The sequence below is a fragment of the Helicobacter didelphidarum genome (genome assembly GCF_003364195.1).
In the GTDB taxonomy this organism is placed as follows: Bacteria; Campylobacterota; Campylobacteria; order Campylobacterales; family Helicobacteraceae; genus Helicobacter_A; species Helicobacter_A didelphidarum.
The window spans coordinates 1-51,930 of sequence record NZ_NXLQ01000016.1 but is presented as its reverse complement, the minus strand read 5'-3'; the positions used below and the strand labels follow the sequence as shown (position 1 = coordinate 51,930).

The 51,930-nt window shown below is 33.4% G+C and carries 51 protein-coding genes; 29 read left to right on the top strand and 22 right to left on the bottom strand.

The window, feature by feature from the left end:
• From CQA53_RS13740 to CQA53_RS07340, 4 genes are all read right to left on the bottom strand, one after another.
• The coding region (locus CQA53_RS13740) for a twin-arginine translocation signal domain-containing protein (RefSeq protein WP_147290010.1) at positions 1-67 on the bottom strand (67 nt) is incomplete at its 3' end.
• A gap of 206 nt (positions 68-273) precedes the next feature.
• Positions 274-546 carry a hypothetical protein gene (locus CQA53_RS07350; protein WP_115543368.1) on the bottom strand — a complete coding sequence of 91 codons (273 nt, stop codon included), beginning with the start codon at positions 544-546 and terminating at the stop codon, positions 274-276.
• 122 nt (positions 547-668) lie between these two features.
• A complete protein-coding gene (locus CQA53_RS07345) occupies positions 669-1,529 on the bottom strand; it encodes an aldo/keto reductase (protein WP_115543367.1) in 861 nt (286 codons plus the stop codon).
• A 24-nt stretch (positions 1,530-1,553) separates the two neighbouring features.
• Positions 1,554-2,849, bottom strand: a complete 1,296-nt coding sequence (locus tag CQA53_RS07340; protein ID WP_115543366.1) for an aldo/keto reductase — start codon at positions 2,847-2,849, stop codon at positions 1,554-1,556.
• A 102-nt stretch (positions 2,850-2,951) separates the two neighbouring features.
• Between CQA53_RS07340 and CQA53_RS12355 the strand changes: the two genes are divergently transcribed.
• From CQA53_RS12355 to CQA53_RS07335, 3 genes are read left to right on the top strand one after another with little or no spacing between them, the layout of a single operon-like run.
• Complete coding sequence (locus CQA53_RS12355) at positions 2,952-3,113, top strand: hypothetical protein (RefSeq protein ID WP_181882391.1); 162 nt, start codon at positions 2,952-2,954, stop codon at positions 3,111-3,113.
• On the top strand, positions 3,110-3,250 hold the full coding sequence (locus CQA53_RS12350; protein WP_181882390.1) for a hypothetical protein: 141 nt from the start codon (positions 3,110-3,112) through the stop codon (positions 3,248-3,250). The genes CQA53_RS12355 and CQA53_RS12350 overlap by 4 nt, the downstream gene beginning before the upstream one ends.
• A gap of 40 nt (positions 3,251-3,290) precedes the next feature.
• Positions 3,291-4,001 (top strand): MT-A70 family methyltransferase, encoded by a 711-nt coding sequence (locus tag CQA53_RS07335; RefSeq protein ID WP_115543365.1) that lies wholly within the window; start codon positions 3,291-3,293, stop codon positions 3,999-4,001.
• Here the strand turns inward: CQA53_RS07335 and CQA53_RS07330 are convergent.
• Together CQA53_RS07330 and CQA53_RS07325 are read right to left on the bottom strand one after the other, a co-directional pair.
• Positions 3,958-4,566: a MunI family type II restriction endonuclease gene (locus CQA53_RS07330; protein ID WP_115543364.1), complete on the bottom strand. Its 609-nt coding sequence runs from the start codon at positions 4,564-4,566 to the stop codon at positions 3,958-3,960. The genes CQA53_RS07335 and CQA53_RS07330 overlap by 44 nt on opposite strands.
• A gap of 8 nt (positions 4,567-4,574) precedes the next feature.
• On the bottom strand, positions 4,575-4,841 hold the full coding sequence (locus CQA53_RS07325; RefSeq protein ID WP_245945766.1) for a helix-turn-helix domain-containing protein: 267 nt from the start codon (positions 4,839-4,841) through the stop codon (positions 4,575-4,577).
• Positions 4,842-4,867: 26 nt separating this feature from the next.
• On the opposite strand from CQA53_RS07325, the gene CQA53_RS07320 reads away from it, so the two are divergent.
• From CQA53_RS07320 to CQA53_RS07310, 3 genes are all read left to right on the top strand, one after another.
• Positions 4,868-5,779, top strand: a complete 912-nt coding sequence (locus CQA53_RS07320) for a DNA adenine methylase (protein ID WP_115543362.1) — start codon at positions 4,868-4,870, stop codon at positions 5,777-5,779.
• Positions 5,779-6,906, top strand: coding sequence for a DNA adenine methylase (locus tag CQA53_RS07315; protein WP_115543361.1), 1,128 nt, complete (start codon positions 5,779-5,781; stop codon positions 6,904-6,906). Before CQA53_RS07320 ends, CQA53_RS07315 begins: the two co-directional genes overlap by 1 nt.
• A 155-nt stretch (positions 6,907-7,061) precedes the next feature.
• Positions 7,062-8,159: a cation diffusion facilitator family transporter gene (locus CQA53_RS07310; RefSeq protein WP_115543360.1), complete on the top strand. Its 1,098-nt coding sequence runs from the start codon at positions 7,062-7,064 to the stop codon at positions 8,157-8,159.
• 240 nt (positions 8,160-8,399) lie between these two features.
• On the opposite strand, the gene CQA53_RS07305 is transcribed toward CQA53_RS07310, so the two are convergent.
• Genes CQA53_RS07305 through efp form a run of 7 tightly spaced genes read right to left on the bottom strand, consistent with a single transcriptional unit; the run spans position 8,400 to position 13,521 of the window.
• Complete coding sequence (locus CQA53_RS07305) at positions 8,400-8,936, bottom strand: phosphatase PAP2 family protein (RefSeq protein WP_115543359.1); 537 nt, start codon at positions 8,934-8,936, stop codon at positions 8,400-8,402.
• A gap of 16 nt (positions 8,937-8,952) precedes the next feature.
• Complete coding sequence (locus CQA53_RS07300) at positions 8,953-10,095, bottom strand: hypothetical protein (protein WP_115543358.1); 1,143 nt, start codon at positions 10,093-10,095, stop codon at positions 8,953-8,955.
• Positions 10,092-10,475, bottom strand: coding sequence for a TraR/DksA C4-type zinc finger protein (locus CQA53_RS07295; RefSeq protein ID WP_245945765.1), 384 nt, complete (start codon positions 10,473-10,475; stop codon positions 10,092-10,094). Before CQA53_RS07295 ends, CQA53_RS07300 begins: the two co-directional genes overlap by 4 nt.
• A 13-nt stretch (positions 10,476-10,488) precedes the next feature.
• Positions 10,489-10,914, bottom strand: a complete 426-nt coding sequence (locus tag CQA53_RS07290) for a 23S rRNA (pseudouridine(1915)-N(3))-methyltransferase RlmH (RefSeq protein WP_245945764.1) — start codon at positions 10,912-10,914, stop codon at positions 10,489-10,491.
• 7 nt (positions 10,915-10,921) lie between these two features.
• Complete coding sequence (gene accD, locus CQA53_RS07285) at positions 10,922-11,791, bottom strand: acetyl-CoA carboxylase, carboxyltransferase subunit beta (RefSeq protein ID WP_115543356.1); 870 nt, start codon at positions 11,789-11,791, stop codon at positions 10,922-10,924.
• A 4-nt stretch (positions 11,792-11,795) separates the two neighbouring features.
• On the bottom strand, positions 11,796-12,908 hold the full coding sequence (locus tag CQA53_RS07280) for an FIG domain-containing protein (RefSeq protein ID WP_115543355.1): 1,113 nt from the start codon (positions 12,906-12,908) through the stop codon (positions 11,796-11,798).
• Positions 12,909-12,957: 49 nt separating this feature from the next.
• On the bottom strand, positions 12,958-13,521 hold the full coding sequence (gene efp, locus CQA53_RS07275; protein WP_115543354.1) for an elongation factor P: 564 nt from the start codon (positions 13,519-13,521) through the stop codon (positions 12,958-12,960).
• Between the two features lie 406 nt (positions 13,522-13,927).
• Between efp and mqnP the strand changes: the two genes are divergently transcribed.
• From mqnP to CQA53_RS07220, 12 genes are all read left to right on the top strand, one after another.
• Positions 13,928-14,809 carry a menaquinone biosynthesis prenyltransferase MqnP gene (mqnP, locus tag CQA53_RS07270; RefSeq protein ID WP_181882392.1) on the top strand — a complete coding sequence of 294 codons (882 nt, stop codon included), beginning with the start codon at positions 13,928-13,930 and terminating at the stop codon, positions 14,807-14,809.
• Between the two features lie 2 nt (positions 14,810-14,811).
• Complete coding sequence (locus CQA53_RS07265; RefSeq protein ID WP_115543352.1) at positions 14,812-15,351, top strand: hypothetical protein; 540 nt, start codon at positions 14,812-14,814, stop codon at positions 15,349-15,351.
• 23 nt (positions 15,352-15,374) lie between these two features.
• Entirely contained in the window at positions 15,375-15,905 is a 531-nt protein-coding gene (locus CQA53_RS07260; protein WP_245945763.1) for a hypothetical protein, read from the top strand.
• Positions 15,902-16,483: a queuosine precursor transporter gene (locus CQA53_RS07255; RefSeq protein WP_115543351.1), complete on the top strand. Its 582-nt coding sequence runs from the start codon at positions 15,902-15,904 to the stop codon at positions 16,481-16,483. The genes CQA53_RS07260 and CQA53_RS07255 overlap by 4 nt, the downstream gene beginning before the upstream one ends.
• Positions 16,484-16,493: 10 nt before the next feature.
• Positions 16,494-17,216, top strand: a complete 723-nt coding sequence (locus CQA53_RS07250) for an arginyltransferase (RefSeq protein ID WP_115543350.1) — start codon at positions 16,494-16,496, stop codon at positions 17,214-17,216.
• 144 nt (positions 17,217-17,360) lie between these two features.
• Positions 17,361-17,489: a hypothetical protein gene (locus CQA53_RS13580; RefSeq protein ID WP_281271177.1), complete on the top strand. Its 129-nt coding sequence runs from the start codon at positions 17,361-17,363 to the stop codon at positions 17,487-17,489.
• Between the two features lie 293 nt (positions 17,490-17,782).
• Positions 17,783-20,965, top strand: a complete 3,183-nt coding sequence (locus CQA53_RS07245; protein WP_115543349.1) for an ATP-binding protein — start codon at positions 17,783-17,785, stop codon at positions 20,963-20,965.
• Between the two features lie 19 nt (positions 20,966-20,984).
• Positions 20,985-21,827 carry an HNH endonuclease gene (locus CQA53_RS07240; RefSeq protein ID WP_115543348.1) on the top strand — a complete coding sequence of 281 codons (843 nt, stop codon included), beginning with the start codon at positions 20,985-20,987 and terminating at the stop codon, positions 21,825-21,827.
• Positions 21,828-21,836: 9 nt separating this feature from the next.
• A complete protein-coding gene (locus CQA53_RS07235; RefSeq protein ID WP_115543347.1) occupies positions 21,837-22,244 on the top strand; it encodes a hypothetical protein in 408 nt (135 codons plus the stop codon).
• A gap of 18 nt (positions 22,245-22,262) precedes the next feature.
• On the top strand, positions 22,263-24,455 hold the full coding sequence (locus CQA53_RS07230) for a dynamin family protein (protein WP_115543346.1): 2,193 nt from the start codon (positions 22,263-22,265) through the stop codon (positions 24,453-24,455).
• Between the two features lies 1 nt (position 24,456).
• Positions 24,457-24,753, top strand: coding sequence for a hypothetical protein (locus CQA53_RS07225; protein WP_115543345.1), 297 nt, complete (start codon positions 24,457-24,459; stop codon positions 24,751-24,753).
• Between the two features lie 33 nt (positions 24,754-24,786).
• Positions 24,787-26,307, top strand: a complete 1,521-nt coding sequence (locus CQA53_RS07220; protein ID WP_115543344.1) for a dynamin family protein — start codon at positions 24,787-24,789, stop codon at positions 26,305-26,307.
• Positions 26,308-26,348: 41 nt separating this feature from the next.
• Here the strand turns inward: CQA53_RS07220 and hisG are convergent, their stop codons facing one another.
• The 6 genes from hisG to CQA53_RS07190 all read right to left on the bottom strand — a co-directional run bounded on the left by hisG (position 26,349) and on the right by CQA53_RS07190 (position 31,023).
• Positions 26,349-26,966, bottom strand: coding sequence for an ATP phosphoribosyltransferase (gene hisG / locus CQA53_RS07215; RefSeq protein ID WP_115543343.1), 618 nt, complete (start codon positions 26,964-26,966; stop codon positions 26,349-26,351).
• Between the two features lie 8 nt (positions 26,967-26,974).
• Positions 26,975-27,616 (bottom strand): type III pantothenate kinase, encoded by a 642-nt coding sequence (locus CQA53_RS07210; protein WP_115543342.1) that lies wholly within the window; start codon positions 27,614-27,616, stop codon positions 26,975-26,977.
• A 31-nt stretch (positions 27,617-27,647) separates the two neighbouring features.
• Positions 27,648-28,847 (bottom strand): plasminogen-binding protein pgbB, encoded by a 1,200-nt coding sequence (locus tag CQA53_RS07205; protein ID WP_115543341.1) that lies wholly within the window; start codon positions 28,845-28,847, stop codon positions 27,648-27,650.
• A 53-nt stretch (positions 28,848-28,900) separates the two neighbouring features.
• Positions 28,901-29,653: a hypothetical protein gene (locus CQA53_RS07200; RefSeq protein WP_181882389.1), complete on the bottom strand. Its 753-nt coding sequence runs from the start codon at positions 29,651-29,653 to the stop codon at positions 28,901-28,903.
• A gap of 171 nt (positions 29,654-29,824) precedes the next feature.
• Positions 29,825-30,049: a hypothetical protein gene (locus CQA53_RS07195; RefSeq protein ID WP_115543340.1), complete on the bottom strand. Its 225-nt coding sequence runs from the start codon at positions 30,047-30,049 to the stop codon at positions 29,825-29,827.
• A gap of 146 nt (positions 30,050-30,195) precedes the next feature.
• A complete protein-coding gene (locus CQA53_RS07190; RefSeq protein WP_115543339.1) occupies positions 30,196-31,023 on the bottom strand; it encodes a prephenate dehydrogenase in 828 nt (275 codons plus the stop codon).
• Between the two features lie 246 nt (positions 31,024-31,269).
• Between CQA53_RS07190 and CQA53_RS07185 the strand changes: the two genes are divergently transcribed.
• From CQA53_RS07185 to CQA53_RS07155, 7 genes are all read left to right on the top strand, one after another.
• Positions 31,270-32,904, top strand: coding sequence for a Mur ligase family protein (locus CQA53_RS07185; protein ID WP_115543338.1), 1,635 nt, complete (start codon positions 31,270-31,272; stop codon positions 32,902-32,904).
• A 37-nt stretch (positions 32,905-32,941) separates the two neighbouring features.
• Positions 32,942-33,301 carry an ArsC/Spx/MgsR family protein gene (locus CQA53_RS07180; RefSeq protein ID WP_115543337.1) on the top strand — a complete coding sequence of 120 codons (360 nt, stop codon included), beginning with the start codon at positions 32,942-32,944 and terminating at the stop codon, positions 33,299-33,301.
• Positions 33,292-34,821, top strand: a complete 1,530-nt coding sequence (locus CQA53_RS07175) for an SH3 domain-containing protein (protein WP_245945762.1) — start codon at positions 33,292-33,294, stop codon at positions 34,819-34,821. Before CQA53_RS07180 ends, CQA53_RS07175 begins: the two co-directional genes overlap by 10 nt.
• A gap of 259 nt (positions 34,822-35,080) precedes the next feature.
• The gene (locus tag CQA53_RS07170) at positions 35,081-36,334 is read left to right on the top strand and encodes a hydrogenase small subunit (protein WP_115543336.1); all 1,254 of its coding nucleotides are present in this window, start codon (positions 35,081-35,083) and stop codon (positions 36,332-36,334) included.
• A gap of 115 nt (positions 36,335-36,449) precedes the next feature.
• On the top strand, positions 36,450-38,210 hold the full coding sequence (locus CQA53_RS07165; RefSeq protein ID WP_115543335.1) for a nickel-dependent hydrogenase large subunit: 1,761 nt from the start codon (positions 36,450-36,452) through the stop codon (positions 38,208-38,210).
• A gap of 214 nt (positions 38,211-38,424) precedes the next feature.
• Complete coding sequence (cybH, locus tag CQA53_RS07160) at positions 38,425-39,129, top strand: Ni/Fe-hydrogenase, b-type cytochrome subunit (protein ID WP_115543334.1); 705 nt, start codon at positions 38,425-38,427, stop codon at positions 39,127-39,129.
• A gap of 146 nt (positions 39,130-39,275) precedes the next feature.
• The gene (locus CQA53_RS07155; protein WP_115543333.1) at positions 39,276-40,145 is read left to right on the top strand and encodes a non-canonical purine NTP pyrophosphatase; all 870 of its coding nucleotides are present in this window, start codon (positions 39,276-39,278) and stop codon (positions 40,143-40,145) included.
• A gap of 367 nt (positions 40,146-40,512) precedes the next feature.
• On the opposite strand, the gene leuS is transcribed toward CQA53_RS07155, so the two are convergent.
• The 3 genes from leuS to CQA53_RS07140 all read right to left on the bottom strand — a co-directional run bounded on the left by leuS (position 40,513) and on the right by CQA53_RS07140 (position 47,447).
• On the bottom strand, positions 40,513-43,053 hold the full coding sequence (leuS, locus tag CQA53_RS07150; protein WP_115543332.1) for a leucine--tRNA ligase: 2,541 nt from the start codon (positions 43,051-43,053) through the stop codon (positions 40,513-40,515).
• 264 nt (positions 43,054-43,317) lie between these two features.
• Positions 43,318-46,434 (bottom strand): efflux RND transporter permease subunit, encoded by a 3,117-nt coding sequence (locus tag CQA53_RS07145; protein ID WP_115543331.1) that lies wholly within the window; start codon positions 46,432-46,434, stop codon positions 43,318-43,320.
• Between the two features lie 188 nt (positions 46,435-46,622).
• Positions 46,623-47,447: an efflux RND transporter periplasmic adaptor subunit gene (locus CQA53_RS07140; RefSeq protein WP_115543330.1), complete on the bottom strand. Its 825-nt coding sequence runs from the start codon at positions 47,445-47,447 to the stop codon at positions 46,623-46,625.
• A 616-nt stretch (positions 47,448-48,063) separates the two neighbouring features.
• Between CQA53_RS07140 and CQA53_RS07135 the strand changes: the two genes are divergently transcribed.
• From CQA53_RS07135 to CQA53_RS13575, 4 genes are all read left to right on the top strand, one after another.
• Complete coding sequence (locus tag CQA53_RS07135; protein WP_115543329.1) at positions 48,064-48,969, top strand: AEC family transporter; 906 nt, start codon at positions 48,064-48,066, stop codon at positions 48,967-48,969.
• A gap of 266 nt (positions 48,970-49,235) precedes the next feature.
• Positions 49,236-49,670, top strand: a complete 435-nt coding sequence (rplM, locus tag CQA53_RS07130; RefSeq protein WP_115543328.1) for a 50S ribosomal protein L13 — start codon at positions 49,236-49,238, stop codon at positions 49,668-49,670.
• Between the two features lie 12 nt (positions 49,671-49,682).
• Positions 49,683-50,075, top strand: a complete 393-nt coding sequence (gene rpsI / locus CQA53_RS07125; RefSeq protein ID WP_115543327.1) for a 30S ribosomal protein S9 — start codon at positions 49,683-49,685, stop codon at positions 50,073-50,075.
• 581 nt (positions 50,076-50,656) lie between these two features.
• Positions 50,657-51,930 (top strand): cache domain-containing protein (locus tag CQA53_RS13575; RefSeq protein ID WP_147290009.1); only part of this gene is annotated, 1,274 nt, incomplete at its 3' end.

Sequence of the window (51,930 nt, the reverse complement as noted above, 5' to 3'; positions counted from 1 at the left end):
CCACAGCACCACCAACTATCGCGGTAGTTTTCATAAACTCGCGTCTTGAATTTGAAGAATTATTCATAGATTTTCCTTAAGAAATTTGAAATGTTTAGAATCTAAGCCCACATAAGCCTAAAGCATAGCTTCATCGTTGCATTTGTGTGATTCTGAAGCCAAATAACGCTTGAGATTTTATGGTTTGGATTCTCATATTGAAATTATAAATGATGAGAGCTACTCTAAGTCAAGGGGATTCTATAAAATTACACAATATTATTTTACATATTTTTATTTTGCTGGACTTAACTCATCAAGCTTGCTATGTGCTACTACTTCATCAAGGACAAAGTTAAGATAATGGCTCATAAATTCTCTATCACTTGCCATCAAAGGCATATCTACATTACCAAAAAGCCTCTCTACACTTGTCTTTGCATTGACACTTAGATTTTTCATCATTTCTCCTTTGTTTTTGTTCTTTTTCACGCTTTCCGTATTTTTGCTCTTATCTATCTCTCTCATCGGAGTGAGATTCGCACCCTCTAATGTTCCTAGCCCCATTACGCCTAAGATTCCTACCCCGCCTAGTCTAGCACTCCTGCGTAGGAATGCCCTACGCGTGTGTAGGTGGGATTTGTTATCATATTTTTTTCATTGCTGTTCCTTAAAATTTTTTCTTTTGTTTAAATCTTGCCTTTATGCAGACTATGAAGATACTCGATAGTTGCGGGGTCTTCGTGGTCAAGAAAGAGCGATTTGTTTGTGTCAAGCTTTGCTATCATCGCCATATCACTAGAATCTAGTTTGAAATCAAAGACATTAAAGTTTTCTATCATTCGCTCCTTGCGTGTTGTCTTTGGAATGACTACGATACCTCGTTCAATAAGCCATCTTAAAGCCACTTGTGCGTTGCTTTTGTGATATTTTGCACCGATTTGAGATAGAATCTTATTAGTGAAAAAATCATTTTTGCCCTCTGCAAAACTCGCCCATGATTGCATTACTACGCCTAAATCTTGCATATTTTTTTGTGCGTCAAATTGTGCGAAAAAGGGGTGGCATTCAACTTGATTGAGTGCGGGTTTTATCTCATTATAGAGGCAAAAATCGCTTAAACGAATGGGTGTGAAGTTGCTTACGCCAATAGCTTTTACTAAACCATTATGATAAATCTTACTCATTGTTCTCCATGTATTATAAACATCGCCATATGACATATGAATAATATACAAATCAACATAATCAAGCCCAAGTTTTTTAAGGCTAGATTCAAAGGCTTTGTGTGGTTTATATCCAAAAGTATCACTTATCCAAAGCTTTGTGGTGATAAATAAATCCTCGCGTTTTATGCCACCTTTGAGGGCTGTTTGTAAGGCATTTCCTACGCCTTCTTCGTTAAAATACGCCGCAGCAGTATCGATACTACGATAGCCCACTTCTATGGCGTCCTCTACGCATCGTTGCGTGTCCTTTGGCTCGATTTGAAAAGTCCCAAAGCCTAGAATTGGCATTTTTACGCCAATAGTTAATGTGATATATTCCATAATTACTCCTTTCTTGTGTATATTTTATAGCCCCACACTTCTCGCCGCATCGCTATTTGGCGGGTATCTATCGCTTACTATCTTAATCGCAACAAGCTTCTCATTTATTGTCCTCATCTCATCAGCACTGAAATGTATTGCTAATGCACCGAGATTCTCTACCAAATGTGCGGGATTTGTTGTCTCTGGAATGGGAATAATAAAATCTCTTTGTGCAAGTATCCACGCGAGTGCAATTTGGGCTATCGTAGTGCGTTTGCCATTCACACGCTTACTTTGAGCTATCTCATCAATAAATCGTATAATGCTTTGATTTGCTCTCAATGCTTCTTTGGTATATCGTGGGAATCCCGCACGAAAATCAAGCGTAGGGTGAAATGTCGTGTTTTCATTCATCACCCCTGTCAAGAATCCCCTATCAAGCGGACTATACGCCACTAATGCTATGCCTTGCTTTTCACAAGTTTTCATAATACCATTACTCTCAAGCTCACGAAATGCCATAGAATATTGGCTTTGCATTGCCACAGGAGCGAACTCCTTGCATGCTCGCTCTATCGTCTTGCTTCCTGCTTCGCCCAACGCCCACGCCCGAATCTTACCCTCTTTGACAAATTCCTGCATAGTTTGTGCGACTTCCTCAATAGGTGTATCGGTATCTACGCGGTGTTGCGTGTATAAATCAACATAATCGCTTTTAAGTCGCCTCAAGCTCCCATCAAGTGCGCGTCTTAGTGCTTTTGGACTAGAATCTTGCATTTGCTTACCAAATGGATAATATAGCCCAAACTTCGTGTTTATTGTGATTTTATCGCGATATGGCTTGAGTGCCTCGCCCAAAAGCTCCTCATTAGTATGTGGTCCATAGATTTCAGCAGTATCAAAATGCGTGATACCTAGCTCGATAGCACGATGTAAAAGCTTTATCATCTCTTTTTTATCGCGTGCCGGTCCGTGATTCGCACTCATACCCATACAACCAAGCCCAAGTGCTGATACATTCAAATTACCTATTTTGCGTTGTGGAAGGTTTTGTGGTTTTATAAATGTGCTATCTTTGATATTCCTTGTAGAATCTTGCGTCAAATTTTTGGATTCTATACCCTTGTTTGTAATATATGTGTTTGATTGAGAATCTCGCTTCATATTTGTGCTAGATTCTCTATTTTGCGTGTTAGGATTGTATGAATGAGTATTTGATTGTGTTTGCGTATTTGAAGCATTTGCACCAAAAAGATTTACGCCACCTAGTACCACAGCACCACCAACTATCGCGGTAGTTTTCATAAACTCGCGTCTTGAATTTGAAGAATTATTCATAGATTTTCCTTAAGAAATTTGAAATGTTTAGAATCTAAGCCCACATAAACCTAAAGCATAGCTTCATCGTTGCATTTGTGTGATTCTGAAGCCAAATAATGCTTGAGATTTTATGGTTTAGATTCTCATATTGAAATTATAAATGATGAGAGTAGCTATCAGTCAAGGGGTTGGGGAGAATTTTGGAGAGATTTTGCTAAAAGCTTAGTCAAAGAATGTTATAATTATATCTTTAGAATCACACACAAAGAAGGAAAAATGTGAATCTCTACATACTCACTGAAGAGCGACCAAAAATCGAGGTTTTGCGATATATTATCACAAGATTTTTGCAGGATAGGGGGTTTTGTGCGTTTATTGATAATATTAGAATCTTGCCAATACTAAGAGATTCTCAATAAGGTTGTAGGTATAAATAGTAAAACAGCTTAAGGAGTAATTATGGAAGATTTATTAAACAACAATACAAACATTACAGGGTATTCAATATATAAAGTAAAGGCACAAAACAAAACCAAACGCAATACTTTGCGAGATTTATTTCCACCATTACCAGATATACAATATGATATAATTTATGCTGACCCACCATGGCATTATAATGGAAAGATGCAATTTGATAAAAGTAGTAAGAGTAAAGAACAATTAGATTTAAATAAAGAAATATTTATCAGCTCAGCATGTTTTCAATATCCAACATTAAAAACTAGTGAATTGATGAAACTATCAATTCAACAAATATCTAAACCAAATTGCCTTTTATTTATGTGGACATCTAATCCACATTTAAAGCAGGCTATAGAATTAGGCAATGCTTGGGGTTTTGAATATAAAACCGTTGCATTTGTTTGGGATAAAATGAATCATAATCCCGGTCAATATACCCTTTCATATTGTGAATTATGCTTAGTGTTTAAAAAAGGTAAAATTCCTCAACCAAGAGGTGCTAGAAATATTAAACAGTTAGTTAGAGTAAAACGAACGAAACATAGCGTAAAACCAATTGAGGTAATTCAAAATATCGAAAAAATGTTCCCATCACAAAGAAAAATAGAGCTTTTTGCGAGACAAAAAAGAAATGGTTGGGATTCTTGGGGATTGGATTTGTCTATGCAAGATGAGATTCAAAATATTTTTGAAAATGTTTTATGATTACTTCATCTGAATCCTCGTTACTCCATAAATAAAAGTGATTTTCAAATCCACTAAACCAACAATAAATTTCCCTTGTTCTTTTGGGGTCTCTCGCAATATCTCCTTGAAAAATTATCCAAAAAGGTAATGGAATATTATCTAAACCACCAATTTTTTTCATTATATTTAAGAGACCTGGCGTAAAAAGCTTGCACGCTCTTTCATGTGCATTTCCCCTACCAGCACTCATTTCTTTACCTTCAATCCAGCCATCTTGTCTTTTAACTTCTATATACAGTGTTTTATTTGAAATTAAATTTTTAATTGCATAATCAGGTGAAATGCCATGTCTCCCATAACCATTTGGTGGATTATATATTTTAGAAAGAATTTTTTGTGGCAACTGAATATCTTTGTAAATATTATTTAACTCATTAGGTTTAGATATAATTTGTAGGTGTTTCTCGGAGTTCTTTAAAAAGTATTCCTGAAAAACATGAAAAAATCTATTTTCTGCATTTATTGCTTGCAAACCACTTTCATTTTGCCAATTATCCCGACTTTGAAGCTCTTTTTTACCCATCATGTTACCTAATCTAGCAAATCTCTAATATCAAGACCTAAAGCAATCGCAATTTTCTCTAAACTTACAAGAGTAATATTTTTCTCTGCCCTTTCAATCATACCTATATAAGTTCTATGCACATTTGCAATTTCTGCCAATTTTTCTTGCGATAAAGATTGCCTTTGTCTTTCTTCTCTAATTTTATTACCAATTCTAATATTTATTTCATACTTTTCCATAGTGTTGAATTTTATAGAAAAACATACTATAATTCTACATACTATAGTTAGCATAAATTAAATCTTGCAAGGAAACACTAATGACAAAGCCATTGATTCAAGCTAAACAATACCTTAAATCTCCGCTCAATTACATCGGTGGAAAGTATAAGATTCTAGGGCAGATTCTCCCACTTTTCCCAAAAGAAACTCAAGTTTTTATAGATTTATTTTGTGGTGGTTGTAATGTAGCGATGAATAGAGAATCTCCGCAAATTATCTGTAATGACAATCTTAGCTATCTCATTCAGCTTTATAAATTTTTGCAGCAAAATAAATTAGATTCTATACTGAATGAAATAGAACAGATTATAGAATTATATCAGCTTAATATGCAAAATACTGTTGGATATAATACTCTGCGTAATGCGTATAATTCACACAAAGAGCCCTTATTATTACTCACCCTTATTGCCTTTTCTTTTAATCACCAAATACGATTTAACAATTCTCATCAATTCAACAATCCATTTGGTAAAAATCGCTCCTCTTTCAATCCAAATATGAAGAGAAATTTAATATATTTTATACAGAATCTCCAAAGCAAAAATATAGAATTTTTTAACTATGATTTTAGAGATTTTATAGAATCTCATCACTTTACAAATGAGACATTTATCTATGCTGACCCTCCATATCTCATCACGCAAGGCACTTATAATGATGGTAAGAGAGGCTTTAGTGGCTGGAATGAAGTATTAGAAAAGGATTTATTAGAATCTTTATATAAGCTAGATTCTAAGGGGGTTAAATTCGCCTTGTCTAATGTGCTGAAACATAAAAATAAAGAAAATATAATTTTAAAACAATGGGTAGATTCTAATAGCTATATTATCACTCCAATTTATCATCATTATACCAACTCAAATTATCAGGTAAAATGTAGGGATAAAAATCAAACACAAGAAGTTTTGATTACCAATTATCAGCCCAATAAAGTGTATCTCCCCTAATGCGTTTTATCGGTAATAAAGAGAATCTTATCCCTAAAATTTATGAAATTTTATGCAAACATAGAATCTTAGATTCTATTATACAAAATTCGCATAATATTTATAGGCAAAACAATCAAATCAATACACTAAATAAACCCCCTTTATTTTTTGATGTATTTGCTGGCACGACAAGTGTAGGGAAGTTTTTTAAGCAACAAGGCTTTCAAATTTATAGCTGTGATTTGCTCTATTTTTCATATTGTTTGCAAAAGGCATATTTAGAAAATAATCAAATACCAAATTTTCATCATTTAGCAGAAATTATAAGTCAAGATTCTCATAATATCCTTTTTGCTTCGCCCTATCAAAAAGTGTTAGAATATCTTAATAATTTAGAAAATACACAAGATTTTATTTATCATAATTACGCACCAAGTGGGAGTAAAGACTTAGAAATTCCACGCAAATATTTTAGTGATTATAATGCACAGAAAATAGATTCTATTCGTCTAAAGATTGAGGAATGGAAAGTACAAAATAAATTGAGTGAAAATGAGTATTTTATCTTACTTGCTACACTTATAGAATCTCTCTCATTTTTTAGTAATGTCGCAGGGGTGTATGCGGCATTTTGCAAGGATTGGGATAGGAGAGCTTTAAAACCATTACAATTAAGAGAGATTGAAATTTTGCAAAGTGATAGGGAGCATTTTTGTTTTTGTGGTGATAGTGTGGAGGTTTTGACGCAATACAAAAATAAAAATTTTGATATTTTCTACCTTGACCCGCCTTATAATCATCGTCAATATGCACCAAATTATCATCTTATAGAGACGATTGCAAGATATGATAATCCACGCATTAGTGGAGTGGCTGGACTGCGAGAATGGAAGCAGCAAAAATCCAAATTTTGCAATGCAAAAAGTGCGATTATAGAGTTAGAGAAAATTGCACAAATGAAAAATTATAAGTATTTAATTTTGAGCTATAATAATGAAGGATTGATGAGAAAAGATGAGATAAACGAGCTTTTAAAGTGCTATGGCAATGTGATTTGTGAGGAGATTATTTACCCGCGTTTTAAAAGCAACGCAAAACGAAGTAAAAAATATATCAACGAATACGTATGGATAGTGCAGAGATAGGCTTGATTGATTATCTCAATGACTTTTTATAAAAAATGAGAAAAATTTTTGTAAAAATAGTAAGAAATATAAAGTAAAGAAGTGTGGTGAGTTTTATTTTATAGGGAATATTTACACTAAATTTATAGCATGTTTATTTCTATTAAATGTTTGGGATGAAATCTTTTAAAAATGCGATAGAATCTATAAAATATTTCAATATTGAGGTGAATATGCAATCCCCTTTTCATAATACAACTCTAGGCAAAAATCCAACCAAAAGCTATGGCACAAGTGTGCGGAGGCGGATTCGCTCAAACAAAAATATATTCCAAAACGACATAAAAGGGAATCTGCAAAAATCCGCACAAAAAGAACAATTTGTGCTGAAAGCCTCTATGTTTAGCGCATTATTGTTAGCTATCTTTGGCATAGGTTTTGGCATAGCTATTCAGTCTATGTCGATAGTGTTTGATGGTTTTGTCGCACTTGTGAGCGTTGGATTGGGGGCGTTGAGCGTAGTTACTTCGCGCTATATTTACAAAGAAGATGATGAGACATTTCAATATGGCTATGTGCGATTTGAGCCGATGGTTAATCTCTTTAAGTCTCTCGTGCTTGTGCTTGTATGTGTGTATGCTTTTATCAATGCTTTAGAATCTATCATCAATGGTGGCTATGAAGTGCAGCTTGGCGGGGCGGTAGTGTATAGCCTATGTGCTTTTATATTTTGTGCCGTGCTTTTTTCTTACACACTCATTTTTACTCGTCTTTTAGAATCTGACTTGATTAAGGTGGATAATACAGAGTGGAAAATCGATTGTGTGTTATATTTGGGCGCATTGATGGCTTTTGGTATCATTTACTTTATGCCATTTTTCTTGCCAAAAAATATCGTTGAGATGTTAGCGCGTTATATTGATCCTGTGCTTTTATGTGTGCTTTCATTTTTGCTTTGCGCCTCACCTGTTCGTATAGCAGTGGCGAATTTTAAAGACTTGATGATGGTTGCTCCAAAAGAAATTGATGAAAAAATCACGCAGATTATGGAGGCTTTAAGCACAGAGTATGACTTTAGCGATTATGATACGCATGTAGCAAAAAGCGGCAGATTCTATATGGTCGAAGTGAATATCCTCACAGATAAGCATTTTAAGCCTATGAGTATGATGGAGTTTGATTCTATACGAGAAAAAATAGAAAAGGCTCTTGAAATCCCAAGCTATAAGATTTGGCTATCAGTGAGCTTCACGGCAAATCCTAAGTGGTTGTGAGGGCAAGCATACTGCTAAAGTTTTGCTTTGGTATAGAATCTTAGGGTAGATTACAAAATATAGATTAGTAACCATAAATGTTACCCATTGAGTTTTATAAATTAAAATGATTGGAACAAAATTAAGGTCTGAACAGACAAGTATATGTTTAGAGAAACAAGGATAAGGTTAAACATAACGCAAATATACTTTTGAGATTGATAAGATGATCCCTCAAGTTATTCTAGATAAAATTATTTGTTATATTGTATTGTCGTTCTTTGTGTTTTTCTTTGTAATACAATATGCGACAAAAAATCCCAGTAAGGCACCACAGATTACTTGCGTTGTCGTGTGTCGAAGTGCATATAATCGTGATAAGCCAACAAGAATTGCAAGAGTAATCGCCACTATACCATATTTCCAACCATATCTTTTAGAGACAAAACCAGTTGCAATGAATGCTGCTGTTGTATGTCCGCTTGGAAAACCATCAAAATCATTTATCGCATCAGGTCTTTGCGCGACAGAAGCGATTATCCCCCCAAGACATTCATTATTTTGAAAAATATTTGAAAAATAAGGGAGGATATGTTTTGAAAATAGCATAATACCGAGTCCAACAATGGCAGATAAAGCAAGTTGTAAAATCCCAGTCATATCTTTTAAGATTATAAGAAGGAGCAAAACAAAAAGAGCAAAAAACTGCATAAGATCACCATAGGTGGTAATCCCATTTTGCACAAACATATCAATGTGTAAAAATTCTCCAAGAAGTTTTATGGGTAAAACAAACATCAGTTTTATAAAACTATTAGTGATAATCAGTTTGCATTAATTCTGCATTAATATTTGGAAGAATTTGATTCTTATTTGCTTTATTTGCACGATAAAGAAGTGGATCAAAAAATACAAGCAATGGATAGCCCTGATCCTTGAGAGCACAAAATGCAGAAACAGGGAGAAAGTCATTCTTGGGATATTGTTTTTTTAGCTCCATTGCTTCACTTGTCTTGCTGACTTCAAGCAGTAAAAAGAAATATGCAAAAACACTTGCTTCGATTTCTTTGCTTAATTTTTCAAAAAGATTGAGATAAAAATTGACATTATTTTCATTAAGAACTTTTGAAAGTTGTATCGCAAGATTTAAATACTCTTTCTCGCTAAGATTTATATTTTTACAAATCTTTATTATAGAATCTTGTTGTATTTCTATTGTATTATTGGCACAATGCAAAATTAATTTTATAATCACATCAAAACTCATATGAATATTGTTTAGATTTAATATTTTATTAATTAATTTAGAATTTTTATTCTCAATAAGCACAGTCCATGCTGCGTCATAAATGCTTTGTGTGTTTATCTCTTTATAAAGTTTATGTGCAAGAGTATCTTGACTAAAATCTTGTTTGAGCGTTTCAAATGCTTTTTGAGCATCATTGCTAATCATATTTTTAGCATTCTTTAGAAATAATGGATGTTTTGTGTGAAGTTTTATCTTTGGAATACTTGTATTATTTTGAATCTCCAACATCATATCAAAAGTGTCATCAATTTGTTTATTGCCTGCGGGATTTGATTCGAAATGTGGTAATAAATAAAATCTTTTAAGGACCCTCGAGACTTCTTTAAACCGATGATTAGCAAAGATTCTGTCACGAGAATCATTCCCAAGCATTTGCTCGTAAATTTGTGTAATTATTTTATCAACATCACGATTAAATGACATACCTTTGAATTTCAAAATAAGTGTATTTAATGCCATAAAAAACCATGCCATAAAAAATAAAGCTATAATGGGCAGACACATCCATACTGCAATAGGTAATGTAACAGAAAAATCAATCCACAGAGTATTATTTAAACTATAATTGTCTCTAATAATATAAAATGTGTAACCACCAATAAGTGCAATATAAATAATTCCAAAAACTAAAAAATATCGAATCCTCATGTTCTTTCCTTTTCCTTTTCCTTCTTTTCAAAAATTTCACGACAATTAATGCAAAATCTTGCGTGCGGTTTTGCTTGTAACCGTTCTATACCAATTTCTTCTTCACACATTTCACAGATTCCATAACTACCTTGTTCAAATTTTAATAATGAAGATTCTATCTCACCTATCTCGCTTTGATTTCGTGTAAGCATAGAATCATCAAATCGTAATTGCGATTGTGTCGAAATAATATCCGCATTTTCTTGCAATTTGAGTGTACTCATTTCTTGCAAACTTTGTTCAAGGGTATAACTCATTTCTTGCAAATACACTAAGCGTCTTTCTAAGATATATTTTAGTGATAACAAATCTTCATCTCGCATACTTTCTTGTGGCATGTTATTTCCTTATTTAATTCTTATGATATGGATGATTATTGATAATGCTTAAGGCACGATAAATTTGTTCCAATAAAACTAATTTGGCTATCTCATGACTGAAAGTCAGAGGACTTAAACTAATTTGTGGATATGCTCTTAAAAGACATTCATCAAAACCATAAGCTCCGGCAATAAAAAACTTTAAACTTCCTCTTTGTGAATGTTGCTTAACCAAATTACTAAACTTTATTGTATCATGTGCATTCCCCTTTATATCAAGTAATACGCTGTTCCTATCAAGATATTTTTCAAAAGCTTTTGAATAGCTTTTTCTTGCAATTTGATAATCTTGTTTATGTGCTTTTTGAATCTCCTTGTTAAAAATGTTGTTGATAATGACTTCTGTATTAAACCCCTTACAACCATTTATATAGTGTTGTAATTGTGGTTGCCTCACACTTTCTTTATGAATTATATAAATGTGTATTTTCATAAGGGACAAGTATTGAAACAAGATCGCTTAGAGTTTTTTTCAAGTCTTTTCGTGAGACAATCATATCAATTAGACCATGCTCTAAGAGAAATTCAGAGGTTTGGAATCCTTGAGGTAAATCTGCACCAATTGTTTGTTTAATTACCCTTGCCCCAGCAAATCCAATCATCGCTCCAGGTTCTGCAATAATAATATCTCCCAAAAATGCAAAAGACGCCGAAACACCACCAAATGTTGGGTCTGTTAGCACAGAAATATAGGGCAGTTTTGCTTGTGCTAGTTTATTGAGTGCCGCTGAAGTTTTTGCCATTTGCATGAGAGCATAAGTAGATTCTTGCATTCTTGCACCACCACTTGTGGCAATAATAATAACTGCTTGTTTTTTAACTATTGCACGATTAATGGTTCGCACTATTTTTTCACCCTCAACGCTACCAAGACTACCACCCATAAATGCAAAATCAAATATGGCAAGCTGTACTTCAATACTATTAATGAGTGTTTCACCCGAAATTACTGCACTTTTACGCTTTGTCTTGGTATAACCTTCTTCAATTCTTTTTGTATAACTTTTTTTATCTACAAATCCTAAAGGATCGTTTGGTTCTAAATCTGTATCATATTCACAAAAGGTATCTTTATCGCAAATAAGCCCCAATCTATCTTGTGCACTGATTCTAAAATGATAAGAACATTTAGAACATGTATAAGAATTTTCAAGCAATTCCTTATTATACATCAAAGCACCACAGCTCACACATTTTGTCCAGTGTGTGCTTGTATCCTTTTTTCCTCTTGAATCTTCTCTCTTAAAATTTTTTAAAAAATCTGAAAAACCCATTTATCTACCTTTCTGAAAGTATATTTACAATTTGAGAATCTGCTGCAACAATAATATGCTCTGTATGTGTATCACACGCAGTTAAAGTGGGAATAAACTCGAAATATTCCTGAATGTTTCCTTGTATTATTTGATTTTGTGCAAGATAAAGTCCGGCCATACCATCATATTTTCTCACTTTTGATGGCAAAAGAACAAAAAGATAGCGAAAACTAAAACCAAGACTTAATGCAGTTGCACCAAGAGAACGAAATTTTAAACCTTTTTGCAGTAAAACCTTTGTCCAATCGGCATGGTAACTTGCTTTTTCAAAAATACCACATTCAAGCATTCTTGTTGCATAAGTTTGTTCTGGACGATAAGTAATGATTTTGTTTTCAAACATTTCATGTAAGAAATTCATATCACAGGAAGGCAAATATTGGTGTGTCTCAAGAATCTTTTGGCATGCTTGTTGTATAAAAATCTTTTGAGATTCTTTATTTTCTTTTTCTAAAACTTTCTCATAATCATAAAGCAGACATGAGAAATCAATAGGTTTATAGGAAAGACAAGAATTATGCTTTAAAAAGACTTTATGATGTGTTTTCTGACTTTTTGAAGCATAAAAAGATTCTATATCCTTAAAGGGAACATATAATCCAAGAAAGTTTAAATCAAAAATACAAGGGATTTTTGTAATTTCAAGCAATGAATCATTGAGATATGAAATCTCTCGCGAGATATAATTCACAACACAAGCCTCACGCACTTTTTTATTCTTATCGCATAATGCAAGACTCGCACCATAATAAGGAATATTTGATTTAAAATTACTACTTCCATCAAGCGGATCTAAAATGATTGTTTCGAGTGCATCTTCATTTCCTTGAATGAATCCAGCCTCCTCAGAATCAATATGATATATTGGCGAGAAAAATTTACAAAATATTGCTTCAGTGAGTAAATCAGCTCCGCTACTACAATCTCCACCTGCTCCAATATCAAAGCTTTCGTGCAAAATAATATGTTGTGTGTGTAATATTTGAATAACTTCAAGACTTGCTAATACTGTTCTTATAAAAAAATCATGTCCAATGAATACATGAAGTTTCTCTAAAGGAATGATTTGTTGCATGACAATAAGCCTCTTTAGTTCCCAATATTCTCGTAAAGCTTTTTAATGGTTATTTTGCTTTCTCAATATATTCGCCGGTATCTGTATTAATACGAATGGTTTCTCCCTCTAAAACATGAAAGGGAATCTGCACCACAGCACCTGTCTCTAGCGTAGCAGGTTTTTTACCCGCACTTGAAGTATCACCTTTAAAATTTGGTGGTGTTTCCACGATTTTCAATTCAACAATTTGTGGGACATTAACAGAAATTGCTTTTTCGTTGTGAAAAAGGACACTTACATGCATACTTTCTAGCAACCATTTAATACTTTCGCCCACTTGGTCAGCATTCAGTCCGATTTGTTCATAAGATTCGCTATCCATAAAATAATAAAGGTCTTGTTCATCATAAAGATACTGCATATCTTTTTCAATAATATTTGGCGATTCGCATTTATCACCCGCATGAAAAGTTTTTTCAATTACCTTTCCATCTAAGAAACTTTTAATTTTTACCCTCACAAAGGCAGGACCCTTGCCCGGTTTTACATGTTGGTATTCCATTATCTTGTATGGAATACCATCAATTTCAATTTTCAAGCCTTTTTTGAGATCACCCATTTCTATAGCCATTTTTATACCTTAAAGTTTAAAAAATAATTTCGTATTCTACTCAATTTATCTATAATAATTGCTGAATCTACTCTATTTTTTTAATTTTTTTGTATACCTATATAATGCCTTGATACACAATTTCAAAAATAAAAAATATTATATTTCTATTTAAGTTTAATTTTGCTAAAATTATATTTCTTAATAAACCTGAAAAAATATGTGAGAATCTTAAGACAATAAACTTAAATTCCTAAGGATAAAAATATACGGAATTATAGAATGAATGCTTGATTTTTTAATAATTTTAAGTTATAGTTAAGCTTTGGAATAAAGAAACTCATAACAATATCAAGAATCTCCATAAGGGTCTCCCAAATAACAATGATTATACAGCAAAGAGATTCAACAATGATGAAAGCATACAATTATGAAAAAAGTTAAAGAAAAACTGCATCTTCTCGGAGAATTAGTCGCATTTGAACATACAATTTTTAGTGCTAGTTTTATACTGATTGCTATGATTGTTTCCTCAAATGCTGTGTATAATAGTGGATTTTTTGGATTTCAGACACTTATTTTATGTGCATTTGCATTAACAACAGCAAGAAATTTTGCTATGGCATTTAATCGATTTTGCGATCGTGACATTGATTCCAATAATGAACGCACAAAAAACCGCCCAAGTGTTGATGGTAGGTTGGGGATTGGGACTCTCATCGTTTTTTGTATATGCAATGCGTTGGGTTTTATTCTTGTGAGTTATTTTATCAATGACTTAGCTTTTAAGCTTTCTATTCCTTTTTTGATTATTTTAGGGTTTTATAGTTTTATGAAAAGATTTTCATATCTTGCACATTTGGTGCTTGGTGTGTCGCTTGGTTTAGCTCCTTTAGCTGGAGATATTGCTGTAAGTGGGGCAATCCATATATGGACACTATTTTTGAGTTGTGGTGTATTGTTTTGGGTTGCTGGATTTGATATTCTTTATTCTTTGCAAGATATAGAACACGACAAAGCGAATAACCTCTATTCTATTCCTTCACATTTTGGGGTTGAAAATTCACTACATATAGCACGATTATTTCATATTTTTGCAGTATTTTTTTGGGCATTGTTTTTACGATATAGCACAACTTATTATATTGCGATATTGGGGCTTATAATTGCAGCACTTATGCTTTTTTATGAGCATCGTATTGTTCGCAAAGATTTTAAGAATATTCCAAAAGCATTTTTTACAACAAATGGATATTTAGGTTTTGTATTTTTATTTTTTATTATTTTAGATAGTTTTATGGGGATATAATTATGGAATTTAAAACTCGTTTAATTGATGCTCGTTTGAATATAGAATTTAATGAACTTGATGATGATTTAAATCTTAAAGCAACTCAAGAATATAATTCACTCACGCAACTTCATAGTCATTCAATTGACAAGTGGCTACAATCATTACAAGCAAGAAGTGGAGATTGTAAATGTGGTGGTGGGACAGCAATACTTGGCGAAATGATTGTACATATTTACAAAAAGCTGGAACACATTGAGAATCTTATCACGGGGGAGCAAGTGGAATATGTCCCGCTGCATTTTATCAATCATACAGCGAAATTAGGACATGGTATCATTATTTTGGATTCAAATGACTTAATTATTGAAAAAGTATATTATGTGCGTCTGTTTTTACCAATTTTTCCTATGCGATGTGTGCCATTATTTGCTATTGCTAAAGATACAAATGTATTTCAAATTAATAAAATTTCAGAACGAGATTTAAAAGATTATGACACATTCATTGTTGGTGTAGAGAGAGAAGCACTTAAAGCAAGAAAGATACAAACTTTGTAAATCATAAAATTTTAAGGAAATCTATGGATACAAAATTATTAAACTTAATGAATGTTAGTTATGAAGTTATGAGCGTCGTTATCGCTGGACTTTTTATCCTCATGATTATTATTGTTTTGCTATATATGACAATGAAAGAGAAAGAAAGTGCACGTAAAATTGCACAATTAGAACATTCCATAGAAGATGTTAATAAGGAAATCTATAAGATTCAAAAATGGATTTTAGAATCTGATAAAAAACCTCAAGAAAAACAAATGAGTAATGATACTCTTAAGGCTCTTGCTGATATGAAATCGGACATTCTTTCGTTGCAACATGGCTTACAAAGTGATAGGGATTATTTCGAAGATAAGATTCTTATTTTAGAAGAGAGATTGCGCGGTTTAGGACATTTTAACACACCTTCACAACAAAGAAATGAGAAACAAATCCTTGAGCTTTTTAAAAATGGTTACACAATTGATGCTATCTCAAAAGAGCTTCGTATTACAAAAAGTGAGGTTGAATTTGTATTAAAACTTTCTGAACTCCACAAAGGAGATAGGTTATGAGCTATCAACCACGAGAAATCCCAATGAGTAATAAAATCTTGTATGGCTCTGCCATTCTCTTTGCTTGCATTATTGTATTATCAAATTATTTGGTAGGATTTAGAATCCTTGATACACATATTACTTATGGTGCATTGAGCTATCCTTTTTCATTTCTTATTATGGATATTTTAAGTGAGAAATTTAATCGCAAAGATGTTATGCGTGCATTAAGGATTGGATTGTTGCTTACATTTTTACCTTCGTTATTCATTGCAACAACTCCAACGATTGCAATCGCTAGCGTGAGTGCATTTTTTATTTCACAATTCTTAGATGTCGTTGTATTTTATCGTTTAAAGCAAAAATATCCATCTTTTTGGTGGTTGAGAAATGGTGTAAGTGCAGGGATTGCGCAACTTGTTGATACTTTTATCTTTTTTCATGTCGCATTCTTTTTTACAATGCCTTATTATGATGTATTTATGCTTTTTATTTCAGATTATGGTATCAAACTTCTTGTTAATTTGCTTGATATACCAGTTTTCTACCTTATTGCTATTAAAACTTATAAAAAATTTCAATTCTTTAGTAAATAGGTCATAAAAAATGGAATATTTTGATTTTTTATCTGACATTCACCCTTGTTCGTATTATGAAGATAGGGAAAGTCAATTCCGTTATTTGGGAATTAAAGATTGCACACCTTATTTTTACTCTGGACTTTTGGAGCGAGGTTATAGGCGATTTGGCGAGTATTATTTTGTGCCACAATGTCCAAAATGCAAGTCTTGTGTTACCATTCGTCAATTGGTGCAAGAGTTTCAAATCAGCAATAACATGAAAAAGATTCTGAAAAAAAATGTTGATACTTTTATGCAAATTAGACGCCCACTCACAAATGATGCACGCGTATGTCTCTATGTAAAATACCATACAAAGATGATGAATAAAAAGGGTTGGGGAATGAATCATATTGATATAGAACGATATACAAATTCATTTGTTATGGGTAGTGAATTTTTTGGTTATGAAATGTGTATGTATCGTGATGGAAGATTAATTGGGGTAAGCTATTTTGACATTGTGCAAGATTCTATGAGTGCGAACTATTTTTTTTATGACCATGATTATGAGAGACTTAGTTTGGGAACATTAAATATAATATTATTGCTGAATCTAGCAAAGAAACTGGGATTAAAATATCTTTATCCAGGATATTGGATTAAAAATCATAAATCTATGGGATATAAATATAGATTCCGACCATTTGAGGCTTTGTTAAATGAAGCAGATTTCTTTGATAGGGTGCATTGGAAGAGATATGATTAGAATCTAATTTAATTAAAAAATGGGTTAGGGAATATCGAAATAAAAATAGAAAAATACATCATTTAAGATTATGTATTATAATATAAGTTAATAGAAAGATGTTTAATATCTTATCAACATTTCATTCTCATAATAAGGAAAGCTATGAAAGATAATTTGCCTTCAGCAAAAGAAAAGAATTTAGCAAGAAGTGACATAAGCCCCGTAGTGCAAGATTTACTCACTATCGGGGGGGGGGGGGGGAATTCAGCAAAACCCTACAATTTTTCCTAGAAAGAAGGAATTTTGAGAATCTCAATCTCGAAAAAATTGAAATCGAAGATAATGCAACATTCGATTTTATCCAAATCTTACATATTTGCTACGATAGAGACAAAGACAAAAGCGATATACATTTAGTTGATTTTGAGCAAATCTTAAGTGCCGCCGCCTCAAAAGGTGGAAAATTCGCCTATGTCATTGAGAGTGATAAACATGGAATCTCCCTTTTCTTAGGATTAGAGAAAAGAGATTCTGATAGGGTAGATTCTCAAAATACAAGTGAGCAATTCCTCCAAAACACATTCTTGGGCATTTATTCAGGTTCTGAAGTAAAAACTTCACAAAAGACAAGCTTAAACAATAGCACGACAAAGCAAGGATTGAAAATCACTCCGCGTCTTGAATCTCTCCCGCATAATAAGGCTATGCTTGGTGTCCCCTCACTCAAAAGAGATTCTGATAAAGAATACAAACAAGGCTTAGAAAAGATTATTTTTCCACTGCGAAATGCCTTGAATGCTGATAATAGCAACCAAAAATTTCGAATCATCATTGTAGCAGAGAGCTACCCTCAAGCCATCATACAAGAAATCTTGCAGGGTTATAGAGAGCTTGGCGATGAGGTGCATAAGTTTGTGAAAATCAGTAAAAATGCCCAAAAGAGTAGGGCAGATTCTCAAGGTAAAACTGACACGAAAGGTAGTAGTAAATCCCATAGTGAATCTCATGGAGAAACAGAGAGTGAAAGCTATTCAGAGGGGATAAGTGAGAAAAGCACACTTGGCAAGGCATTGGGAATTGGTGCAGCAGTAGCTGGGGTTGGTGCGGTTGTCGCAGGGAGTTTAAAAGGTGGTTATGTTGGAGGAATAATTGGTGGGGCGTTTGCAGGGGGCATAATGAGTGCTACAAGTAATTTGACAAAAACCAACACTACATCAACAACTACAAGCACAAGCACTTCGCGCACGACTTCAACTTCAGTCTCTACTAACGAAAGCACGGCTATAAGTCAAAGTAGAACAGATACGCACACCGCAGGGATAACGATAGAGGAGCTGAATAAGACAGCTCAATATTGTGAGGAACTCATCGATACCTATATACAGAGATTCCAAAAAGGACTAAATCATGGTATGTGGAATACCGCCCTCTACATTAGTGCGAGTGATTCTTTCACGCTTGATATGCTGGAGCATACGCTAAAGAGTGTGTATAGTGGCGATGAGAGCCATTTTGAAGCATTGCGGTTTAGTCAAGATTTTAAAGATTTTGCACATCATAGCATTTATACAGAAAGGCTACCTATGGTCTATTCTAGCCTTTTGCAACACCCGATTCATAACTCTTTTAGCGGATTAAGCTCGGCATTAAGCACAGAGGAGCTTAGTATCCTTACGGCAATGCCATGTAATGATATAGAGGGTATCAGTGTCTCTCATATCTCTAGTTTTGGGCTGACACAGGCAAAAACCAAAGAGGGCATAATACTTGGCAATGTCTTAAACAAAAAGAAGCCGACACATCAAGATTTTGTGCTGGGTTTAGAATCTCTCAATTCTCATCTCTTCGTCTCTGGTATCACAGGCGGCGGGAAGTCAAATACGATTAAGCATATCCTTACTGCCCTGCAAAGTGAGGAAATCAAGAATCATTTTGGTAAAAAGATTCCATTTCTTGTGATAGAACCTGCAAAGAGTGAGTATAAAGGCTTGATAGAGCATATTCCACATTTACAAATCTTTCGTCCCGGCGCAAGTGATGATATTTTTCGATTTAATCCTTTTGTCTTTGAACATAGCAGGGACAAAAAAGGAAATGCAATCACGCTTACAAAGCATGTCGATATGTTAAAAGTCTCTTTTAGCTCCGCATTTCCTATGTATGGTCCAATGCCCGCTATCTTAGAAGAAGCGATAAGTGAAGTATATAGGGATAGAGGCTGGAGCTTTGAGACAGAGGATAATGTGTCTTTTACTTCCGCAAAAGATTCTGATAAAGAAAGAGAAAGCTTGCTTTTTCCAAATATGATTGACTTGAGCAAAAAGATAGATTCTGTCGTGCAACAAGCAGGATATGCGGGAGAATTAGATAGCAATCTCAAAGCTGCACTAAAGACGAGGATACGCAATCTCACGCTTGGCGTAAAGGGGAAGATTTTTAATTCTCGTCATGCGTTTCACTCTGAAGTTTTGTTTGAAAAACCCACGATAATCGAGCTTTCTCACATCACGAATGATGAGGAAAAATCTTTTCTTATGGGATTATTGCTGAATAAACTCTATCAGTATCGAGAAAGCGAAGGAGATTCTCATAATCAGCTCAAACACCTCACAATCATAGAAGAAGCCCATAGACTTCTGCCAAATATCTCACTTGATAAGAGTAGCGAAGAGGCGAATGCGAGGGGCAAAGCGGTAGAGACCTTTACAAATATCTTAGCTGAAATCCGCTCTTTTGGCGAGGGGATAATAATCGCTGACCAAATCGCCTCAAAGCTCCATAGAGATGTCATCAAAAATACCAATGTGAAGATACTTCATCGCACAATGGACAAAGAAGATAGGGAGCTAGTAGGCAATGCAATCAATCTCAATGAAAAGCAAATCCTTGATATAGCAGAACTCAAAGCAGGTGAAGCCATCGTGCATAATAAAGACATTCATCAAGCCTTTATGGTGAAAATCAAAAGGTTTGAGAATTACCCAAATAAAGCAGATTCTACACTTTCGCAAAAAGCATTAAAAGAGCGAATGCAAAGCAAAATAACAGATTTTATACATAAATTTTTAGAATCTCGCATAGCACAAGACTATGGCTATCAATATGAGTTTCTTTTGGAGCAAAGATTCTATCTGCCCTATGAAAAACGCGAAAGGCTTAATAGCATTGAATCATTCAAAGCACGAAAGGCAGTGCTAGAGCTATTATTATCCGCATTTTTTACGAGTGAGTTACAAAAGAGCTTTGGAGATTTTACCTCGCTTATTTGTGAGGGGAAGCGCAAAGCAGATTCTCCCCCTCTCACAGATGAGGAAAAAAGGCTCAATGTCTATCTCTTCCTTAAAGGTTGGCAAGAACTTCGCTATATCTCAAGTATTACATACTATAAGAATATCGATTGTTATCTCTCTATCTACAAAGAAATGTTGCGACTAATAAATCATCTCAATGAGAATGAAGAAGAAAAGATACAAGATTCTATCGCGAGTATGAAAGAATATTTGCAACATAAAAAGCTAAAAAATGTTACGCAAGCTATGAGGCATTGCAAAACGCATTATGAGCAAAATGGCAAAAGCGATTTCTTTGATTGCTTTTGGATACTCAAAGAATATGCTGCGATAAATGAGGAAATACATGGCTTTATTCATACGAAATACGAGACAAGAGAAGAGCAAGATTACCAATATGAGGTGATTTGGAATAAGTATTTTGCACATACACAGAGTGATTTGCTGTATTACACATTGCAGTTAAGTAAAATATAAGTTTGAAAAAGGAGAAAGTATGAATGGCTTAATAGCAAAAGAAGCATTAGAATCAAAAGTCAAAGAGGCGACACAAGCAAAGTTATCAGAAATCCCAAAGGATTTTGAGAAAGCAGGAGAGATAATCCCCAAAGACTTCGAGAAGTCAAGGGAGAGTATCCCAAAGGATTTTCAGTCTTTAGAATCTGCAAAAGTCTATTCGCCTTTGGATAGGACATTGCGTGAAATGTCTCCATATCAGCCAATGAGAGAATCTGATGCAATGCCGACATTAAGGGACATGCCTCGCAATACGGATTGGAAGCCTGAAATGCCAACACTGCGAGAAATGGCAGATTCTATACGAGAAGCATGGGGGCAAAAAGATTCCGTTGGATTACAGCATGCTTTTACAAATCATGAGGGAAGAGATTTAAGAACTCCTGTAAAAAATGGTAAGTGGAGTGGTGAAGTAGGAAACTCTACTTGGCTACCTGATAAGGAGTATAAACCACAAGTTTTTAATCCTGAAGATAAAACTTGGGGAGAGATACTAGAGAAACATAAAATCAAAGAAATTGAATTTAAAGACGGCGAACCAGACTTTTCTAAAATCTCTGAAGCGAGTGTAGAAGTTGATGATTTTACAGAGAAGAGAAATATCAATTTTGCAAAAGCTGATAAAGAGTTAGCAAAGCAATGGACACAAGAAAGTAAAGATGGTAAAGAATGGAGTGCAGAAGATGTGCGAAACTATCGTAGAGAAAATAACCTTACTTGGCATGAAAGAGGCGATATGAAAACAATGGATTTAGCCTCACGAGAAATACACGATAATACGCCACATAGCGGTGGTATATCTGCAAAAAAACAACAACTATAAGGAGCATAAATGAAAACAATCAACGATAAAGTATTTGGCACAATGCAATATGACTCTTCTTGGGAGAAGCAAGATAACTTGTTATTGTTTAGTAAAACATATTCTATTCAAGTGGTTGCAAGGGCGTATGATGAAGCTCCGATTACAGATACACAAAGAGAAAATTATGCGAACTACAAGGCATTTTTAATGCAAAATGAAGCAGAAATAAAGCAAAAATTGCAAGAATATTGCAAAAAAACTTATGAATTAGAGAATCCAAACTTAGAAGAGATTCTCACTCCGACTACGCTTTATTTTGATAGAGATGATTCGTGGGGTGTGCTTTTTGATACAGATTGTGATATGGAAAATGGACTTGCATTTTTTATTATCAAGGGGAAAATAGAGATTAACATACAAGATATGTTTTTATAATTTTATAAAGGAGCAATAATGCAAAGAAAAATCACAACAAAAGAGTTAAAGATAAAGATAGATGAACTAAGGGCATATTTTGAGAAGTATCCCCCGATGACAAGTGAAGAGAGCAGTGAGAATCCGCTGAACAAACTTCAAGTGATTGAAAGCAAACTGAATAATCAAGAATACAAAATCGCAGTTGTGGCAAATATGAGTGCGGGGAAATCGACTTTTATCAATTCTTTGTTTGGTGAAGAAGTCTTACCGGCGTTCAATCATGCGACAACAGATTGTGCGACATTTATCTATTCCGAGCCAGAGATTGAGCAAAGGGCTATCATCTATTTTGATACTTCAGCAGGGAGAGAGCCGGTAGAAATCACAGAGAATCTAAAGAAAGAGATAAAACTCTACGCACAAAAAGATGAGGAGATACAAGATAGTCGATACCATAATGTAGAGAAAATAGATTTATACTATCCATTTCGCTCTATCCAAAACTCTGCAAATGATGAGGTGGATTCTGATAATATGGAGCATATCAAAATCATCTTTATCGATACTCCGGGACCAAATAGCACAGGAGATGACTACAAAGAGAAACATCAAGACCAAACAAGAAAGGTGCTGAATGAAGCTAATCTCGCTTTATTTCTCTTTGACTATGGGCAGCTTGATGCGAATCTTGAGAGTGATAAGCAAGGGCTATGGCATACTATCAAAGAGCGAAAAGACAAAGATAAAAACTTTGAAGTTTATTTTATAATCAATAAGATAGATATGGCGATGAATGATAACTTTAAGGGGGCTAATGATATAAAAGATAGGGAAGAGTTTGCCCAGTTCAAAAAACAACGTTGGGGCATACATGAGGCAAAAGCGATAGAGAAAATACAAGCCGCAGCCAAAAAACATGGCATAGAGAATCCAGAGATTTATCCTGTGTCATCGTTTTTTCAGCTCCTTGCCCGTGATAAAAATCAAAGTTGGGACGAAAAAGACAAACTTGACCTCTTTAGAAAACAGCATTTTGAGAGACTCGATAAGACAGAAGATGAGTTTATAGACTATCTAGGTATCAGCAAACTCGAAAGTGATATGAATGCCTATATCCAAAAAAGTGTCGGTGATAAAGTCAAAATCACAGCAGAATCTCGTATCGATGAAGTCTATCATAGAGAATCACAAAGACTAGAGGAAAGAGAAGAACTCTTAGGACAACCAAAAGAGGAGGCACAAGAAAATCTCACAAAAGCCCAACATTTCCTCAACAATGAATCTCATACAATGCGAAAAAAAATGGACGGCGAGATTGTTAGAATCGTGCGTCAATACACAGATTCTATACAAGAGATTATAGAAGAGAGAATAGAGCAAAACTTCACAAGAGAAGTGGATACGATAACCAAAAAGGCTATATTTTTTGCACGCATGATGGCTAATGGAGCAAACAATAATGCAGCAAAAAAGGCAACAAAAAAAGCAGATACCACAAATATAGATTTAAGCGAAAAAGAAAAAGTGTCATTAGACTCTTCCACAAATCAAAAGCAATTAGCGCAAAAAGTCAATACGCACATGCAAGGCTATATCGTCGAGCTTATCAATGAGTGCAAGAGAGATTATACCAATGTGCGTTCAGATATAAAGAATCAATATCATCATTTCCAATCGGATTTTGATGAGTGTATGCGAGCTTATCAAGACGAACTAGAAAAAGCATTGAGCAGAACTCTTCATACCAAGACACAGACTTTCAAAGCCCCAGATATAGACTATGCCGACACAGCAGAAATAAAAATCAAGATGCCAGAGAGTGCATTAGCCTATAATTTCCAAGAGGCTCGTTATGAGACATACGAGGTCAGCACATCAAAGTGGTATAATCCATTTAGTTGGGGGAGTTCCAAAAGAGTGCGAGAAAAAGTCGCTGATGCAGAAAGTGAATTTACTATCGATTGTCCAGCATTAAAGAGAAGCATTAATGAGAGCATGAAAGACTTAATCCAATCGTTTGAAAATGATGAGATTAAGGAACATAAGGACACTATAGAGAAGTATAAAGATTCAAGCACCAAGCTCTTTGAGGACTTCGAGGACGCAAAGCGAGAGGAAATACGAGAATTGCGGAATAGTGTGAAGGAGCAAGAAGCAGAATTACAAAAACTCAAATCTCAATGGAGAGATTTGAGAGATTTGACACCACATTTTCATAAGGAGCAATAATATGCCAAATGCAGGATTTATCATAGGTGCGTTAGTCGTAGTAGGTGCAGGAATTGCCGTGTATGCGTTGCGTAATAAGGAGACACAAGATAATGTCAAGCAATCACAACCACGACCACAATATGGCAAAATAGTATCAGATGAGGAAGATTATCGTATAAATAAAGCGGTAATCGAAGAGGCTATTCAAGAGAAAGATTACCAGACGCTAGAAGATATGAAAACCTCACATATTGTTAAAAAGCATTCTGATTTAGTAGAAATGATAGACAAGGCACTAAAAAATAAGCCACACTAGAATCAGTGTTACATTTTTATAGAGAGGTGAATAATGAAAGAACTTGATTTTTTCTCATGGGTTCAAGCATGGGAACAAGATACTTTTAAGCGACAACAAGAATTAGAATCGAAAGTCAAAAAAAAGCAGGGAATAATTACAAGTGTAGATGATGAATTTTTTGATGATTTTCCAGATATGTCATTGCGATTACTGCAGGATTTTATCGCGAGACAATTAGCCCAAAAAGATATTGGCACAACATGGAGTATCTATGCTGAAGGTAATATGCAGAGAGATAAAACACCAAAAATGAAAAAGCAGCTTGAAACAGAAAATTCTACATCTTTTGTGAATAGTGGTATTATAAATATTTTCAAGACTTTGGCACTTGTACCACCAGAGGAACAAGAAAAACAGAGTGAAATTGTGTCAGTATCAGAGAAACAAAAGAGATTGAACAAAGTTTTATCCGCATTTCAGAATCTCAAGCTTGATTCCGCACAAAAGGTTGAGGCGATATTGACTATCTTTGGTATTTTTATTGATAAAAGACAAATAAAAAAGGCAAAATCCCTTCTCTATTCGCCCTACAAAATAGCGATTATAGCGAATATGAGCGCGGGAAAAACGACACTGATTAACTCATGGTTTGGCGAGGAGATTCTCCCTAGTCTTAGTGAGGCGACGAGTGATTGCCCTGTATATATTTTCTCTGATGATGATGGAGATAATAATGGTGCAAGAATAGTCTTTGAAAATGGCAAAGCAATCGCCCTTTCGCAAGAGCAGGTGCGTCAAGAATTGCAACACTATGCGAAAAAAGATTCTCTCAAAAGTGAGGAGCGATACAAAGGGGTTAAGCAGATTTATCTTGATTGGGATTTTGAAATCTTTCAAAACACAGCAGATTCGCATTTAAACTTTATCTTTATCGATACTCCGGGACCAAATAATACCGATGAGTTTGGGACAAGACATAAGCAAATCACGGAGGATATTATCCAAAATGAAGCAAATATGGTGTTTTTCGTGCTTGATTATGGACAGCTTGACGCGAATCTGGAGGGTAAATTATGGAATCTTTTGAAAGAGAGAAAAGAAAAAGACAAGGATTTTGAAGCATTTTTCATCATTAATAAGGTAGACTTGGCTTTGCGCGATAATAGTTCGTTAAGCGAGATTGATAATAGTAGCGTGGAGAATTTTTATAAAAGTTTGAAGGATTTTTGGTTTTATCATGAGGAGAAGGCAAAGCAAAAAGTGGTAGAGGTGGCTAAAAAGAATGGATTTGATAATCCAAAAGTATTTTGCACCTCATCAGAATATAATAAAATGGCAAAAATATTAAAAAATTCACATGCACTTTCATTTGATGATGAAGACAAACTCGAAGCAATTATTAAGAAGTTTAAAAACATCTTTCAAGAGAATTGGGAGGAGGAATTTGCTAACTATATTCAAGATATTTCTTTGAATCACGCGGTTTTGGAACATTTAGGAGAGATTGAGCAAAAGATATTGAATGATTTTCTTACTCTTTTGGCAAAGAGTATATTAGAAAAATATGAATAATCTCTCTTTGAATGCGAAAACTTTCTAAGATTATATTTTTCTTATTTAGAAGTGAGTTGTTTGAGTTGCTCTTGGAGATGAAGAATGCTAGATTTTTGTAAATAAAAGCTATTTTGATTTGCGATGAGATAGGCACTTGATTCCATGATGACTTCATCAATTTGTAGATTATTTTGCTTCATTGTGCTACCTGTTTCGACAATATCTACAATGCCATCAGCAAGATTTACTAAAGGAGCTAATTCAATAGAGCCATAGAGCTTAATTACATCAACAGCGATTGCACGACTTGAAAAGAAATTGCGTGTAATATTTGTCATTTTTGTAGCAATCTTTATACGCGGTTTAAGGTAATTAATCGGCTTTCCGCATTCACTTCCTAGCACAACCTTACATTTTCCGATATGTAGATTCAAAAGTCGCACGATATTTATATCATCTTTTTCTTCTAAAACATCTAAACCTACAACGCCCAAATCTGCTGCACCATAATGCACATAAGTTGGCACATCTTGATTACGCACTAATAAAAAAGTAAAATCACCTGTTTGCAAAATAAGTTTTCTATCATTAAAAATTATTTTTTTTTGGAATATTTGGGCAAATAACGAAAGTGTTTCTTCTGCTATCCTGCCTTTTGGTAACGCAATAGTAAGCATATTTGCTCCTAGTTATGTTGTTTTTCGATTTCTTTAAGCGTTTGTTGCATACCTTTGAATACAAGTGTGTTATCAAAAATACTATTCTCGAAAAATTTAGCAAAAAATTTCCCATCACCGCCTGTGAAATAAAGTTTTTTTGTTTGGGAAGTATGCTTTATCATTAAAAGGATACTTTTGAGAATCCCAAAACTTACCGCTTCTTTTGTATTTTTAGGTGGCATATAAAGATTGACACTCAAATCAAGATTTACATCAAGTGCGTATGAAATTTGACGATAAAAATCTTGATATGAGCTAATACCGGGTAGAATATACCCCCCTAAATGCACATTATTTTCAACAATGTCAATTGTTATTGCACTTCCTGCATCGATAATAATACCATTTGAAATCGCTTTGCAAGCTACTTTTCTATCAATGCCAAGCCCTGTATATGAGGTATTAATATCAACATAGGGTTCAAGATTAATGCACTTTTTATGAGAATCTAAAAGTTTTTTTTCATAGTTTAAATTCACACTAATATAATAAATTGGAATATGTGGCTTTTTCGCAGAGATTTCGTTTGGCTTTTCACGCCAAATCCTCCCTGAATAATAAAAATGCAAGAAAGAATTACCAATATCACATAAAATCACATTTGACATTCTCAAACCTCTCACTTCTCTACTTACATAGTTACTTTGATTTTTGCTGTTTCTTTTCGCGAATTTTTACTTTATAGTCGCGATTAATATCCAAGATTCTTTTATTGATGTATAATATGTTTGGAGTGTAAAAAATAGTAGATTCCTTACTAAACCATCGATCTGTGCCAAATTGTAATTGATACACATCATACTGAAAATCCGACAGATTTAAGTCAATAAAATACCCACCACTATTTTCAAAGGTATAAAGGTGGTTATTTTTGATTAAGATTCCATTCAAATTCGCATAAGGTAATTTGATAGAATGTATGGTTTGTAGTGTTTTGTCAAATTGATAAACAAATCCATTGAGGCTTAGAATATAAATATATTGCCCATCAAAATAAATATCGCGAATCTCTATATCTTTATTGTATGATTCGCCACGCATAAGTATATAAAGCCTCTTTTGTGTTGCAGCTACAAGCTCATCTTTTTCAACTCTTAAATATATAATATTGTTAAGAAATTTATCAGTATTCACAATAATATTTTTTACACTTTTGAATTGTTGCATATCAACGATATGCAATCGTCCATCAAGTGTGGGAAATATCGCAAGTGTATCCATCATAACAGGATTTGCCACAAATGAAGAAATTGCATAAATTGCCTCACCCTTTTCCCTAAAAATGAAGTCTTGTTTCATCAAATCATAGAGAAAAATTGTATTATCACCAAGCACACCAGCAATAAGAAAATCTTTTATACTGGCTGCTACAACACAACCTTGCATGTCAATCTCTTGCACACTTGCTCTATCAAGTTTTATACTATTTGATTGGGAATCTTTTGTTTTAGAATCTTGTGTATTTGCACTTTCTTTTTGCAACGGAATAATGCGTATTGATTTGCAACCATTAGCAATAATCCATTGTGTAGAATCATGGAATAAAAGATTCTCTTTATCTTCTAAGATATTAGGAATAAGTAGTGATTGTGTATTATTTAAAGTGAAATTTTCTCCTTCTTGTCTTGGTTTTGCATACATTATGATACTATTATCTTTTAATTTTGCAGTTTCTCTATTAGTCATAATTATTTTTTTATTGAGTTTCCCGTTAAAGCTGATTTTACCTTTTATAATTTCTGGCTTGAAGTTTTTTTGTGCATCGCAACCAACATTCAATCCTAAAAAAAAGGTTATAAATGCAACAATAGGAAAAAGTTTATTATATTGAATATTCATACATTTCCTCATATTTTCTATATACCATCTATTGTAATTTAGTTAAAGTGAGACTATTCCATAGAATCTTCTTTGGTTTGTAAAACGGACTGCGGAGAATTTTTTGGAGATTGTTGCATATCTGTTGTATTTATTGTTGCGGAATGTGTTTGGATTTTGTTTGTTTGTTGTATTCCGTAGTGTTTTAATTGATTTGCCATTTGATAGATATATTGATTGTTTTCACGCAACGAAATCGAATTAAGAATCTCATGTGCCTTTGCAATATTATTTTGTTGTATGTATAAATAAGCCGCCTGGAATCTTGCTCTATCACGCAAAACATGAGAAACATTGGCATTAAAGTTTTCTAACATATCAAGATTTTGTGTTAATGACGCATATTGATAAGTTGCTAATGCAGCAATCAGTGGGTGTTTAGAATCCATAATTCCTTTTAATATTTCCAAATTTTTTTCTTCTTTCAGTTCTAATCCATTAAGATTCTGTAATTCTACATAACGATAAAAATCATAGAGTTCAGGATTTTGTTCTTGTAATTTTTGCATTTGTGTTGCTCGTTCTTCTTGTGTTAGATTTGTGCGAGCTAATTCATTGGCAATCTTATTTGTTTTTTCTTGTTTATGATGATTAATATATAATATAATTCCTTGATAAAGTGCAAATGCTACTAAAAGCCCAATAATAATAAAAATCCAAATTTTATATTTTCTGTAAAAAGATTCTAATCGAAAGGCATTTACAAGGAGATTTTGATCCTTTGCTAATTTTGCTTTTACTTCATGTAAATCATTTTCTAAAGACATAACAACAACCTTGCAAGATATTTGCTAAATGTGGAATCATAGCAAAAGAATAACAACATGTAATCGCTTGAGGTGCTAAAAACGATAATTTTAGATATTTTTCTTGAGTTGCCTTTGGGAATATTTTTCAATACAATTAAGACTAAAATAAAGCAAAATATCCAATAAATATTATTTTGGTGCAACTTTTTCTAGAATTAAGGTATATTCATTACATGCACCTTGTTTTCCATCTCTGCATTCTTGTGCAAGTTTTTCAAGACGTTTTTCAAGTTTCTTCTCCTGAGATTCATTATAGTTTTGTGAAATGAAATAATATTGACCGTATATTACTATGCCCACAAATGGGATTAAAAATATATCTACACGACGAAAGTTGAATTTTATAAATCTCATATTGTTTCCTTCTAAATTTTATAAATTTTTATAACTTTTATTTTTGAATCTTTGTAGTATTAAGATTCTAAGATTATAGAGAGAAATCCTAAATAACTTTTTGTATTTATTATATGTTGAGATATATTTTATAATTTCTCTCTAAATTACAAAAATTCATGTAAAACATTTGCTTTTTTCATCCATTTCTCTAATTCGTCCCATTTTTCTTCAAGAATAAGTTGCTTTGCCTCTTGGTAGTGAATCTCAAAGTCATTGAGTGCGAATGATAAATATTCACGATTGTGTTTGAAAATATCACGCCAAGTAATAGGGGAGCTATTTGCAATACGTGACATGCTCCTAAATCCTCCACCAACAAGAGCCAATATATTTTCTGGTTTTTCTTGAGCAAGGACGGTATTTGCAAGAGAAAAGCTAAGAATATGTGGTAAATGTGATATATAAGCGATGTGTTTATCATGATTCTTAGAATCCATTTTAATGATTTGCATACCAAGATTTACAAAGATTTCTTTTGCAAATGCAACTTGAAATTCCCCACTTTCCATTGTATCTGTGAGAATGATAATTTTATTTTTAAAAAGATCTTTTTGAGCAGCTTTTGGACCACTATTTTCTGTGCCACTCATAGGATGTGCACCGATATAATTCTTGCGAATTTTAGAATCGATGTTGCTATTGATTTGAGATTTTGCACTTCCTAAATCAATAATGGTTTGACTTGTGCGAAGATTTACAAAACTATTAATGAGCGAAGAAACATAATCAAGCGGAATGGCAATAAAAATTACATCGCATTCAGCAATTTCGTCTATACTCACACACTCATCAACAAGTCCGAGCGAGAGTGCTTGTTGTTGGTGTAGTGATTTTTTATCAAAGCCTAGAATCCTCTTAAACATTTTAATTTCTTTGAGAGCTAAGCCAAGAGAACCCCCAATTAAACCTAAACCAATAATGCCTGCTTGCATATTTTATCCTTATTCTTTGATTTGTTATTGTAGCATAGAAACTTATGAATAAAGTTTGTTTTCTTTCTTTGTGTAAGTTCCCTGTGAGTTTGTGATTTTACAATTTGCCGGATTATACTTACAAAAAAACAAAAATGGATTATAACAATATTTTCATTCCTAATTTTATTATAGATTTTATTTTCTTACAATGACCAAATAATCAAGGAATTTGTGCTATTATTTCAAAAGAAAAAAAGGTAAAACATGGAATCATACATTAATATCTTGGGACTTGGAATCACCAATAGTGCGATTATGGAGTTACTCAATATACATAATATTCTTTGTAAAGTCTATGATGATAAATTTACTCACACATATAAAGATTCTAAAGGCAATGAATTTGCACCATTTTATTCTTTAGAAAAATTTTTTGAAAAAAATACACAAAATAATCATATACACAGGACTGAAAATCCAAAGAGAGAATCTAAACAATATCAAGCACTTAATACACAACCACAAGCCTTGCAACATGATGATACTCTAGCAATTATTAGTCCAGGTATCCCACCAAACACAGCCTTTCTTGCATATTTTACAAATATTATGAGTGAATATGATTTTATTTATAATCTTTTAAACAAGAAGAACAAAAACTTTTTTAGCATTTGGATTAGTGGCACAAATGGCAAAACAACAACAACAGAGATGACTTCACTTATGTTGCAGGCAAAAAGCGGAGGTAATATTGGGACACCTTTAGCAAAGCTTTTTATGCAAGATTTTCCATATATGAATTTATCTTTGGAATCACTACCAAAGGTATGCAATCATAATATATTCTTGCAAGATTCCAAAGAGCAAATAACATTCAATCCAACACATAGTGTTTTTGATGTAAATGATTTTCAATCGCACTTATCTTCAAGAGATTCTGAAAGTCTTATGGCACAAAATCAATGTAAAAAAAATAAAACAAATCAGATTCAATGGGTGCTTGAAACAAGCTCTTTTGCTTTACATTACACAAACTTTGCACTGCCAAATCTTTATATTTTATTACCTCTAAGTCAAGACCATATTAGCTGGCATACAAGTTTTGAATCTTATCTTACAGATAAACTCAAACCACTCGTATTAATGAATCTAGCAAAAAATCCAAAAAAATATTATGCTTGTATTCCAAAAGAACTTTTGGAACATGAAATTGTCCGCAGTATTATTGAATCTTTTCAAGGGAATCTTTTATTATATGCAGATTCCAATGAATTGCAAACATTTTTAAACTATACAGAAGAATACCAGAATCTTTTTAAAGAACCTTTTAAACTCGACTTTATGCTAAGTGCAGCTGCATTACAATTTGCCGATATTGCATTTGACAAAACATACATAAAACAATATAAAATTGGACATTACCGCATGGAAGAAAAATGGCTCAATAATATTTTATTTGTCAATGATTCCAAAGGAACAAATCCTCATGCTGTGTTTGCAGCGTTAAGTGCATATAGAACATACAGAATCTATTTAATCTTAGGTGGTGATGCAAAAGGTGCAAAACTTGATATGCTTTATCCTATAATCTCTACCCATGGCACAAAAGTTTTTAGTATAGGAAAAGATGGCACTATGATTGCTCGTGAATGCAAACAACATAATATTTTTGTGAAAGAATGTCATACGCTTTCTTATGCTTTAAATGAAATTGCACAAGAATTACGAAAAGATAATCTTTGCAAAGACTCTCTAATGAACGAGAATGAAAAAGAAAATGCACCGCTTGTGATGCTTTCTCCAGCTTGTGCAAGTCTTGACCAATATAAGTCATATAAGGCACGTGGCGATGAGTTTAATGAATTGGTTATCAAGATTTTTGGCGATTTTCACAAATAAGATTCTATAATATCATAATATAATCAAAAGGAGTAATATGGGAAATATTACAATCTATGGAATCAGAAATTGCAATAGTATGAAAAAGGCCTTTATCTTTCTTGAAACACATAATTTGCATTATGAATTTGTGGATTTCAAAAAAACTCCACCAGACTCTTGGCTTCTTACAAATCTTATAAATATGCGTGGCAAAGAGGCTTTTATCAATACAAAAGGCACAACTTATAAAAAACTGAAAGAAAGTGGAATCCAAAATATAAGTGAAATTGATGAAAAAATGATTATTGAAAATCCCTCTATTGTGAAACGACCATTAATTGTTGTCGTAGAGAACAATAAAATATTGCATATTTCTATTGGACATCAAGAAATGGAGCAACTTTTATGCAATTAACAAAATCTTATTTTATAAATATTCTAGCATTCTTTTGTCTATTGTGCTACTTCTTGTTGTGTCCATTTCTTTATGCAGAAAGTATGATGACAATCAATTTTTCTAATGATTCTAAAGCTACAAATACACAACAAAATAATAGTTTAGAATCTTTTTATGGTGTAAGCTCTGATAAAATGAAAATGCAACAAAACTTTGCAACAAAAGAAGAATATCTTGCAAAATTCTATGCCGTATGGGATTTTAGTCAAATCAATACTGATAAGAATGCAATTTTTTATATTATTCCATCGCTCCAAAATGCAATTAGCTATAACAAAGAATTGCAAGAACTCAAACGAAACCCACCAAAAAAAAATAATAAGAATTATAAAAAAGCCGAACAAATCTACCTCAATAAGATTGCAAATTTAGAGAAAAAGATAGAATCTTTACTTGGTGTTGGTGAAAATTTATTGCCTAATAAGTTAGAAGAATTTTCTACTCTTTTAGAGAACATGAATCTTGGTGCTTTCCTGCAAAATCCTCAACCTGCTATAATCGTTAGAGCAACTGCTGTTCGTGCTGTCCCGACACATAAACCACGATATAAAAATAAGGGCGATTTTCCTTTTGATAGATGGCAAAATAGCTTTATCTTTGAGGGAACACCTGCCATGATTACACATTTTAGCACAGATGGAAGATATGCACATATTCAGAGTCCTTTTGTGTATGGTTGGGTTGATACACGAAGTATTGCACTTGTGGATAATAGTATGCGAAACAAAATTTTGCGGATTGATGATTATAAGATTCCAAATAAAGACTTTATTCCAATTCGTCATGAAAATCAATGGATTCTTGATGCACGCATTGGACAAATTTTTCCTTATGATAAACGCAAAAATAAATTGCTTACTTTTTACAAAGATACTGATAATTATGCACAAATTCGTGAGGTAAATTTTGATTTATATCTTTTTTCAGATTTCCCAATTCCATTTAGCGCACAAAAAATGTCCCATCTTATTGATATGATGCTGGGACAAAAATATGGTTGGGGTGGGATTTTTGGTAATCGTGATTGCAGTGCTTTCACGCGTGATAGTTTTGCTGGTTTTGGTGTTTTTCTACCAAGAAACTCTGCGGCACAAGCACAATATGGGGGTAATTTTGTTGATCTCTCAAAAATGTCAGAACACGATAAAGAAGCATATATTATTGCAAATGGTATCCCCTTTGGGAGTATTATATGGTTAAAAGGTCATATTATGCTATATATCGGACATACAAATATTGGTGGCATTAATCGGGCTATTGTTGCACATAGTGCTTGGGGTGTAAATCCTGTTATAAATAATAAAAAAGAAAAAATCTTGCTTGGGGGTGTAAAAATTACAACACTTCATGTTGGCGGTTCTTTTACCTCAAATACTGAAGTGAAAAATTCACTCCTTTCACGAATACGCGGAATAACAAATATTTATACAGAGAGTAATGGTCAATATGATATTTCACAACTACAAATATCATATTGATGTGGCTTCTTCATTAAAAAATAAACTTATTCAATTGAGAAAATATTCCAATGATATTCTTTTAATTTCTTGCATTCATTGTGAAATATCTAAAAAATATTTCTTATTCGTCTTAAGATTCTAATTATTATAATTTATAATTGTTACTCATTGTTACATAGGTATTTTTATTTTGCGAAAAAAATGCAAATGGAATAGGGTAAAAGTTTAACTTTTATTGTAAAATTCTAAATATCCATAAATTATCGAAGGATTTATAATGAAGTTACTTGAATCCACAAAGAATATTGTAGAGCATTCACACTCACACACAAAAGTTTCTCTTGATTATAGTCAGAATCCGCAAGGTAACAACCTTGAATTGAATACAAAAAAGGGTCTTTTTCGGAAGATAAAGGCAAGATTGGATTCTCTAGCAAAATCTCCTGCTTTGCGTAAAGAAAAATATCAAGATGATCTTATGGAAGTTTTAGCAAAGAATGGATTCCAAAGACGTGAGTTTATGAAATGGGCTGCTGTTGTTACAGCATCTCTTGGTTTACCTGCTTCTTTTGTCCCATTAACTGCTAGAGCTGCAGAACTTGCTAATCGTGTCCCACTTATTTGGTTACATATGGCAGAATGCACTGGTTGCAGTGAAAGTCTTTTAAGAAGTGAAGATCCTGGCATAGATTCTATTATTTTTGATTATGTAAGTCTTGAATATCATGAAACAATCATGGCGGCTTCTGGTTATCAGGCTGAAAAGAGTCTAGAAGATGCTATAACAACATATAAAGGAAAATATGTTTTGATGGTCGAAGGTGGAATACCAAAAAACACAGAATATTTCCTTACTATTGGAGCACATGCACGCACAGGAGCTGAAGAATGTCGTCATGCAGCAGAGGGTGCAGCAGCAATTTTTGCAATTGGGACATGCTCTAGTTTTGGTGGTGTGCAAGCAGCTGCCCCTAATCCAACAAATGCAAATCCTTTAAGCGAGATTATAAATAAACGTGTAATCAATGTGCCAGGTTGTCCGCCAAGCGAGAAAAATATTGTGGGTACTCTTATGCACTTCATTCTTTTAGGGGATATGGCTGTTGATGCTTTCAATCGTCCAAAATGGGCTTATGGATTAAGAATTCATGATTTATGCGAAAGGCGAGGGCATTTTGATGCAGGCGAATTTGTGCAGGCATTTGGTGATGAAAATGCGAAACATGGATTTTGTCTCTATAAGGTTGGTTGTAAAGGTCCATATACCTTTAACAACTGCTCAAAATTACGCTTTAATTCCCATACAAGTTGGCCAATTGGTGCAGGACATGGTTGTATAGGTTGTAGTGAGCCAAGATTCTGGGATACTATGAATCCATTTGAAGTCCCATTGGGAAACCGCTATCAAACCGCATTTACTGGTGCTGGTGCAGATAGAACAGCAGATAATGTTGGTATTATAGTGCTTGGTGCAGCAGCTATTGGCATTGCAGCACATGCTATGATTTCTGGAGCAATTAAGCCTAAATGATTGGAGTATTTTGGATATTGCTAAATGGATTTTATGGCAATGTTTGAATACTGCAAAATAATTATAATTAAATAATAAATTTGAGAATCTAAAATTTAGCTAAGAAAGGAAAAATATGTCAAAGCGAATTGTAGTTGATCCGATTACGAGAATTGAGGGGCATTTACGAATTGAAGTGGTTGTTGATGAAAATAATGTTATCACTGATGCATATTCTAGTTCTACACTATGGCGTGGGCTTGAGACAATTATTAAAGGAAGGGACCCACGAGACGCAGGTTTTATCGCTGGTAGAATCTGTGGAGTTTGCACTTATTCACATTATAAGGCTGGTATTACTGCAGTTGAAAATGCTTTAGGAATAGAGATTCCATACAATGCAAAACTTGTTCGAACACTTATGAATCTTGCTCTCTTTTTCCATGATCATATTGTTCATTTTTATACACTACATGGGCTTGATTGGTGTGATATTATTAGTGCGTTAAGTGCGGATCCCGCTAAAGCCTCTAAACTTGCTTTTGAATATTGCGATAATCCAATTGCAACAGGTGAAGATGTGTTGCGATCCGTCCAGAAAAGGGTAAAGGATTTTGCAGCTCAAGGGTCTCTTGGACCATTTGCTAATGGTTATTGGGGACATAAAACTTATCAACTTACTCCAGAACAAAATCTTATCATTCTCTCTCATTATCTTAAACTTCTTGAAGTGCAAAGAGAAGCGGCAAAAATGATGGCTATTTTTGGTGCAAAACAACCACATCCACAGAGTTTAACTGTTGGTGGGGTTACTTCAATTATGGATATTTTAGATCCTAGTCGTTTAGCTGAATATAAATTTAAGTATGAAATGGTTGCGGATTTCATTCACAGAGCATATTATCCAGATTTAATTATGGCAGGTATGGCATATTCTAAAGAGCCTAGTGTGTTGGCTGGTTGTAATCTCAAGAATTTCCTAAGTTTTAGAGAAATGCAAGTAAGTAGGGATAAATATCTTATGGAAACAGGTTATGTTCTTAATGGTGATATAAGCAAGGCTCATGATGTAGATCTTGATCTGATTGCTGAAGAAGTAACAAATTCATGGTATGAGTATAAGGGCAAAAATGAGAAGAATGAGGAAATAAAACCTACAGATTTATTACACCCATATGAAGGGCAGACTAATCCACATTATACCGGTATGCTTGATGGCACAAGTATTGGTTTAAGCGGTAAGGAAGAAAAAACTAAATTATTAAAAACAGATTCTAAATATTCATGGATAAAATCTCCTAGATATGATGGGAAACCTATGGAGGTAGGTCCTTTGGCATCTATTGTTGTTGGTTTGGCACGAAAAAACGAAAAAATACAAATGGCAGCGGAAGCATTTTTAAAACGAACAGGACTTACCACAGAGCATTTGTTTAGCACTCTTGGTAGAACTGCAGCAAGAGGTTTAGAAGCAAAAGTATTGGCAGAAAATGGTTTAGAAGCATTTGATGAACTTGTGAAAAATATTAAAATTGATACCACAACTTGTGCTCCATATATAATTGATCCAAAACGTGATTATAAAGGTTGCTACATTGGTAATGTTCCTCGCGGTATGTTAAGCCATTGGGTAAGAATATCTGAAGGCAAGGTAGCAAACTATCAAGCTGTTGTTCCTTCTACTTGGAATGCTGGACCTAGAGATTCTAAAGGACAGAAGGGACCATATGAAATGAGCCTTATTGGCACAAAGGTAGCGAATATTACACAACCTTTAGAAATCATCCGTCATATTCATTCATTTGATCCATGTATTGCATGTGCGGTGCATGTCATGGATACAAAAGGGAATAGTTTATGTGAGTATAAAGTTGATCCATCTTTTGCGAGATTTTAGGTTGATATTTTAGAATATATAAGTGTGTTTGGAGTTAATTTTTAGATTGAGATTTGATAAACTTAATTTCAGATATTTAAAAATTGACACATGGCAGAAGGGTATCAAAAATATAGATAAATTCTACAAGAAAGTGGAACAATAAAGAGTTTTGTTAGAGAGAAATTTCTACCTAAGCCCTTTGGGCTTAATAACAAGTAAGAAAGGAGAAAACATGCTTTCAACGGAAATAGATCAAGCTATAAAAAAAGAACTAGAACAACATCTAGAATTTGGTGGCACAACGAGATTTTTACATTGGGTACGTGCATTTATGATTATTTTTCTCATAGCAAGTGGTTTTTATATTAGTTATCCATTTTTGCAACCAAATTGGCATAGTGAGCCAGTAGGATTCTTACAAGCATATAATCGTTCTTTCCATTGTATAGCTGGTTTTATCTTGATTGGAGCATCATTTTTTCGTGTATATTTATTTTTCTTTGCGAAATCAAGTCAACCAGAGAGAATCTCAATTACACAAGTTTTTAATCCAGTTATTTGGGTAAGAACTATCGGTGCATATTTATTTATTGCCAAACACCCTCATATTAATGGAGCATATAATCCGCTTCAATTTTGTACATATTTTGCGCTTGGAATACTTACTCTTATCATTTCTCTCACAGGTATTTCACTTTATAGCAATGTGTACCACGAAGGTTTAGGTGCTTTATCTGGAGCAATGTTTGGATGGGTTGAGGTTGTCTGTGGTGGTTTGGCAAATGTGCGTGCAATTCATCATATTGTTACTTGGGCTTTTATCATTTTTATTCCTGTTCATATTTATCTTGTGATTTGGAATTCTGTGCGTTATCCAAATGGTGGTGCTGATGCAATGGTCAGTGGTATGCGTTATGTTGAAAATCGCCGTGTTTAATATTATGGAAATAAGTAAAATATTGATTTTTCATTAGTGTTTGGAAGAATACATATGTATAAAATTTTTTCTAGCTTTTTTGAGTTTTATGTTTATGTATAAATTTTTGGAAACTATGGGGTGGAATTTCAGAATAAGGAAAAGTCGTGCAATATGCCCCAGAATCTAAAGATACTTATCGTATTATTCTTGCAACAAATAATACCCATAAACTAAAAGAATTTAGTAATGCTTTTGGTAAAGAAATTTATACCCCACAATCTTTGGGGATACAGGATTTTAATCCAACCGAAAATGGTAAAACATTTGAAGAAAATGCATTGATAAAAGCAAATGCGTTACATGTAGCTTTAAAACAACAATCACAAAACAATATGATTATTTTGGCGGATGACAGCGGTTTGTGTGTTGAAGCCTTGAATGGTGGACCAGGTGTATTTTCTGCTAGGTTTGCACATATTATTAACAATAATGTAACCGCTGGAAATTCAAGTGACACAGAAAATCGTCAAGCGTTAAAAAGGGAGTTAAAAAAGCGTGGGATATGGGGGAGTAAAGCATTTTTTCAATGTAGCATCGCTTATATTATTGATTACAAACAGACTGAAGAGTCAATATATCAAAAATCTTTTTTGGTAAAAAGCGGTATTGCATCTGGTATTTGTAATGGAATTGTAGCAATAAAAGAACTAGGAAGTCATGGATTTGGCTATGATAGTATGTTCTATCGGGATTTTGAGGGAACAAGAAAAGCAGAACTTATGAAATGTAATTTTTTATTAGAACAAGAATCTTCTGACATTTACCAACATTCATCGCAAGATTCTAAAATAAAAGCTTCAAAACAACAAGATTTTTATGATACTCATGATATAACAAAAAAATATTCGTATTCCATAAATCATATCTTAGAATCTTTACAATACTCTCTTGCAAGTATACCATTGGAAGAAAAAATGAAAATTTCTCATCGTGGCAAGGCTATTGCAGAACTAAAAAAGATTCTTCAACTATAATTTTTTAAAATCTAAATTATTTTAATAGAAATTATTGGAATAAAATATTCTATAATTCAGATAATAAATAAATATTATATAAAATCAATTTATTTCGTATCCAAATTACATTCGTGGTTTTTATGATATATTATGGTTTATTGTGAGGAAATTATTCTCATTTATAATTGAATGAATAAGCATTTATTGCATTACTATAAGATTTTTGTTGAATGTGTGTTAATGCTACTTTCAGTATATTGTATTTCTGAATGTAATTATTGGGGCTTGTTTGTCATGTGGGATTTATTTTAAATTATATTTTGTGGCAAACTTGTGTTCTTATACAAACAGAGGTTATTTAACTTTGTTTTTTATTTAAAATTTCTTATAATACAAAATTAATGAGTTTATTTGGCACAAATATTTCTTTTTTTATATCACTCGTAAGCCATTTTGCTACCATTTCTTTTGCTTGCTGAAGCACGGTTTCTTTTGAAGATTCTTTACTTAGTGTTATTTCTGCACGTTTTTTGCCATTTATACTAATAACATAGGTAATCTCATCTTGAATAAATACACTAGAATCAACCTTTAAGGGAGTAAAATTTGCCATATTAAATAATTCTTGACTTAACTCACTTGCAATATGTGGAATAAATCCCTCCAAAATATGTAATAAAACATAATATCCTTCTGTGAAAACTTCATTACTTGCTTGTGCTGAAATAGCATTATGTGCTTCCATACATGCTGCAATAACGACATTAAAAGGATAACCATCTAGTTTTTTGTTAAAAATATTTTGGTATTTTTGTAAAGCATCATAGATTTTATAACGTGCAATTTTAGAATCTTTATTGAGTGTTTCTACATTAATTGTAGGCATACATAGGTTTTTTATCACGCGTGATTTTCTATCAACAAGACGATTAATAAATTTATAGCACCCTCTTACCCCCTCATCATTCCATTCAAGTGCATAAGTTGGTGGTGCAGCAAAGAGCGTAAAAAGACGTGCTGTATCTGCACCATAAGATTCTATAATGTGTCTTGGTTCAACAACATTTCCTTTACTTTTTGCCATTTTTGCACCTTGCTTTAATACCATTCCTTGTGTTAATAATGCGTTGAATGGCTCATTAAATGAATGGTATCCCAAATCACGCAACACTTTTGTAAAAAAACGTGCATACAGAAGGTGCAAAATGGCATGTTCTATCCCACCAATATATTGATCTACTGGCATAAAATAATCCAAATTTGTTTTTTCAAATGCAATCTCTTCGCGCGATTCCTTTGGTGTTGTATAGCGTAAGAAATACCAACTAGATTCCATAAAAGTATCCATTGTGTCGGTTTCACGCAAAGAATCTATGCCACATTTTGGACATGTTGTATGTTTCCAAGTAGGGTGCTTTTCAAGCGGATTCCCTTCTCCTGTAATCATTATATCTTCAGGTAAAATAACTGGGAGTTTCGTTTCTTCTAATACACCACAATTTGGGCAATGAATAAGTGGGATTGGTGTTCCCCAATAGCGTTGGCGTGAGATTCCCCAATCGCGTAACTTATAGTTTATAATGCGTTTTCCTAATCCTTTTTGTTCAAAATATTTGCTAATTTTTTCTCTTGCTTGCTTGCTTGATAATCCAGAGTATTCCTTACTATTTATTAAGATTCCATCTTCAGTAAAAGCTTTATTGATTTGTTGTGTAGGCATAATGTGTGATTCTATATTTTTGTGAGTGTGGGAATCAGGAGCAATTACAGGGATTAAGGGAAGATTATATTTTTTTGCAAATTCAAAATCTCTTTCATCATGACAAGGCACACTCATTACCGCACCAGATCCATAACTCATTAGGACAAAATTGCTAATCCATACAGGTAATTTCTGATTTGTAAGTGGGTGAATGACAGATATAGGGAGTGCAATTCCTTCTTTTTCAGACCTTGCACGCTCTTTCTCACTTTGATTACGCATTGTGTGGATAGAATCTAAAGTGTGAGAATCTAGAAAATTTTTTTCTATTAATATATCAACAAGAGGATGTTCAGGTGCTATCACGCAATATGACACGCCGTAAATTGTATCACATCTTGTTGTATAAACACGCAATGATGTAATTTTAGAATTTATTTTGTTTTGAGAATCAGAATCTAAGGTAAAATCAAACTCTAAACCATTAGATTTTCCAATCCAGTTGCGTTGCATACTAAGCACTTGGGATGGCCATTCACCCTCTAAAGATTCTAGATCCTTAAGGAGTTCTTCTGCGTAATCAGTAATTTTAAGATAGTATTGAAACATTTCTTTCTGCACAACTTCAGTATCACAACGCCAACATTTTCCATCAATAACCTGCTCATTCGCCAATACAGTGAGATCTTTTGGACACCAATTTAGCGATGCTTTTTTACGATAAATCAATCCTTTTTTCCACATTTGTATGAAAAATTCTTGTTCATATTTGCTATATGTTGGATTGCAGGTTTCTAGTATTCTTTTTTGTGAGAAGCTTAATCCTAATGTTTTCAATTCATGCAACATGGTTTCCATATTAGAATAAGTCCATGTTTTTGGATGAACACCATGCTTTATTGCGGCATTTTCTGCAGGCATACCAAATGCGTCAAAGCCAATTGGGTGTAAAACATTATAACCATACATACGATAATAACGTGCAATCGCATCGCCTATGCAGTAGTTGCGGACATGCCCCATGTGGATTGCTCCGCTAGGATAGGGAAACATAGAAAGAATGTATTTTTTTGGTTGTTGTTCCTTTCTAGAATCTTTGTTATGATTTTTGTTGTGGCACGGATTGTGTGGTTCAAAGCTTTGATTATCTTCCCAAATCTTTTGCCATTTGGGTTCTATTTCCTTAGGATTGTATTTACATTCTGTTTGTTGGTTTGTTTGCATTAATAATCCTTGCAAGTTTTCTGTGTCTCAAATTGTGGATTTAGTCTTAATTTCATTAAGATTTTTTATTGCATACATAATGTTAAAGTTGCGATTATAACATAAAATAGACAATATCTGTTTTGCTACAATTTAAGATATATTCAAGTGCATAAAAAATAACCCTCCCCTTTTTTTTGCAATGAATAATTTTAAAGGGAAGTGGTCATTTGCACAACAAAAGATTTATTATCATATTAAGAACACTTCGAGTAATCCAGTTATTTATTGTAAAATTTCATCTTTTTTTGGTTTATAAAATCTTTGTATCTTCTCATCAATGGGTGTAATGATTCTATAAAATATTGGCACAACAAGCAGACTCAAAAACATTGAAACCAATAAACCACCAATCATTGCTAGACCTATTGGTTGTTTCATCGCACTACCATCACCTGTTGCAAGAGCTAGAGGTAACATTCCGGCAACCATTGCTATTGTGGTCATTAAGATTGGTCGCAAACGAGATTCTCCTGCAAATTGTATTGCCTCAACAATACTCATGCCTTCTTTTCTTTTTTCATTTGCTACGTCAACTAAGAGTGTTGCATTTTTTCCAACCATACCAATGAGTAGAATAAGCCCCATAATAGAGAACATGCTCATTGCCGCATCACTTCCACCCGCAAGTTTAATCGCAAAGAACGCCCCACTAAAGCTAAGGGGCATTGTAACCATAATGATAATTGGTTGCAAGAAACTCTCATATAATGCTGCTAAAATGAGATATATCAAGACAAAAGCCATTACTATGGCAATTCCAAAAGCTATCATGGTTTCACTCAAGCTATCAGCTTGCCCCATGAGTCTATATCCTGCTCCTTCATCAAGCCATTTTTCTCCACTTGTTGCATTTTCTTCTATGAGTTTAACTATCTCGCCCACACTTAACCCACTATACTCTTTTGGTGCAACTGCTACAGTGATACTACGTTGTCGGTTAAAACGCGTAATGTTGGTTGAGGTAAAGCTATCTTCAATTTCTACTAGCCCATCAATAAAGATAAGATCTCCGCTAGAACTTCTTACTTGAATGCGTTTTATATCATTAGCACTAATGCGTTTAGAATCTGGGGAACGAATGGTAATATAATATTCTTTTCCTTCCTCTTTGTAATATGCCACTTGTGTTTCGCCTGAAAATGCCATACTCACAGCTTGTCCTATATCCGTGCTAGTAATCCCATATTGTGCAATATTCTGTCGTATAGGCTTCAGTAAGAACGCCGGCATAGAATCTGAAGTTGATAAATGGAAATTTGTGATTTTATCTTTGAACCTTGGTTCTTTTTCTGTTATATATTGAGAAAGTTTCTGAACACTGCTTTGCATGATAGATTCTACGGGTGAGAATACTGATACTTGCACAGGTGTATTATCACCACCACCGCCCACAAGAGGGACCTCTGAACCAAAAACGTCTAATCCCTTTGTTTCTGGCATACTGCGTAGCTCATTAAGGAGTTTTTCTAGTAAGACAAACTGATCACCATTTTTACCTTGCTTTTTCCTTTCTTTAAGCGGTTTTAGTCCGATGTAAAGCTTTGAGAAAAAAGCTTGTTGTAAGTCCCCAGGTCCTACTTGCAGGGTAACAAAATCTACATTTGGATTAGATTCTATATGTTTTGCAAATAATTCAGTTTTTCTTTTCATCTCACCTATACTGATTCCAGGTTTTGCTTTAAACATAATTTGAAATTGGCTTCTATCTTCTTTTAACATAAATTCACTACCCATTGTTCCAGCTACGATAAGAGATAATACAAATACCCCAAACACTGCGGATGCAGCAAGAATCATATTAAACCAACTTCTCATAAGAAATTGTATTGTTTTGAGATAAAGACTATCAAGTTTTTGAAAAAAAGGTAGTGTAGTATAATAGAATTTTGATTGCTCCGCTTTTAATAAAATCGAGCTAAACATAGGAATTACCGTAATAACAACAATGTAACTAATACCCACAGCAAGAGCGACGGTTAAACCAAAACTTGCAAAGAATTTCCCAGAAATCCCGCTCATTGTTCCTACTGGAATAAATACAGATAGAAGCATAGCGGAAATAGCTACAATAGCAAAACCTATTTCACGCACACCTTCATAAGCAGCCTCTCTAGGTTTTATACCATGCTCTAATTTTTTGTGTATATTTTCAATTACAACAATTGCATCATCAATAATGATTCCAATGGCAAGTGTGAGGGCAAGCATAGTAAGCATATTAAGCGAGAATCCCATCATATGAATAAATACAAATGTCCCTAGAACTGATACGGGTAATGAAATAGCGGATACTATTGTAATGGTAACATTTCGCAAGAATAAAAGGACGATACAAACCGCTAGAAACCCACCTAAAGCAAGGTCAAACTGAATATCTTTAATGGATGATTGGATATATTCTGTTGTATCCCAAAAAATATCTATGTCATATCCCGGACTCACTGCTCTGATTTGCTCTAAAGCCTTTTTAACACCATCGGCTATGGCGATTTCATTTGCCCCAGTAATCTTTTGAACCTCTAAAATTACCCCGTATTTGCCACGATATGTTGAATAAGACTTCTCTTCTGCTAGTCCATCTTCAATTTCAGCTACATCTTTAAGTTTTAGCCCGTCTTTAATGATAATATTGCCGACTTCTTCAACACTTATACTATTTGCATCGGTTACAATATAATGTTCGTTCTTTTCTTCAATGACACGTCCGCCATCAATTTCACGATTTTCTTTACCTAAGATTCCAGCTAAATCTGTATAAGTAATATTGTATTTATTCATTAAAGTTGGATCTGGATAAACCTTTACTTGCCTTTCTCGATAACCACTCATTTGCACATTACCAACGCCACCTATACGTTGTAAAATTGGTGCGATAACATTATTTGTGTGTTTCATCATATCGGGTACAGGTTTATCAGAAGAAAGAAAAAGTGAAACAATAGGTGTGCTACCTGTATCTAATTTTTGCACCGTAGGTTTATCGATTTCGGAATCTAAAATCACAGCATTTACTTTATCGCGGACATCATTTACTGCGACCTCAAGGGGTTTTTCTAACTCAAACATAACTGCTACAATACTGACATTTTTAGCCGAATTTGAAGTTACATACTTTAATCCATCAATGGCAAGGACTGCTTGCTCGATTTTATCTGTTACTTTTGTTTCTATTGTTTCAGCACTTGCTCCCTTGTAGGTTGTTTTTACTAAAACAACAGGAAAATCTACATCAGGGAATAATGCTTTTGGCATCATGTTAATAGCATAAAATCCAAATAGAATCATTGCCATAGCGAACATGAATGTCGTTACAGGGCGATTAATTGCAAACTTATACATGAATTCTCCTTATTTTTATAGCAATGTGGTATGCTCGTTGCAGCCCAACTTCTTTTTGCAAGAGTTTTATAATATAAAAATTATCCTTATAAATTTTTTATTAAAGATTTTGTCAAAGCTAAAGAATCTTTTTATTTATACTTTAGTTAAATATCGTAAATTTCTTTCTATTTCATGAATTTTAGAATTTAATGTGTCATGATATAGCCATCACCAAAAAGCCCAGGTTGCAAAGAATCGGGAACAATAGCTTCTGCACTTACTTTTCTTGTATTGACATCAACGGTAGGATAAACTTTATAGATTTTTGCTTCATACTCTTTACCTTTACCATCAATTTTATAGCGATATATATCCCCTACTTTCACAAGAGGCAGATATTTTGAATCAAATTGGATAATAATCTTTTTCTCATTACTAATAAGTCGAAAAAGCTTTGTTTGATTTGCTCCAACACCATCACCTAATTCAATATTTTTACTTGCGATTGTGCCATCAAATGGAGCGATGAGCGTTGTTCTTTTCAACATTTCAGTTTGGTATTTGAGACTATATTGTAGATTACTATAAGTGCTTTCAAGATTCTTAAAATTAGAATAATTTTGTTCAAGCGAGTTTTTATCAATTGCATTTCCACTTCTCTTATATCGTTCATATTGGTTTTTGGCAAAGGAATATTGTGCCTTTGCTCCTTCTAGTTGTGCACGTTGCATATTTACATTTTGTATTCTATCTTCATTTGAGAGATTTAAAAGTGCATCATCTTTCTTTACCTGAGTGCCAACATCAACAAAAATATTGGCCACAATCCCGCTTGTGTCCATCATAAGATTTGCATCGCGAACCGCAGCTACATTAAATATCCCATAGACTTGTTCTCCCGCAAATGCAAGATTGGAAAATACTAATGTGCATATTCCTATAAATATATTTTTCTTGGTTTTTTTTGAACTGAATAAGTAACAAAATTTTGTAAAATAAAATATGAATACTTTTTGATGGTTGATGTTCATGTAATTTCCTTTTAAGAATCTCTTAGAATTGATAATTAGCTGAAATAGATTTTCGAATCTACTAAAAAATCCCAAATATTTTTAGAAATATATTGTTCTATAAAAAATGTATAGAATTTCTTTCCTTAAATTTATTTCTTGATGACATTTTTTCAATCCAGCATTTATTATTTTTGAAGGTTCAATTCTACACTATTTTAGTAAATTGAGCCATTTTTAACAATATACAATATTACTTTTGTAATTATACACAGCCCAATGAAAATATATCAATTAAAAATAGTTGTATATGCAACTATTTTTAATAAAAAGATACTATTTGTAACAAACTTAGAGAATCTATGTTATAATCAAGAAATGTTTGATAGCATGGCGTAAAGCAATAAGTGGAAACTACCATAGGCTTCAGGATATGTATTTATGGTGTCAAGAATATGTTACAAATTACATAAATATCTGGCGATACTGCTACATTGTTACAAGAATTTTTATATAATCCTCGGTTTATGATATTTTTTCATTTTTTATGTTACTTGAAAGGAGATACGGTGATACTCTATCTCTCACCCTCATTTGTAGATTCTAATGGTATGTATTATTCAAATATGGATTCTGTATGTTATTAGCAATGTATAGTATTTTTGTATTTATTTTTATTGGATACATGGCGAAAATCTTGCGTTTAGTTGGAAATAGGCAGAGTGGGATTTTACTTGGATTTTTACTTAACTTCGCACTTCCCGCACAAGTTTTTAATGGAACTTACCACGCAATGGTAAATCTTGATTTTCTCCTTATGTGTTTTATTGGATTGTTGTGTAATATAGGTGCGGGTATTATACTATTTTTTATCGCAAAACTCTTGCGACTTGACAAAAGCACATTGATTGTTTTTTGTGTTATGGGAGTATTAGGCAACACACTTTATTTGGGGCTACCTTTTGTAAAGGGGGCATTGGGCGATGCATATGCCAACCAAGTTGTAATTTATGACCAATTTGTTACAGGGATTCCATTTGCATTTATTGTACCAATTATAATGAGTTTAAGTGGGAAAAATAAATTTTCAATTTTTGCAGTTATTAAGCGTTTGTTTAAAAGCCCCTTATTTTTATCGCTGATTTGTGGTTTTGCGTTTCGCTTCATGCCATTTCATATACCCGATGAATTATTTACTCCACTAAAAAGTCTTGCACAAACTGCTACACCCGTAGCACTATTTGCAATTGGTGTGCAAATGGAATTAAAGGCATTTTTAGATTGGAAACACACGCTTTTACTTCTTAGTGGAAAAATGATTATCGCACCCCTTATATTATTTTGTATTGTTAATGTAATATTTGGTGGTTTTAATGATTTGTGGCGTATGGCACTCATTGAGGTTTCAATGCCCCCACTTGTGAGTGGTGCTGCGATCTTACTTGCCGCCGGATTTAATGGAAAATTAGCACTCAATGTGGTTACATTTGGGCTTATATTAAGCTTTATCATCACACCAGTATGGCTACAATTTGCAAGTTAGATTCTCGGTTTCTTGTTTTTGTGTGGTGTACCTTAAGAATTATGTAATGCAATATAAATTTTGATTTGTAATTCAACTCTAGTTTTACATATACATATTTTATTTTTTGCAAAATAGTATTGCGCTTCCTAAAAGACAGAATCCCAAATTTTATGCTTATAAGCTAGAATGTAAAAAATTCTTAAATATAGCTTAATTTAAGCTATATTTAAGAATAAAAGTATTATAATTCCTTGCTTTAAATACTTTCTATAAAAAGGTTTGCTATGGAAATAACAAAAACACCAAAACAAAATGAAATCAAGCGTGATTGGATTGTTCTTGATGCAAAGGGCAAAGTGTTTGGTCGCCTAATTGCTGAAGTAGCAACGATTTTGCGTGGGAAACATAAACCAATCTATACTCCTAATTTTGATTGTGGCGATTTTGTGATAATTATTAATGCAAAAGAAGTGCAGTTTAATGGTTTTAATAAACTAGAGGATAAAAAATATTTTACTCACTCTGGTTATTTTGGTAGCACAAAATCAAAAACTTTAGCAGAGATGCTAGAAAAGCAACCAGAAAAACTTTATCGATTAGCGGTAAGGGGTATGTTGCCAAAGACAAAATTAGGTCGTGCAATGCTTAAAAAGCTAAAGGTCTATACAAGCGATTCGCATCCACATACAGCACAAGTTGCTGATTCTAAAAAAGCTTAATAAAGGAAGTCAATGAGTAAAGTTTATGCAACAGGAAAAAGAAAAACAGCTATTGCAAAAGTATGGTTAAGTTCTGGAACAGGAAAAATCCTTATTAATGGTATTGGTTTAGATGAATGGCTAGGTGGACATGATGCTATTAAGATGAAAGTTATGCAACCGCTTGTGCTTACAAAGCAAGACAAATCAGTTACTATTCATGCTGTTACATTGGGTGGTGGTTATTCGGCACAAGCGGAGGCTCTAAGAAGTGGAATTGCAAAAGCTTTAAATAATTTTGATAGAGAAGCATTTCGTAAGGACTTAAAGGTTGCTGGATTACTAACAAGAGATGCTAGAGTAGTTGAACGAAAAAAATATGGGAAACGCAAAGCAAGAAGAAGCCCACAATTCTCAAAAAGATAGTTTTACTTTTCTTGTATTATATAGAATATCTAATATCATTTTATTGATAAATCTATATTTTTGTTTATGAGATTTTTCTAAAAGAGAATTTAATAAACATGGACAAAATATAATAAAAATATATTTCTTCTGTGAAGTTGAGAATATGTAAGCGGTATAAGCATTCTTTAGTTTCTGCTTTACAAATAAAGTGTCTGATTTTGATGGTATTGAGTTGGGGGTTCATTTTCTGTTCCTACTAGACTCTTGAGCTTTATCATTCACAACTGTTTTAATTATTTTAGAAAGCACTTAATATATTGTAATATTCTATTCTTGTTACAAAAAGTTATAATAATTGTTTGTGTTATAATAGAAATATTTAATGTATGCAATTTTGTAATATTTTTTCCTTTTATTTTGTGGATTCTTTGCATCGTAAATTCTTTAATAAAATTTTTAAAAACCAATAAAATTGTTTTTAGTTTTAGTTGAGATTTAGAAAATTGTTTGTTATAATAATGATATAGAACAGACTATATATGTTTAAGTTATTTGGCGTATTTTATGAATATTTAGATTTTAAAGAGTAAGGAGTTAAAATGAAATTTTATACAAATCTCCCTTTAAAAATGAAAATTTTACTTTTTGCCAATGGGACAATTATTTCTCTCTTGATACTTATGGGTATTTTATATCATAGCGGTCAAACTATTCGAGAGCTTACAGATAGAGAGACTTATGCAATCCTCAAAAATGGTATTTCAGATACGATAAAACTTGCAACAGATTCAAGTGCAAATCTCATTGGTGATTTGATTAAAAATGCGGGAAGCGAAGAGGAGAAAATTGCTATTATTGCGAAAGCTATTGAAAATTTTCGCTTTGAAGCAGATAAATCTGGCTATTATTTTGCCTATAAGGTTCATACTCCTGTGGCACACCCAACACGCAAAGATTTGATTGGCAAAGATTTAAGCCAAACAAAAGATGTAAATGGAGTATTGTATGTGCCAGAACTCTACAAAGCTGCAAAGGAAGGTGGGGGATTCGTGGAATATCTCTTTAGCAAGCCACTTCCTGATGGCGGACAAGTCAATGCTGAAAAACTTGCTTATGCAACACTTATTCCCAACACAAATGATATTTGGATTAGCACAGGGATTTATATCGATAATCTTGCGATTCAAGCAAAGGAAACTTCAAGCGTGATTGATGATTTGATAGAAACTGAAAACTTTAGAGCTATGGGAATATCATTTCTTATATTTCTCCTCATTTTTACACCTCTTGCATTTTTATTCTATTTCAATCTTATGTCAAGCGTAAAGAGCATTTATGCGGGATTAAATTCATTCTTCCGCTTCCTTAACCATGAAGAAAAGAGTATTGAACTCATCTCACTCAAATCCAAAGACGAATTTGGTGCTATGGCAATAGCCATTAATGAAAACATAGAAAAAACACAACAATCACTCAAACAAGATACGATTGCCATAGAACAATCAGCCAAAACTGCTCAAGCCATAGAAGGAGGTGATTTAACTGCAAGAATTACAGAGATTCCAGCCAATCCTCAATTAGTAGAACTCAAAGAAGTGCTTAATCGTATGCTTGATGTCTTACAAGAAAAGATAGGAAGCGATACAAATGAAATAGCAAGAGTCTTTAATTCTTATACAAGCTTAGATTTTACAACAGAAGTCAAGAATGCACAAGGCAGTGTAGAAATTGTTACCAACACACTTGGTGATGAAATAAGAAAAATGCTTCATACTTCAGCAAACTTCGCTAAAGACTTAGAATCTAAATCAAAAGATTTAGAAGAAGCAGTCCGAACTCTTACAGAATCTTCGAATACTCAAGCAAGTTCATT

Coding starts and splice junctions, on each gene's coding strand:
- CQA53_RS07350 (WP_115543368.1), bottom strand. CDS start 546: ATGGGGCTAGGAACATTAGAGGGTGCGAATCTCACTCCGATGAGAGAG.
- CQA53_RS07345 (WP_115543367.1), bottom strand. CDS start 1,529: ATGGAATATATCACATTAACTATTGGCGTAAAAATGCCAATTCTAGGC.
- CQA53_RS07340 (WP_115543366.1), bottom strand. CDS start 2,849: ATGAATAATTCTTCAAATTCAAGACGCGAGTTTATGAAAACTACCGCG.
- CQA53_RS07335 (WP_115543365.1), top strand. CDS start 3,291: ATGGAAGATTTATTAAACAACAATACAAACATTACAGGGTATTCAATA.
- CQA53_RS07330 (WP_115543364.1), bottom strand. CDS start 4,566: ATGGGTAAAAAAGAGCTTCAAAGTCGGGATAATTGGCAAAATGAAAGT.
- CQA53_RS07325 (WP_245945766.1), bottom strand. CDS start 4,841: ATGCTAACTATAGTATGTAGAATTATAGTATGTTTTTCTATAAAATTC.
- CQA53_RS07320 (WP_115543362.1), top strand. CDS start 4,868: ATGACAAAGCCATTGATTCAAGCTAAACAATACCTTAAATCTCCGCTC.
- CQA53_RS07315 (WP_115543361.1), top strand. CDS start 5,779: ATGCGTTTTATCGGTAATAAAGAGAATCTTATCCCTAAAATTTATGAA.
- CQA53_RS07310 (WP_115543360.1), top strand. CDS start 7,062: ATGAAATCTTTTAAAAATGCGATAGAATCTATAAAATATTTCAATATT.
- CQA53_RS07305 (WP_115543359.1), bottom strand. CDS start 8,936: ATGTTTGTTTTACCCATAAAACTTCTTGGAGAATTTTTACACATTGAT.
- CQA53_RS07300 (WP_115543358.1), bottom strand. CDS start 10,095: ATGAGGATTCGATATTTTTTAGTTTTTGGAATTATTTATATTGCACTT.
- CQA53_RS07295 (WP_245945765.1), bottom strand. CDS start 10,475: ATGCCACAAGAAAGTATGCGAGATGAAGATTTGTTATCACTAAAATAT.
- accD (WP_115543356.1), bottom strand. CDS start 11,791: ATGGGTTTTTCAGATTTTTTAAAAAATTTTAAGAGAGAAGATTCAAGA.
- CQA53_RS07280 (WP_115543355.1), bottom strand. CDS start 12,908: ATGCAACAAATCATTCCTTTAGAGAAACTTCATGTATTCATTGGACAT.
- efp (WP_115543354.1), bottom strand. CDS start 13,521: ATGGCTATAGAAATGGGTGATCTCAAAAAAGGCTTGAAAATTGAAATT.
- CQA53_RS07265 (WP_115543352.1), top strand. CDS start 14,812: ATGGAATTTAAAACTCGTTTAATTGATGCTCGTTTGAATATAGAATTT.
- CQA53_RS07260 (WP_245945763.1), top strand. CDS start 15,375: ATGGATACAAAATTATTAAACTTAATGAATGTTAGTTATGAAGTTATG.
- CQA53_RS07255 (WP_115543351.1), top strand. CDS start 15,902: ATGAGCTATCAACCACGAGAAATCCCAATGAGTAATAAAATCTTGTAT.
- CQA53_RS07250 (WP_115543350.1), top strand. CDS start 16,494: ATGGAATATTTTGATTTTTTATCTGACATTCACCCTTGTTCGTATTAT.
- CQA53_RS13580 (WP_281271177.1), top strand. CDS start 17,361: ATGAAAGATAATTTGCCTTCAGCAAAAGAAAAGAATTTAGCAAGAAGT.
- CQA53_RS07240 (WP_115543348.1), top strand. CDS start 20,985: ATGAATGGCTTAATAGCAAAAGAAGCATTAGAATCAAAAGTCAAAGAG.
- CQA53_RS07235 (WP_115543347.1), top strand. CDS start 21,837: ATGAAAACAATCAACGATAAAGTATTTGGCACAATGCAATATGACTCT.
- CQA53_RS07230 (WP_115543346.1), top strand. CDS start 22,263: ATGCAAAGAAAAATCACAACAAAAGAGTTAAAGATAAAGATAGATGAA.
- CQA53_RS07225 (WP_115543345.1), top strand. CDS start 24,457: ATGCCAAATGCAGGATTTATCATAGGTGCGTTAGTCGTAGTAGGTGCA.
- CQA53_RS07220 (WP_115543344.1), top strand. CDS start 24,787: ATGAAAGAACTTGATTTTTTCTCATGGGTTCAAGCATGGGAACAAGAT.
- hisG (WP_115543343.1), bottom strand. CDS start 26,966: ATGCTTACTATTGCGTTACCAAAAGGCAGGATAGCAGAAGAAACACTT.
- CQA53_RS07210 (WP_115543342.1), bottom strand. CDS start 27,616: ATGTCAAATGTGATTTTATGTGATATTGGTAATTCTTTCTTGCATTTT.
- CQA53_RS07205 (WP_115543341.1), bottom strand. CDS start 28,847: ATGAATATTCAATATAATAAACTTTTTCCTATTGTTGCATTTATAACC.
- CQA53_RS07200 (WP_181882389.1), bottom strand. CDS start 29,653: ATGTCTTTAGAAAATGATTTACATGAAGTAAAAGCAAAATTAGCAAAG.
- CQA53_RS07195 (WP_115543340.1), bottom strand. CDS start 30,049: ATGAGATTTATAAAATTCAACTTTCGTCGTGTAGATATATTTTTAATC.
- CQA53_RS07190 (WP_115543339.1), bottom strand. CDS start 31,023: ATGCAAGCAGGCATTATTGGTTTAGGTTTAATTGGGGGTTCTCTTGGC.
- CQA53_RS07185 (WP_115543338.1), top strand. CDS start 31,270: ATGGAATCATACATTAATATCTTGGGACTTGGAATCACCAATAGTGCG.
- CQA53_RS07180 (WP_115543337.1), top strand. CDS start 32,942: ATGGGAAATATTACAATCTATGGAATCAGAAATTGCAATAGTATGAAA.
- CQA53_RS07175 (WP_245945762.1), top strand. CDS start 33,292: ATGCAATTAACAAAATCTTATTTTATAAATATTCTAGCATTCTTTTGT.
- CQA53_RS07170 (WP_115543336.1), top strand. CDS start 35,081: ATGAAGTTACTTGAATCCACAAAGAATATTGTAGAGCATTCACACTCA.
- CQA53_RS07165 (WP_115543335.1), top strand. CDS start 36,450: ATGTCAAAGCGAATTGTAGTTGATCCGATTACGAGAATTGAGGGGCAT.
- cybH (WP_115543334.1), top strand. CDS start 38,425: ATGCTTTCAACGGAAATAGATCAAGCTATAAAAAAAGAACTAGAACAA.
- leuS (WP_115543332.1), bottom strand. CDS start 43,053: ATGCAAACAAACCAACAAACAGAATGTAAATACAATCCTAAGGAAATA.
- CQA53_RS07145 (WP_115543331.1), bottom strand. CDS start 46,434: ATGTATAAGTTTGCAATTAATCGCCCTGTAACGACATTCATGTTCGCT.
- CQA53_RS07140 (WP_115543330.1), bottom strand. CDS start 47,447: ATGAACATCAACCATCAAAAAGTATTCATATTTTATTTTACAAAATTT.
- CQA53_RS07135 (WP_115543329.1), top strand. CDS start 48,064: ATGTTATTAGCAATGTATAGTATTTTTGTATTTATTTTTATTGGATAC.
- rplM (WP_115543328.1), top strand. CDS start 49,236: ATGGAAATAACAAAAACACCAAAACAAAATGAAATCAAGCGTGATTGG.
- rpsI (WP_115543327.1), top strand. CDS start 49,683: ATGAGTAAAGTTTATGCAACAGGAAAAAGAAAAACAGCTATTGCAAAA.